The sequence below is a fragment of the Cohnella hongkongensis genome (genome assembly GCF_042654645.1).
Classification (GTDB): Bacteria; Bacillota; Bacilli; order Paenibacillales; family Paenibacillaceae; genus Cohnella; species Cohnella hongkongensis.
Genome location: NZ_JBHSEP010000002.1, coordinates 461,210 through 518,880, shown reverse-complemented (window position 1 = coordinate 518,880; position 57,671 = coordinate 461,210). Strand labels below are relative to the sequence as shown.

Sequence of the window (57,671 nt, the reverse complement as noted above, 5' to 3'; positions counted from 1 at the left end):
GGTTGGCGTCGGACTTTCTACCATGAGCTACGTGCTGGTCGACAAAATCAATCTGCAGCACTTCTCGCCGCTGGCGCTGCTCGTCGCCTCCAATATCGGATTCATGGTCGGGTTGATGCCGTCGATTCGGATGAAGCAGATCCAATGGCGGGAATTGTGGAGACAAAGCGGAAAAGTGCTGATGCTGGGCTCGCTTCTGTCGCCGGGCTCCTATCTGTTGTTCCTGCTGGCCATGAATCTGTCGGCGTTGACCTATGTCGCGCCGCTGCGCGAGATTGGAACCGTTTTCGGCACGGTTGCCGGCATTTATCTGCTGCATGAGAAAAAAGAGATGCTGCGGATCGTATCGGCCGCTATCATTTTCGCCGGAATTATGCTAATCGGTATATGGGGGAATTGAAACATGGGGGGAGAAGCATGAATTGGAAAAAATGGGGGGAGCCGCAGGCTTATTTGTTTGTTATGCCGGCGATGGTCCCCTACCTCGTCTTCTGGCTGGCGCCTATGCTGTACATCGTTTATTTAAGCTTTACCGATTGGGACTTCATGGCGCCGGTCAAAAATTTTGTCGGATTCGAAAATTACGTGAAGCTGGTCCAGGACCCGGCCTTTGCCAAGGCGCTGCGCACCACCTTTCTGTTCGCGCTCGGCAACGTCGTTCCGTCGCTGGCGGGAGGACTCCTTCTGGCGCTGCTGCTTAATCGGAAGGTGAAGGGCTCGGCCTTCTTCAGGGCGGTCATCTTCTCTCCGTGGGTGACGCCGACGGTAGCCGTGTCCATCGTATGGGCCTGGATTTACGAGCCGAGAGTGGGACTCGCCAATGCGATTCTGAAAACGTTCGGCTTGCCCGGACTGGAATGGACGCAGAATCCCGACACCGCGCTGCTGGCCGTCCTGATCGTCACGGTCTGGAAGGGCGTCGGCTGGACGATGGTGTTCTATCTGGTCGCTCTGCAGAGCATACCGGAATCGTTGAACGAAGCGGCCACGATGGAAGGCGCGAACAAATGGCAGCGTTTTCGCCACATTCAGCTGCCATTGATCTCGCCCACGACCTTTTTCCTGTTTCTGATTACGACGATTGACGCCATGCAGGCGTACGACCAGATTCACGTGTTGACTCAGGGGGGGCCTTCAGGGTCGACCACCACGCTTCTTTATCTGTATTATGACGCCGCTTTCAGACGGTTTAACGTCGGAGAAGCGTCGGCCGTTTCCTTGACGCTTGTCCTTATTCTGGTCGTCATCTCGCTCTGTTCTCTGTATGTGTCCAGGCGCAAGGTGCACTATTTGTGAAGGAGGCTGGATCGACTATGACGGTGTTCAAAAAATGGGCGGGCCGGACGACGCTGTATGCCGCCATTACGGCGATCAGTATCGTTATGGCGTTTCCGTTTGTATGGATGTTCAGCAGCTCGTTAAAGACGAACGACGAAATTTGGGCCGTTCCGCCGGTATTATGGCCGGCAGAGCCGCTGTGGCGCAATTTCGTCGACGCCTGGAACGCGGCTCCGTTCGGGCTGTACCTGTTCAACAGTATATTTGTCGCCGCGGCCATCGTCGCCATTCAACTGATCAATTCGTCCATGATGGCCTACGCTTTGTCCCATATGCGCTTTGCTCTGGCCAAGCCGTTGATGGGACTCATTATCGTCAGCTACATGCTGCCGGTATCGGCCACCTACTTGAGCGGCTATGTCATCCTCGCCAAGCTGCAATTGCTGGATACGTATGCCGGGCTGATCGTCTCGAACGCCATCTCCATCTTCGGCATTTTCCTGCTTCGTCAAGCTTATTTGCAGATTCCCAGAGAGGTGACGGAGGCGGCCAAAATCGACGGAGCCGGTCATTGGCAGATTTTGTGGAAAATGATGATCCCGCTGTCGGCTCCGACGCTGATCGTCATGTCTCTGCTTACGTTCATCAGCCAATACAACAACTACCTGTGGCCTTCGCTGATTACGAAAAATCCCGATTTGCATCTCGTCTCCGCCGGGCTGCGCAGCTTTTTCGTGGAGGGCGGCGCCTACGGGATGAAGTGGCCGCTTATTATGGCGGGCAGTTCCTTCACGATTCTGCCGCTGCTCATCCTCTTTGCCGTCGCGCAAAAATGGATCATTAAGGGGGTGAACAACGTGCAAAGCGTCAACAAATAGGTGGATGCGGCAGACGAATCAGACATGGAAAATCAATTCTATAGGTCAAAGAGAGGGAGTCGAACGATGATCAAATGGAGCAACGCAACAAAGACAACCGTCCTGCTGGCGTCGGCGGCCATGCTCGCCGCCTGCGGGAGCCAGACGCCGGAGTCCGCGTCCCCGAGTAGCGGCGGCTCCGCCGGCAAGGCGGTCGAGATCGAATTCTGGCACGGCCTCGGCGGCAAGCTCGGCGAAACGATGCAATCCATGATCGACGAGTTCAATCAGTCGCAGGATGAAGTGATCGTCAAACCGGTCATTCAGGGGAACTACGACGAGACCAAGCAGAAGCTGCAGGCGGCGATCGCGGCCAACAATCCGCCTGCCGTCGCTTTGGTGGAAGACCGGGAGTGGGCGGCCAAGGGCTACTTCAAAGCGATGGACGAGTATATCGCGAGCCTGCCTGACTTCCAGCCGGACGACTTCGTGCAGTCCTTCCTGATTCCGGGCCAGGTGGACGGCAAGCAGTATTCCTTGCCGGTGTACGGCACAACCCAGGTGCTGTATTACCGCAAGGATATGCTGGAGCAGGCCGGAATCAGTCCCGATCGGCTCAAAACCTGGGAAGGCTTGGCGGAGGTCGCCAGACAGCTGACGGTCAGGGAGAACGGCGAAACCAAGGTGTACGGCTGGGAGCCGATGTGGGATGCGGGCAATCTGATCGATGCGGTCTACAGCCGGGGCGGTACGATTCTGAACGAGGACGGCACGCGCGTCATGATCGATTCGCCGGAATGGATCGATACATGGGAAGCCTTCCGCGGCTGGATCCATGACGAGAAAATCATGCGCATTCACTACGGCGGCCAAGGCTGGGAATATTGGTACAAAACGATCGACGACGTCATGCAGGGAAGAGCCGCCGGCTACACGGGATCGGCCGGCGATATCGGAGATTTGGACCTGTCGATCATCGGCGCCGCGCCTCAGCCTGCCTGGGAAGGCCATGTGGCCAGACCTTCCGGAACGGCGACGTACGCCAGCATTCCGGCAGCGGCTCCGCCGGAGCAGCAGGAGGCCGCGTTCAAGTGGCTGGCCTTCGTGACCAGCTCCGAGAATACCGCCAAATGGTCGATGGCGTCGGGCTACATCCCCGTGCGCAGCTCCGCGGCGGAAGATCCGGCGTTCGTGGAGTTTACCGAACAGAATCCGCAATACAAGGCGCCGCTGGAGCAGGTCAAGACCGCAACGCCCTACTTCAACGATCCGACCCACGGCAAAATCTTCGATGCGCTGAATCTGGCGGCCGACAAGCTGGAGATCGAGAACCGGCCGGCGGCGGAAGTGCTGGTCGAAGCCCAGAAGACGGCGCAAAAAGAGCTGGACAAGGTACTGAATCCATAAGCAATTTTCTTCCGGGAGGTTCCTATGGCTGACATGATTAAAAGATACGAGGAAGCCGCCAGGCGGGAAGCGCAGACGCTGAACGCCGAGATCGGCGGAGAAGCCTTGACGTTCGCATTCATCACCGACCTGCATCATGGGGTCGGAGGCAACATGCTGCATGCCGCCGCCGCCGTCGCGGAAGCGGCCCGCCATATGCGGCTGGACTTCATTCTGTGCGGCGGGGACATCAGCATTAACGGGCCGCTCCCCGACGTGCTGGCCGCCCAGGAAGAGATCGGCGCCGCGCTGGCAGCGGCCGGCCCTCAGCTGCTGACCGTCAGGGGCAATCATGACGACAACTCGCTCTACGGGGCGGAGCACAAGGAGGTCGACGGTCCCGCGCATGTCGTGTATCCGAGGCAGTGGCGAGACACCTTGCTGCGCGGGCTTCGGGAGAGAGCCGTGTTCGACGCCGGACAGCCGGACAGCCTGTATTACTATGTCGACTATCCCGCCGCAAGAACGCGGGTCATCGTGCTGGACACGACCGATATTCCCTATGAGGTCGACGAAGAGGGCAAGCTGAAATATCACGGGCAATGGTATTACGCCTTCTCTTCCCGCCAGTTCGACTGGCTGGTCCAAGAGGCTCTGGCGCTCGGAGATCGTCCGGACTGGCGCGTCCTCTTCGCTTCCCACGTGCAGCCGATGTATGACGGCGTGTTCGGGACGGATCATCGCGTCCGTAACGAGGAAGCAATGTGGGGCATCATCGATGCGTTCGCCAAGGGCGCCGCTTTCTCCTCCTCAGGAGGCGAAGCGCCATTCGACTATACGATCGAAGCGGATTTCTCCGTACAGGGGCCGCGCACCGTTATCGGCTATCTGTTCGGCCATGTGCACTTCGATCAGGTGCTGTACCGCAGCGGCATTCCGGTGATCTCGACCTTGAACGCCAACACGCACCGGGATTTCCCGGAAGCGCCGGAGCGCATAGCGGACACGATGTCCGCCATTGCCTTCGACCTCGTCGCGGTCGACTTCGATCGCTCGGCGCTCATCGCGCGGCGCGTCGGAGCGGGCGAGCATCGCGTCATCGAGTTTGGGCCGCGAGCCCCTTCCCTCTAGCGCGCGGAATTCGCGACCGAGGAACGAGCAACAAGGTGTCCCGTAAGCCAGGATGGACGGCTGAGGGGACACCTTGTTGTCATTTCGCGATGGAGGATCGATCGAAAGCCGACATGAACGTCGGCGCGATCAGCTAATCCTTAAGGATGGGCCTGCTGCAGCAAGTTAATATAAACTCCGCCCAGTACGGTCCGGTTCTGGAAGCCGCTGTAGCGCGAATACTTGACCTGATGCGGGGTAGAGCTGTAATACCAGTCGGTAATCGGCACCCGCTCGACCGTCTCGTTGATGAAATCCCAGATGGATTTGTACAATCGTTCGCTATACTCGTCGTTGTCCGTAAAGACTGTCGTCCACGCCAGCCAATCAAGCTTGGTGTAATCCGAGCGCGAGTCCAGAGGCACGCCGTAACGATTCATTTTCCGGCTGTACAGCCGGATTTCGTTTTCGTAGACCTCCCGATCGAACAACCCGACTTCAAGCAGCTTATCCCACACGATGTTGTATTTGATGCTCCAGGAATCCGGCTGGTCGAAGGCCAGCAAGGAGCCCTCGTCCTTCCGGGCCTCCGCGCGCCATCTGTCCGCCATTTCCTTCGCGGCCCGGCTATACTTCCTCTCGTTCATCAGCTTCCCGTATGCGCCGAGCGCCACGATCGCCTTCATGCTCAAATTGCAGTTGTGGGCGAGATGACCCGCGAAATCGTCCGTGCACAGCTGATTGCCCGGATCGTAGCCGTGCTCCAGCAAGTAATCCGCCCATTTGTCCAGCAGCGGCTTCTCTTGCAGCGCGAATTCGTTCGAGCCCTCGTACCGGGACAGAGCGGCTACGGATAGCAGCATATTGCCGCATTCTTCTACGGGCATTTGATATTCCAGTTTGTTCTCGCCGTATACTTGACCGTTGCACAGCGGATATTGTCCGCAGTCATGCGGGGCGAAATCGAAGGTCCAGGCTTCGGAACGCGCGTATTTCAGAATCGGACGAAGCATCCCCTTGACCAACTCCGGATTGTATTTCAGGAACAGCGGAATGGACGGATAGGTCACGTCCAGCGTGGCGATGCAGCCGTTGCTGAAGCATTCCTTGGACAGAAACAACAGCTCCCCGTCGTGCAGCACGAGCTTGTGGGCGGCGATCGTCTGACGGTAGGCGAGGGCGGCGATCTCCGCGTACTCTCGGCTCACCTTCGCCGCTTCTTCGGTCAGGCGTTCCTCGAAAGCCGATCCCAGGGAACGAACCTGCTCCAAGTCGGAGACGGCGTGCTTGAGCATATTGTCGAAGGTCCCGTATTCCTTTTTGTAGTACGCGTCCACAGGCTCTCCGAAGTATTCGATCGACTTGATGTCGTCGTAGGCCAGGCAGATTCGATCGGAAAGCTTATCGCTGATCAGTGCGATGCAGCGAAATTCGCTGGCGGGCAGCGCCGCTTCATCTATGTTCACGCGGGCGACTTCCTTATTGGTCAGAAAATGATAACGTCCGTCGTAGTCGGTTACGAACGCTCCGGGATGCGCGACATGAAGATAACCCCAATCGATGCGGATATGGTCCCCGCTGGCGTTCAGCGGCTTCTGCTCCGCGTTGCCGCAGTAGACGGAATCCGTTCCCCGGCGGAAGACCACCTTCTGATCCATCGTGTTGACGCTGCATTCGCCGGCGATATCGAAGTACACCTCAATGTCGTGCCGCTGCCCGTCTTTTATCGCGATATCGTATTCGATGTAGGAGGCCGGGCGGGACAGAAGAGCAAGCCGATCGGGAAGAAGCGGCGTGAAGAAGCGCAAAGTCAATTCCACCTGCTCGTTGGCGAAGGTGTAGATTGTCGTCAGCGGCTTGACCTCCAGCTTGATCTGCGGAAGCGCCTGCGGCTCGGCATAATAGCGTTCGCCGAACGCCTCCACCTTCCCCATGAAACGGTACGCCTCGCCGTCGACCTTAAGCAGGCCGAGCATGCCGTTGCGCTGTCCGGTCCAATGACGGGTATGGTCGTCGTACAGGCAGTCGGCGAAAGACCAAATGCTGAAATACGGATCAACGGTAATCAGAGGAACTGCAGAGGGTCTGAAGCTCATTCGATCATCTCCTGTTCTATGCGATCTACATATAGTATACTGACGTCGAAGAGGGCAAGGGATAGATAAAAAAGATGATTGAATGAGGAAAATGCGCATGAGAGAAGAAATTTACGCCTTCCCGGAGGGCGCCGGGACAGCATACGGCTTGATCTTCGAAATGGCCGGAAAATCCTTCTGCGACGGCACGTACCGGATCGTTCGGCCCGGCTCGGCGGTGAGCACCATCGAATACATTGTCAGAGGGCGCGGAACGGTCAAGATCGATTCGAAGGAATTTTATCCGAAGGCGGGGGATACGTATTTCCTGCACCAGGGACAGGATCATTTGTATTTCTCCGACAAGGACGATCCGTGGGTTAAAATTTGGGTCAACGTCAAAGGGGAGCTGCTGACGGATCTGATCCGCCGGTACGGGCTTGAAGGCTGCTACCATATCCCGGGCTTCTACTCCATGGATTATTTGCAGCGGATTGTCCGCAACGCGCAGGCCGGCGGCGACAACTCCGTGCTCAACTGCACGTTGGCCGTGCACGAGCTTTTGATTAAAATGAACGAGCATCTGTATGCGCCGGCCATTCGATCGGATGCGGCGAAGCTGAAAACGTACCTGGATTATCGCGTGTCGGAGAATGTTTCCCTGTCCGAGCTCGCGGCGGTCGTCGGAAAGTCGGAATCGCAAACGATCCGCCTGTTCAAGCGCCAGTACGGCGTCACGCCGTATCATTACCATCTTCAATTAAAGCTCGATTTCGCGCAAAAGCTGCTCAGAAGCACGGGCATGACCGTTCGGGAGGTCGCGGCGCACCTATCCTTCGCGGACGAGTTCTACTTTTCCAATCTGTTCAAGAAGAAGGTGGGGATGGCTCCGAACCATTTTCGCAAGCGGAGGCTCTGAACGGACTCTCCTGTTGAATCCTGGAGGCTGTAAGATTACCATTCCAAGTCGCAATCTTCAGTGTATCCACGTTCTTCTGGATCAGGCTCGTTACAAGCTTGGGCCACTGCTTTGTCACAATTTCTATAACTTTAGTCTTAAATTACGAAATAATGAGTAGATACCAAAAGGAAAAACGTGTAAAATGTCGAAATAGCGAGAGGGTAAATCTACCTAAGAAGACTAAATAACCCTTTTAATCAAGGCCATTTGAACTGAAAAAGGCAAACCTGTTCGAAAGACAGGGACGCAAAGCCACGGACCTTAGGCATCGGTCGGAAGACCGATTGCGATGGTAGCCGGGTTGCCCGCTCTACTGGTCTTTTATTTTTTGTTTTAATATCCTATTTTAACCATAAAAGGGGAAGTGTGTAATGAGTGGCCGAATCGTTTCCAGGCTGGCTATAGTTCTATGTTTCGTCTTTCTTGTGCAAATCATCGTACCTTCATCATGGAATTCTCCAGTTCAGGCATCGTCCGAATCGCCGGATATCCGTATTCAATTCACATCTCCACTAGCCCCTGCAGCGGGCGGGTACCTCCCAGATTACGGCGAACCTTACGGAGAACGGAACGGATACACTTACGGATGGAACTTCGATCATACGCTCTATACAGTCAACGAGGCCGTATATGGTTCTTCGTTGCTGGATTCAGCTATCGAGATGCAGGCCGGAGGGCAGTGGGAAATTGCATTGCCTGTTGGCAGCTACGAGGTAGAAATTAGCGTAGGTCATGCCGTTTATGGCAGCACCACTACGCTCCAGGTAGAGGATGTCGCGTTCTGGGATCACGTCGTGCTTCCGGCCGGCGGACTGGACAAGGTGAAGAAGCGCGTTCAATTGAACGATGGCAGATTAACCCTGAAGGGAGATCCGGTCAGCCCTTCGGCTTTCATCCATACGGTAGAGATCACGAAAATCGTTCCGGTTAATCGTTCAACGTCATTGCCTTATATCGGGTTGCCTGCGGAGCTAAATAATGTGCCTGGGGACAAGGTAATTTTATCCGGCTCGCAGCGCAATGAACACAATGCCATTTCGTCCGTCAGGGTGAAAGAACTGGGTCAGGCTATTGATAACTATATGAACGAACAAATATTCGTAATGGAACAACGAATTGCTGCGATGGAGCAGCAGGCCAAATCGTGCGCGGATTGCAAGGCAAGCGACCTGGAATCGGCGATTCTTGGAAGTTCGAGCGAATACGTCGTCATGAAGGCAGGGCATCTGAATCTGGATGCTTCCGCGACATTCGGCTCGCCGTCCAAGCCGGTATTTCTTATCTTGGACGGTTTGAATACGAACCGGAATTTAACGCTTACCGTCTACGGAACGCTGGTGGTCAAGGGAAATTTGAACGCAAATACGAATTTGACGTTAAGCTTGAATGCGCCGGATCAGCAGTCAGCCGGAAAAGGGGATATGTGGATCGGGGGCACACTTCATTTAAATAACGATTCCGTCGTGCGGGCGGCAGGCGATATGGCTGCGGGAAGTCTTATCTATAACAACGGCCAATTGAACGTGCAGGCTGACCGACTTCTTGTTGTCGACAACATGCATATTAACACCAAGGTAGATATGACCATCAGGCAAGAAATGCTCATCGGTAGCTTGGTGTCGAATAATCAAACGGCGAACATCAACGTCAGTATCGGCGATGCATTCATTCGCGACGATATTCACGTTAATAATCACTTGAATATTCAAACCGGAGGCGTCGTCGCGATCGGCGGCAGCATCACAGCGAATCAGAAGCCGACCATCGCCACCGGCATCAGCGCGAATGGTCAAACAAAGCTGCATTACAGGATTAACGGGTTGCTCGCAGAGTACTATACCGAACCGAATTTAACCGGCGAGACATTCACGATCGTAGATGAGAACGTAAACTTGAGAAACAAGCTGCCGATCTCCAACGCCGGACTGAACGACGGTAACATGTCGGTAAGATGGACGGGGCAAATTACGCCTTATTTCACGGAGATGTACGAGTTCGAAATGGACGTTCGCGGCGGGGTAAAGCTGTGGGTGAACGGTGTACTTCTTGTCGACAAATGGGAGGAAACGGGAAACGGCAAGTACTCCGGTTCGCTTGTTCTCGAAGCCGGAATCGAGTATGACATTCGTCTCGAATATGCCAATCGAGGGGGGCAGCCTCAAGCCGTTTTGAATTGGGCCAGCGCGTCCGGCGCGAAGGAGATCGTGCCGCAAAGCCAATTGTCGCCGTTCCCGGTGCCGATGCTTACGGCGACCGCGACGGAGAACGTCGTGAATGCCGCATGGACGACGGCCTTCAATGCGAATAGTTACGAGTTAGAGGTAGATGGGGTTATGCACTCTCTAGGCAGCCAATCCGCTTTTACCCATGAACCGCTGGAACCGGGCACTCTGCATAAGTATAGGGTCAGAGCGGTCAGGGGGGATATTAAAGGTGCTTGGTCCGTGCAGCAAGAGGTATGGACTTTACCGGATGTGCCCGCCAATATAAGGATTCATTCCACAAGTAATTCCCTAACGTTAACATGGGATGAAGTGGTAGGCGCTTCGAGATATGATATCGAAACCTACAACACGATTATCGATAACGGCAATGTAACTTCCTATACGGAACTTGATCTGAATCCGAACTTGCAGCGTACGTTTAGAGTTCGGGCGCATAATGCCAGCGGGCCCGGAAAGTGGAGCGCCATCGTGGCTAAGTCAACTCTGCCCGGAGCGACAGGCGCATTGTATACCGTAGCGACGGATACTTCCATCGCCGTGAGTTGGGATGCAGTCTCCGGGGCGGATAACTACGATATTGAGGTCGACGGCATGATCGTTGGAGGCCTTGAGGCCACGCAATATCTGCATGCCAACTTGCAGCCGAACACGATTCATACTTACCGAGTCAGATCAAACAACAGTGAAGGATCGAGCGGATGGAGCGAGGCCGTCCAAGCGGTTACGCTTCCGTCTGTTCCACGTCATCTGCGTGCAACGACTATTGCAGGCGATCATATTCTTCTAGAATGGGACGAAGTAGCGGGCGCTACCTCCTATGATCTGGAGGTCAACGGAGTAGCGGTCGACGTCGGAACAAGTACGAAATACCGTCATTCGGGACTGGAAGCTAACACGGAGCACACGTACCGTGTCCGAGCAAGGCATCACTCTGTCGTTGGCAATTGGAGCGAGGCGGTTACGTACACGACATTGTCCGGAGTGCCCTTGAACTTGCAAACCGTATCAACTAGCAATGAGATTATTCTTTCTTGGGATCCTGTGATCGGCTCGATAGGCTATGAGATTGAGGCGGACGGCAAAGTGATTCCGAACGGCCTAAGCACGACCTACGTGCATGCCGGGCTGAAGCCGTTCACGGAGCATACTTACCGGGTTCGGGCGATTGGTAGAGCGGGGGCTGGGCCCTGGAGCGAACTCCTCACTGCAACAACCGGACTGGATGTACCGATATTGAGTGCTCAAGCCCTATCGAAGACGGCGATTTCTCTCTCTTGGACTGTTGTGCCCGGAGCGACGACTTACGAGATTATGGTAGACGGCGAGGTCGTCGATGTCGGCAACGTTACAGCATATTTGCATGACGGGCTGCCTCCCTATTCCTGGCATGCGTATCGGGTGAGGGCAAAAAGCGGCAGCTTACCAGGCCCCTGGAGCGCTGCTTTAATCAAGGCTACGCAGTTAGGCACGCCTGTAATCACAAGGCTGTATGCGACCAGTTCGGAAATCACTGTGGAGTGGGAAGCCGTTCCGGGGGCGACCGGGTATGAAGTCGAGGCGGACGCGGTCATTGTGGAGGTAGGACCGGCAACGACGTTCGTCCATCGCCATTTGCTGCCCAACACTGTCCATACGTACCGGGTGCGCGCCAAGAGCGGCAACGATGTCGGGGATTGGAGCGATTGGAGCAAGCTTAGCACTCAAGTGACTTCTCCAGTTACGCCTACTCGTTTCAGAGCGGTTGCTAATACGCATCACATAGAACTGCAATGGGACGCATCTCCGGGAAGCTTGAACTACGATCTCGAAGTCGACGGGCGGATCATCACCGGGATAACGGGGACAAGCTTTATCCATCGGGATCTTGTTCCGAACACGATGCACGTCTATCGGGTTAGAGCATCGAATGCGGTTGGGTCAAGCCCATGGTCGAACAAGATCAACCCCCGTACTATTCCTGAGTTGACGGTAGACGTTGGGCAAGGTTCGATGTTTAACTTCGTTATCGTAGCTCCTAGCCTGCCGGACCTTACGGAACGGACGATTACGGTGACGTATAATCCGGAACAACTGGAAATTCAGGACTTGAGCGCGGCTACGCCCGAGATCGAATTAGAGGTCGGGCCGATCAGAGGCACGAATATGAGCGTTAGTGAAATCGCGAACGGAAAAATTGTCTTCCGGGTTTCAAATGCCAAGAGCACAACTGTCAATATCATTCGTTTTATAGCGAAGTCCAATGAAGCTTCAAAAATCACATACTTCGTCGAGTAGCGATTCACTACTAGAGGGGGATTTCGATTGTCGTATCAAAAGACGCTGTCAGCATTGTGGATATCCTTATTTCTTGTTCTTTCATTATCCCATCAATCAAGCTACGCATCCGGGCAAAGCGGAGAAATGCAAGCATCAACAGCGACCGCATCAACCATGCTTGATGATAAGACAGGCAGGAAGGAACTAGTGGAGGAACGTACAGCCAACACGAAGCACTATCTGCTGGAGAACGGCTCGAGGCAGATGGTCTCTACGTTGGAGCCCCAGCACTATCTGGACCAGAATGGTAACTGGCAGGATATCATCCCCACATTAATCGAAGAAGCGGAAATTCAAGATCTGAATATGCCGATGTCACGTGAAGTCTTTAGCGAAGTCAAACAAATGATTAAAAAGAACAAGGAACTAAATCGGCAAAAAACGTTTGACGATGACAATACCTCATACAAAGCTCTACAGGTTCCATTCAATGTTTCATTGCCTAAAAATTTTCAGCAAGGCTATCGTATTCAGAAAGGGCAGGACCAACTTACGTTCAAGCCGATCGGAGCTAACAAAGCAAAGGCTAATTTGACAGACAAACAGACATTGACATATGTGGACGTTTGGGAATCGACGGATGTGTCGTTAAAGGTGCTTGGCGGGGGAGTGAAAGAAACCTTTATCCTTAAGGATAAAAATGCGCCATTGACCTTTTCGTTTGAAGTAGAGGGGGATTTTAACCCGGAATTGGCTACTGATCAGCTTTTTGTTTTGCCGGCTTGGCTGATCGATGCCAATGGAACGTTCAGGTCTGTTGAGCAGGTTTTGAGAAAGCAAGGAAATAAGCAATACATCGATCTTACTGTGGATGACTCAGGGTTAGTTTATCCGATCGAAGTGGATCCTACAGTGACAACATCCGTAACGCAGATTGCAAATCAATTCGCCTATCCATACGTTTCAGGCGGTCTATCTTACTCTTCTCCTGCTTCCGGAATATACGTTGGCGGCAAAGCGTATACATACGGTTCTATCGGTTTTATGAATTTCGATTTGTCTTCTATTGAAGGGGTTGTCCAGAGCGCCTACTTAACCTTGAACCGTTCAAAATCACATCGTGATGACCATGCATTAACTATAGAATTCTATATAAACTCATCGCCTTGGTCGCCGAGCGATCCTTCCCAAGTACCGGGTCAGGGTCAATTAATTAATATTGTTAACACTACTGGAGCTACTAATAGTTACGTACCACCCACTATTGTTACGGGGATGGAGACCTATGTAAGACACGTGCTTGCAGGAAACCCCAATTACGGGATTAAGCTGTTTCCGAGACTTACGGACACCGAAACGCTGCGGTATTATTTCTCTCCGACATTAACTATAACCTATACGCCGATACCCAAAATTACGGAAGTGGTCGCACCCGTCGGAAATCAGTTTTTTGGACCGAACGACAATTCGTTTATTCCGATCATCAAGGTGACGGGACCGGATGCAACCCCACTGACTGCTGCTTATTATCTGGATAATGAAGCATCGCCGCGAGAAACGAAATCGGTCTCCAATCCGCAAACGGCGCAAACGGTCAGCTTTAGCGCGATGAATATAGGTGCATTGGCAGAAGGGAAGCATACGTTCAGATTTACCGTCAGCAACGGGAGACAGACGGGTCAAAAGTCGGTCGATGTATATGTGGATAAAACCGCGCCTTCGTTAGGTTCAGTAAACATTACGTCTACCAGTAGTTCGGTTTCGATTTCCGGTTCCGCAAGCGATGGCGGTTCAGGTCTGGAAGCGTCCGCGTATCGTTATACCGTCGGAACAATGACAAGCGGTTGGACTAGCCAAACGTCATACACGGTTTCAAATTTGATGCCTAATACGGTATATCAGGTGAAATTCGAGGCGAGGGACAAGGTCGGCCTTGTTTCTTCACGCGAGCAGCAGATCTATACAGCAGCTCAGAATCCTGCGTTATCCATAACCCGTTCTATGGAAACCAGCTTGGATCTATCCATCAACGATACCAACCCGGTTGAAACCAAATACGTCATTCAGGCGGGCGACCGTTACGTTAACGCGAATGGAACATTAACCGCCGCTCCCGTCTGGTTTGCTCCAGTCAATAAAAAGATCACCGTAACCGGACTTACGGCAAATACTTCGTACGCTTTGAAAGTAAAAGCGCGGAACGGAGCAGGAGTCGAAACCGCTACAAGTGCAGTCCTAACGGGAATGACGCTTGCCGCTCCTCCTACCGCGATTACACCAATCGCTAAGCAGCGCTCGATCACATTGTCCTGGCCTGCGATTAGCGGAGCGATGGGCTACGACGTAGAGGCGGATGGCGCAATTATTCCTAACGGCGCTTCCGCGACCTATGTGCATAACAATCTTGCTCCCAATACTCCGCATAAGTATCGAGTGCGGGTCATCAATGCGGGTGGAACGGGGAACTGGAGCCCGCTGATTACAGTATATACTCTGCCTAATCCGCCGCCGATACCGGTCAATATACAAACGACATCGACGCAAACGGAGGTTACGGTCACCTGGGACACCTCTGTAGCCGCTGACGGGTACGATATTGAAGCGGACGGGAAAGTGATCGATGCCGGCAATCTTTCATCCTACGTGGATAAGGGATTGCAGCCTTTAACCAAACATACCTACCGAGTCAGAGCGAAGAATGCCGGGGGGGCCAGCGAGTGGAGCAGTGCGGTTACGTCAATCACCCTGCCGTATCCGCCGAGCGTACCCGAACAGCTTGCTGCCCAGCCGACTATTCATCGGATTACGGTGAATTGGGCCCCGGTCGATGGTGCCGATCGTTACGAAATTGAGGCGGACGGAGCGATTCTCGATAACGGGACCCGTACGACATACATCCATGAGGGGTTGGATCCGCTAAGCGGGCATTCGTACCGGGTCAGAGCCGTAAATGCGGGAGGGACAAGTCCGTGGAGCCTGCCGCTGGATGTAACAACGCATCCGGAAAAGCCGGATATTCCGACGAATATCATGATGACGGCGGATGAAACGGCAATCTCTTTGATTTGGTACGAGGTGCCGCACGCGGAAAGCTATGACATTGAAATCAACGGGATAACGATCATGAATTCGACAAGTGCGCAATTTATTCATACCGGCTTATCGCCCGATAGCAGGCATAAGTATCGGATTCGCGCAGTCAATATAAGCGGAAAGAGCGAATGGAGCAATCCTGTTGCGATGAAGACGCTGCCGGGACAAAGCGATACAAGCGATTTTCTTACGAATATCGCAGCAGTGGTGACCAATTCATCCATTACCCTATCCTGGGACGCAGTCGCTCCTGAAGCGGAGTATGAGGTCGAGGCGGACGGCGTCATTGTGGACAACGGAAGCAGCACATTGTTTCAGCAAACCGGGCTTCCGCCGAATGAATATCACACCTATAAAATCAGGTTGAAGCAGAGCGGGACCTCGGGGGTTTGGGTGGCCGTGCTTTCCTTATCCACTCTGCCGAATCCGCCGGACGCTCCAGGCCAATTGGAGGCATTCCCTACGAACGACAGCATCGAGTTGCGATGGGGGCGGGTCGAGGGCGCAACCGGATATGATATCGAAATCGACGGAAAAACGGTGGACGGTGGCTACAATACGATTTATTTGGATGAAGGCCTATCGCCGGGAACGACTCACACTTATCGGGTGAGAGCGAAGAACATGACCGGAGTAACGGCATGGAGTCCCGTTCTTGTCACGAGCACCACCAATCCAGATTATCGGGTTCAAGTCGTACAAGGGCAAGCCTTTCATTTCTCTTTGCTGGCGTTCGACGTCAAGGATTTCAGCGAGAGAAAGTTTATCGTGACGTACAATCCGGATGAATTGGAAGTCATCGACTTATACAGCTTCACGCCAGAGAAGAATGTTCAGAGTACCGGCACAATTCCCGGCTCTCCTTTGTCGGTGAAGAATGTGCCGGGTATGATCGAATTTCGGGTACATCAAAGCGTTGCGCCCGGTACGGTCTGGTCTGGAGAAATTACGTCGATCGTGTTCAAATCCAAGATCGACGGACAATCTTTCATACAATTTAGAGTGGAATAAAGCGTCGAGGTGAGAATATGAAAACCGGATCTAAAAGAATTTATAAATGGCTAGCCATCTGTCTCGGTGCAGTTTTAGTGCTGCAGCTGCTGACGGGAATTGGCTTCAATCCGAAAAGCGCATCGAGCATCACCGCATCTGCAGAAAACGCTGACGATGAGAAGCGCATTGCGGTGGAATTATCGAACCTTTCCGGGGCAAGCCAAGAGGAAATTTTGCAATGGAGAAGCACCGGGAAATCATGGAACGATATTATCGCCTTGCTCTCCGAACGGGATGACGGTTTGAACGGAGTCGCAAAAGCCGGGAGGAGCCAGCTTCTTGCCGATAGCGGCTTGGATGAGGACTTCATTAAGAAATTAACGGATGCAGGCTTTACTCAGGCCGAAATAACGGAAGCCAAGCTGCTAGCGGAAAGAGTTCTTTTCCAACTGCAGGAAATCGTTCGTTCCGTTGACAATCGTCCGGAGCAGCCTATAGCGGACTTAAAGGACGAGAATCAAGACAGCAAGGATTTGAACGCATACATCCAGATCGGCGCTCAATTCAACTTGAAAACGGCGGTATATGCCATGACCGTATTAAAAAAGGAATTCGGGAGCATCGATAATGTGATGAACGAGTATCTTTTTGCGCTGCAAATCGGCTTAAATTTTGAGGAATATTTCACGGATAAGGAAAAGTATTTTCAGGATAAAGCAGATAAGAGTATCGGCATCAACCCGGATTCTGTCATCTCGATCGACAAAATCGAGAATCGAATGCTGGAAGCCATTCATCAGGGCAATGCATTAAGCCAGAGTGACTTCACGACAAGTCATAATGCAGCAGCTTTCCCTGTCGAATCGCAAATGAATCATCCGCTGCCGGATGTTCCGAACCCGAATGCGATAAACATAAAGCCCGAGAATCCGACCGATGCCGTCATGAAAGAAATTCAGTCGATCGACCCCAATAGGCAGTAGGAGGCTTGACCTATGAGAAAAATATCGAAGTTATTTCTGGTAGCCATCATAGTCGCCATGACATTGCCGGCCGGATATGCCGCATTTGCCATGGTGAGCTCGACTTCCGCTACAAGTTCGACGGCCATGCCGCCGGCTCTTGATTCGTCTGCGATGGATGTCATCAACGCAGACTCCATTGTGATCTCGCAGCAGGTTTTAGACAAGATCAAGCAGTCTGACCCGGGCAACTACGAAAAAAATGTGACCCATTACAAGAATCTATTGATCGAATTGAGCGTTCACGACAAATACAAGCAAGAGATCGAGAGACTAGTAGCGGAGAACCATAAGCTGCCGAATGTTCTGATCGCCTATGAATTTTTATATCAGAGCTATGGTCAGTTAAGCGATCTTGAACGGATGGTAGTAAACAAGAAGGGCGGAAAAGCGTGGAGCGCCATTTTTTCCGAATACGCCGAAGCTCATCCCGTGTTTACTCCCAGAGCTTTCGATTCGGCTTATCTCGAACAGCTGATGCAAACCCCTAATTTAAGCACGGACGATATCATGATTGCCGATAGAGTCTCTTTTGCGCTAGATAAGCCTTTTGAGGAGATTATAGGCGATAGGCTTAAGGCGATCAGTTGGAAGGCGGTGAGTGCCGATCTCGGCATTCTCTACAATGCGGATCAGCTCCCTCGTGTGCAAATTACCGCTGAACAACTGGATAAATACACCGCATCCGGAAAATTGACCGAAGATCAGGTGGCCCAAGCCTTTGTCATCGCCAACAAAGCAGGGAAGAATGTGGACTCGGTTATCGAGCAAATCAAAGCAGGCTACTCGGAAGAAGCCATTTTGGCGCAAGCTTATACGGAAAAGTATGAATGAAAGGGGGACGCCTAGCTGAAACCGTATTCTAAAATTTTGTTTTTCGGCTTTCTGTTTTTGGCCGTCCCCTTGCGGGCTGCCTATGCCGAAACGTTGGAAGATCAATTGAACAATGTAGTTGGACCCAAACAGCAGTATAACACGATGCTGTCGCCTGTATATTTGCAAAACAACAAGTCCGAAGAGCATATCAGCACCCAGAATGGCGAGTTGACTTTAACGCAGATCGATTACGTGCTGCCCGGACGTAACGGACTGGATTTGGAGATTAAGAGAATCTATAAAAATGATACGTCCAATGTACAAGAAATGAAGGTCAAATATCTGAATGGCGCATGGGTGGACTATGTTTCTTCAGATATGAAGACTTCTTCTTTTAATGAAGATCGCTATAATCTCGGCATCGGCATGCGCTTTTCCTTTCCTATGATTGAAGTTCGACAAAATTCCGACGGTACGAGCACCGACTTTCTGCATACGGAGAACGGGGATGTCTACCGTTTGAAAGCCGATACGATGTCAGGAGCACCGGTTCTGCTGCCAGAAGGACAGACGATCAAGGATGTCGTAGTGAGATACGCTTCTGCGTTCAGTAACGGTCAGACCGACGGCACTTCCAAGTTCGTTATGACAGATAAGGCGGGGAAAAAGACTTATTTCGCAGCGGACGGCCGGATTCTGGGCATGGTTGACCGATACGGAAACACGATCAAGTTCGAATATACGACTCTGTCTTATACGATCGACGGGCAAACGGTCAACAAGAGATTGATTTCCCAGATCACCGATACGATCGGCAGAGTGACGACAATCGAATACAAAGAAGATCCGTCGTTTACCGTCGGTCTCATCGAGAATCCTCCTTACAGCGCAAGCGACAGCTATAAAGCGTCTCAAAATCCGAATAACACCGATTCCGGCGATCTGCAGGGCAAGTTCCAGGTCATCGTCCGTCTGCCCGGAAATAAACAGATCGTATACGACAAATCGGCGGTGTTGGTCAGTTCGTCCAAGCATGTCATGCGCACAAGGCTGCAAAGGGTTTTCGATGCAGATAACCATGTGAAATATCACTATTGGTACGAGCAGCCCGAGCTTGGCTTTACTTACATGAACGGTAAGAACTACGCCGTGTACAACCGCTACGAGAATCTGGTGCAGATCGATTACGCCAAAACGAACCGGATCAAGCGCTATGCTTACAATACATACACAAAGCGGCTGAGCTCGGGCAGCATGCAATACCGCAAAATTTTTGAAGCCGAAGAGCGGATTAAAAAAAGCTATGACGCATCCAAGAGCGGCTTCTTAGACCGTTTCGTTACGGAAATTAAAAACAAAACCGGGTACAGCTATACGAACGAGCCGGACGGATTCGGCACCTCGGGATACAATGAATATAACATGGCTTATTTGAAGGATACGTATCGCTATTCTACGCAGATCAAAGAACTGAATGGCAGCACAACAACCTACACGTATGACGGATTGCATCAATTGATTATGAAGGAAAGCAAAGGCCATGATCATAACGAGACGACGACCACCGAACACGACGAAATGAAGCTAATCAAAAAGAAAGAAACGGTATCGTTGCAGGTCGTGGACGGAAAAGCGCAAGGCGCATCTGTGAAAAAAATTGAAAATTACCGTTATGACGAATACGGGAATTTGACCAACTATACAGGGCCCGAAGCTACGCGGGATACGAACGGCTATCCGCTCGACAGCAAGCATACTGTTGTGTATACGTATGCCTATGACAAATTTCACGTTCTCACATCGAAGACCTGGAATATAGACAAAATCACCAATTCGCAGATTCTTTACGATGTCGACAATAAAGGAAATGTAATCAAGGAAACCAAAGTAAACGTCGGGGACGCTGCAAACTGGACCACGATCGATTATCAATATGACAGCTATGGCAACGTAACGCAGAAAAAGCAGAATGCGAGCGGTCAATCTTTTGTAACGAATTATGAATACGGAGTTGATGCGAGTGGCAAGGACACAAAAGGAGCATATTTGTCGAAAAAATATACCGTTGTCGACGGAATCCCATTGGCTCATACGTACGCCTATGATTTTAATACGGGCAACTTAACTATAGAAGTGGATCCGAATGGCAACCAGACCGTTTACGAATATGATGTGCTTAGCAGAGTGACTCAAACCAACCTGCCCGACGGATCTCTCAAAAAGTACGTTTATCAAGAGAATCCTTATGCCGATATGAACATTCAATATACGGATCCTAATGGAAACCAATTCAGTTACACCTACGATATTCTGGGAAATCTGCTGCAATCCATGTTGCAAGCCGACGGTCAGATGCAAACGCTAACGACTTACGAATACGATGCCAAAGGAAACAAAACCAAAGAAACGGATGCGAACGGCCACAGCATCCTGTACGCCTATGACAGTGCGTATGGACTCGTTCGTAAAACCTATAAGGAAAAAGACACGATCGACAAAGGCTCCATTGTCGTTAAATACACGATATTAAACGACCGCGACACTCCTCTTCTCGTCACGATCACGGATCAGGACGGGTATGCGAACAAATACTATTACGACATTCTGAACCGACTGGTCAAGCTGGAAAAGACGCCGGACAACAGTCATTTTTTCTCTACCATCTACTCGTACAATTTTGTGGGAGACTTGTTGTCCGAAACCGACGCCAGAGGCGGAGTGACACGCTATGAGTACGATTATCAGAGCAGGCGGATAAAGAAGATCGATACGCTCGGGAATGAAACCGGGTACGTGTATAATGCTCTGGATCAGATTTCGCAGCAAGCGGAGCCCGGGGGCAAAATGACTCGGATACTCTACGATGCAGCAGGTCGGGAAACCGAACAGAGGGTTCATGAAAATGAATCCACTGATTATTTCTACACAAAATATAGTTATGATGCGGCGGGCAACACCGTTAACGTCAAGAAGGGTCAAATCGTGCGCGGACTGGACAGTGTCGCTTCCGACATTTCCTACGCGTATGACTCTATGAATCGCGTATCCGATGAATATCATAAAATCGACGTAGGCCGTAAGTCGCATATCCATTATCGCTATGACCCGAACGGGAATAAGACGCAGGAGCTCCGCTATGCGGATGCAGGAGAGAATGAGTTCCTTGCCTATACGTACGACTACGACTATGCCGGCCGCGTCAAGGAAGAAAGCGGGACCTTGAGGGCAGCGGGCGGCGGCAGCGGTGACGATGTGCAAGGGAATTACAACAAAAAATACATTTACGATGACGTCGGCAACCTTATTGAGGAGCATGTAGATAACGGCAGCGGGTATGATGTGACCGCTTATACTTATGATTACCTGAATCACGTTGTCGAGAAAAAAGAACCTTTTACCGAAAGCAGTTCTTTCAAATATACCACCTATAAGTATGACAAACGGGGGAACCAAGTCTCGGCAACGATGACGGTTCAGGGGCAGGCGGCTACGGTGTCCATTGCTTACGACGGTCTGGGAAGACAGACGAGCACGATCGATCCGCTCGGCAATATGACCCGGTTCGTGTATGACGAGAACGGAAATCTCATTAAAAAAATCGATCCGCGGTACATGTCGCAATCTACGGATCAAGCGCCCGGTATCGAATATGCCTATGACGCGCTGAACCGTTTGGTGAAAACTTCTGTCTATGATGGCACCGCACGCACGGTAACGGATTACAGAGAATATGACGGCAGAGGCAACCTGACTCTGGAAGCGGACGGGGAAGGATACATCGAGAGCGATCCGGCCCGATCTGTAGGCAAAAAGTACGTGTACAACGTTCTTGACAAACAAACCGCTTTTATATCTGCGCAAACGGCGGAAGAAAATCGGATGAACGGGACCCATAAGGTGACGGCTGAGTATACGTACGATGCCACCGGCCATGTGCTCTCGCAAACGGACGCGCTGGGAAATCGAACAACGAACGCCTATTATTTGAACGGAATGCTGAAAGAAACCGTGTATCCGGACGGCAAGAAGGAGCTTTACGATTACGATCTCACGGGAAAAATCCGGGCCGCCAAGACGGACCGGGCAGGTCACACGACGAAGGCTTACAGCAACGTTTTTGGAAAGCCTTATCGCATAAATTACCCTGACGGAACCTCTAAAATATTAAAGTATTCATCGAAGGGAGAGTTGACGGAAAGCGTCGACCAGGCGGGAAATCGGACCCTGTACAATTACGATCCTTCCGGGAACGAAACGTCCAAGCGGGAATTTATCCGTACGGACGGCGCATACGATATCTACAAGCTGACTCAAAAAGCGTACGATGAAGCTAACCGCCTGATCGCGCAGGAAACCTTGGAGGCTCGAAAACCGCGAGGCGGCAGCGGCGAAACGGCCTTATCCTCCGGAGATAAAGTTCAGAATACCTATGACAAGGCGGGACGCTTGATTCGCGTATCCGGTCCGTTCGGAAGGGAAAAGGATTACGAATACGATCGTGCCGGCAACCGGGTAACGGAGAAGCAAAAAGTATCCGACAGCTATACGGACGTCAAGCGATTCGCATATGACGTGCAATCCCGGCTTGTCAGCGAATCGACGCTGGTTCAAACTTCCGGCTTGGAAATGCAGGCTTTAGCAGGGGCCAAGTTCGACAACGAATATGCGGATCGGGTACTATCGACGACATCGTACATGTACTATAAAAACGGTCTGATCAAGAGCAAAACGGACCCTAATGGCAACAAAACCACGTTTATTTTCGATGCGGATGGAAAGCTGACGAAACAGACCGATCCGCTGCTGGCGGCGACCGAATACCGCTATGACGACAACGGCAATCTGATTGAGCAATTGGATGCAAGGGGCGTTTCTACACGCTACGAATATGACGGGCTGAACCGCCTGATCCGGCAAATCGCTCCTGCAGCGGACGGATCTGACGCGACAACCCGTTACCTGTTTGATGCTATGGGCAATCTAATTAAGCAGATCTCACCGAACCAGTATGATCCGGCAAAGGATACAGCCGATCAGGCGTTGACGATGATCGGAACTTCCTACATTTACGACAACATGAACCGCTGGATTTCTACAGTTTCTCCCGATGGAGACCGGCTCACCTATATTCGATACGATGCCAACGGCCGGGTGCAAAAAACGGTAGACGGTTTGCGCTACACGGGAAATATGGAAGCATCTCAAGGAATTGCCTACGAATATGACGGATTAGGCCAGCTCGTTAAGGAAACCGATGCATTAGGCAATGCCACGTTGTATGCTTACGATGTATTGGGACGTCTGATTCGTCAAATCGACGCGAATGGCAACACGACCGTCTACGATTACAACCCGGACGGTACGCTGAAGTCTGTCGCCTATGCCGATGGAGGCGAGGTTTCGTTCGGCTACGACAAACTCGGCCGCAAAACCGTGGAAACGGATCAACTCGGCAATACGACAAAATATGCTTATAACGGTTTAGGCAAACAAAGAACAGTTACCGATCCTTACGGAAATACGCAGGAATTCAAAACCGATCTGGCGGGGAATCTGATTTCCCAGAAGGACAAGCGCGGCAGCGTCACGTTGTTCAAATATGACGCCAATCATCGGATGATCGAAAAGCGGACGCCGCTTGAATTCGATGCCGGCGGTAACGTTGTGTACGCTGTGGAAACGACCGTCCACGACAAGGTCGGCAACGTAATCAAGCAAGCGATAACCAGTTCGAGGGATACGTCTTTTATTCGTGAGACCAGTTATACGTATACCGACAACAATCTCTTATTAACCGTATCCGACAACGGCGGCGCCTATACGAAATACGCTTATGACAAGAACGGCAACGTGGTTAAGAAGGAAATGCTGCGGGATAAAAACCTGTATGACGTGGAGGAGTTCACGTACGACAACCAGGACAGGAAAATAGCCGATATTCGCTTGGTGGATGAGCAGAATATGGCGGACGCCGCAAGTCTGGCTAATATCGCCTATTTGCGCGATCCGGCGTATCCGGGACAAATTCGTCTAATTACTAGTTACGAGTACGATCTGCTCGGCAACAAAATCAAACAAATCGATCCGCGCGCTTACGCGTTCGCCGCGGAGGACACGGACAATCGCGACAGGTATGCCGTCACGTACACGTACGACGCCTTAAACCGCGTGGACAAAATCATCCGTAAACAGGACGGCCAAGACGTGTACACGCAATACACCTACGACAAGGCCGGTAATAAGATCGCCGTACGCAACGAACGGGGATTCGTCACGACGTATGCTTACGACGGCCTGAATCGTCTAATTACCGTGACCGATTCGCTGAACCAATCGGTGACGACTCAGTATGATTCTGCCGGCAACCGGATCGCGGTGACGAATGCCAAAGGCGACACGATGAGCTTCGCGTACGACAAATTGAACCGGTTGGTCACTACGACAGATGCATACGGCACGATCATCAGCGTGAATGTATACGATGCGAGTGGCAATGTGATCAAAAAGATCGATGCCAAAGGCTACCTCTCCGCCTCTAACGATGCGGCTCGTTACGGAACTCTGTATACGTACGATCTGGCGAATCGGCTGGTCCAAACCGTCGATCCGGAGCTTGCAGCGAAGAACAATCCGGCTTTGTTTCAGGCTGCGTATCGCTATAATGCAGCAGGAGAGAGAACGGAAGAAACCGATGCGCTAGGTAATAAAATGGCATTTGCGTACGATGCGGCAGGCCGCCTTGTTCAGGTGACTGATCCGCTCGGTATCGCGACCACATACGGTTACGACAATGCCGGCAACAAGCTTTATATGACCGATGGCCGCGGCAAAACGATCGAATACGCCTACGGCGCATTCGGCTTGCTGACACAGGTCACCAATGCAGACCGTAAAACGATTGAATACAGCTATGATCTTGGCTTGAACCTAGCTGTCATGATCGATCGCAACGGCAACCATACGCGTTACACCTACGACAACAGAAACCTGCTGTTGACCAAGACCGTCGACGAGACAGGCGATCGGATCAGCTATACGTATGATGAAAACGGGAACCGCGCTTCGATGACCGACGCTAGCGGGACCAGCAGCTATTCTTACGATAGCAACGATAAATTGCTTGAAGTGGTCAAGAACGGTTCGGTCCAATTGGCTTACACCTACGATGCGGTTGGCAACGTCTCGACCGTCACGGATCAGACCGGTTTCGTCACAACCTACACCTACGATCAATCGAGCCGGATGAGCACCGTCGTATTTCACGGAAAAACCGTCGCCTACGCCTACGATCCGAACGGCAATCGGACTTCGATCTCCTATGAAGGCGGAGTAAAGGAGAGCTATACGTACGACAAGAATAATCAGCTGTTAACCTTAACCAACCAAGCGCCGGGCGGCAGCGTCATTTCCCAATACAGCTATACCTACGACTACGTCGGAAAGCAGCTCTCGAAGACCGACGGTTTGGGAACGACGAATTACCTCTACGATGAGGCAGGCCGTATCCTGAAAGTAGAAGCGCCGGGCAAAACGACGATATATGCCTATGACGGGGCAGGCAACCGCCAGACGCTGAACGAAACCTATGCGTCTGATCAACTAAGCGGCTACGTTGATCCGAATACAAAACAGGCACTGCCCTACCGGCTCATGAAGAGTCAGTATGTCTATTCCAACGCGAATGAATTGTTGAAGCTCGTCGAGACGATGTACGATGACAACAACAAGGAAGTGCTGAGCAAGACAACCGATTATCTGTATGACAATAACGGCAACCAACTGCGAGCGAAGGTCAGCTTTGTTCTCCCGTATAACAGCGGCAAGCGGCAAGCGACCGACGGCAGTCTGTTCGGCGATGACGTTGCGGGCGATATCAGTGCCTTGATCGAAAGCGTCAGCAACACCTTTGACGGTTTTAATCGCTTGGTGAAGACGGAGAAGATCAAAGGCGGGAACCGCTCGACGGTCACTTTCGTCTATGACGGTAACGATCTGCGGACGCAAAAGGTCGCGCGTAACTCCGAGGATGGCTATGCGGAGAAGATTACGAACTATATTTATGACCGTCAGCATGTCATCTTGGAGACGGACGCTGCGGGTGCTCGTGCAGTTCGTTACGTGCACGGCATCAACTACATTGCCCGGATTGACGCGTCCAACAAGCTGTCCTACTATTTGTTCAACGGCCACGGCGACGTTGTGCAGACGGTAAGCGAAGCCGGAGAGGTCGAAAACCAGTATGACTATGACATTTTCGGCAACCCGACCTTGACGATTGAGATGTATGCTGCTTCTATCCGCTACGCGGGAGAGTTCTTCGATGCCGAAACCGGTCTGTACTATCTTCGCGCGCGGTATTATGATCCTTATATCGGGCGGTTTATATCGGAGGATACGTACGAGGGGAAAATCAACGATCCGCTGTCGTTGAACCGGTATACCTATGCACATAACGATCCGATCATGTATGTGGATCCGACGGGGCACTGGGTGGAAAGTGATTCAAAACTGAATAAAGAAGCGCAAGCCAAAATCATTGCGCTTACCAGCGCATATTACAAGGCCACTTCTGCCGGGGAAAGGACAGCGATCAAGCAGCAGGCGGAATACATTCGGGACCAGTCCGCTTCCTATGCGTCAGTCGTTACGCCTCTGGTCTTCCAAACGAAGGCGATTGAAACGGTCGTGTCAAAAGCTGTCGACAGCCGCGGCTACATGACGAGCAAGGAATGGGAGAAAGCGACGCAAAGTGCTGGTATGAAAATTACATCCACTCCCAGTGCGAGCGCAAGCAGTGGAAGCACTTCGACGTCTACGACGACAATCATTGGAAGAACAAATCTGACGGTGGATTCCAAGAACATCGTCACGACGAATAAAGAAACGAAAGAAGTCACTTCGGCGGCATCGGCAAAAATCAGCTTGTCGTACAACGTCACAGAAAAAGAAGCCAAGTTTGTGCAATCCATGGCTAGCCCGGACATATCGCTGGAACAGGTTCTGGTTGCGCTGGATTTCATGAAGAACAACAATGGGAATATGACCAAAGACGGGTTAAAGCTTGCCGGGATGGACTATCAAAAAGGGTTATTCGGTACAAGTTACGGGGACAACATTAGTAGCATAGAAATGGCGTACGAACTGAGCAATAAAGGATTTACGATGACAGAAGCGGAAATGCTGTATCAGAGAGAGGTTCAAAGCAAAAACCTTGCCATGGCGTTTGGCGCAATGGCAGTGAGAGCAACAAGCAGCGGATTTACGATCAATTCAGGCAGGCTGACGAAGCCTTCAGAGATAACGATTAAGGCTCCGGTTCCCAAACAGCCGACCCCTCAGTTGACCAAACCTACTGCGGGGGATAACATTGGTAGTAACTTGCGGGCTCAGAGTGCGGGGAATGCCGGTTGGAGTATGTCTCGTGGTGGAGATGTAATTAATGGTCGAAAATACTCCGAGCATGCTCTAGAGAGAATGGCTCCTAATACTATTGAGGTAAGAGCAGAGTTAACAACCAGAGCAAAACAATCGGCGGCAAGCAAAGGACTTCAACCTGGATCCAAAGAGTATAATGATTACGTAAAAAAATATGTGGATCCGAGAGGTATCCCTCCGTCAGCAGTTGAGGACACAATTCAGAATGGGACTAAAACGGCAGGTAATACTGCAGGAACGACGGTGCATCGGTGTGTAGATGTCAATGTTGTTACAAATTCAAATGGGGACGTTATTACCGTTATCCCAAAATAGGAGAGGTTCAATGTGTTTACATCCTACAATGAATATGAACTTCTTGAAATATTTGAAAGTGAACCAGTAGCGATTGGGGAATCTGAAGCAGGGATGTTCATCTGCCGAAAAGAGGATGCCTTTGGTTTTAAGTTAACGATGACAGTTTCCATCTATGAAAGGGAATGCCTGCTTGCCCTGACCTATCCCAATCTAAAAGCTCCTATATTCGATTTGAAACTGGTCGAAGTACAGAAGATAAGCACTAAGAATGCAGTATTGAATATTGATTATTGTGAAAAAACTATATCCATCCGTTTTAATCCTAGTTTTTCAGTATCGAACACCTAGACTCTAAGCTTTCGTGCAGCGCTTTGCAGCCTACCACCGACCGGGGAAGCCGCTAAACAGGCCGCTTCTCCGCTTACTCTTTTTGCAAGCGCGGCAGTTTGCTGTAGTATAGTCCTCCACAGTGTTCTCTGCCTGACGGTGGCCCGCAGGGTTCGTCACAACCTACACCTACGATCAATCGAGCCGGATGAGCACCGTCGTATTTCACGGAAAAACCGTCGCCTACGCCTACGATCCGAACGGCAATCGGACTTCGATCTCCTATGAAGGCGGAGTAAAGGAGAGCTATACGTACGACAAGAATAATCAGCTGTTAACCTTAACCAACCAAGCGCCGGGCGGCAGCGTCATTTCCCAATACAGCTATACCTACGACTACGTCGGAAAGCAGCTCTCGAAGACCGACGGTTTGGGAACGACGAATTACCTCTACGATGAGGCAGGCCGTATCCTGAAAGTAGAAGCGCCGGGCAAAACGACGATATATGCCTATGACGGGGCAGGCAACCGCCAGACGCTGAACGAAACCTATGCGTCTGATCAACTAAGCGGCTACGTTGATCCGAATACAAAACAGGCACTGCCCTACCGGCTCATGAAGAGTCAGTATGTCTATTCCAACGCGAATGAATTGTTGAAGCTCGTCGAGACGATGTACGATGACAACAACAAGGAAGTGCTGAGGAAGACAACCGATTATCTGTATGACAATAACGGCAACCAACTGCGAGCGAAGGTCAGCTTTGTTCTCCCGTATAACAGCGGCAAGCGGCAAGCGACCGACGGCAGTCTGTTCGGCGATGACGTTACGGGCGATATCAGTGCCTTGATCGAAAGCGTCAGCAACACCTTTGACGGTTTTAATCGCTTGGTGAAGACGGAGAAGATCAAAGGCGGAAACCGCTCGACGGTCACTTTCGTCTATGACGGTAACGATCTGCGGACGCAAAAGGTCGCGCGTAACTCCGAGGATGGCTATGCGGAGAAGATTACGAACTATATTTATGACCGTCAGCATGTCATCTTGGAGACGGACGCTGCGGGTGCTCGTGCAGTTCGTTACGTGCACGGCATCAACTACATTGCCCGGATTGACGCGTCCAACAAGCTGTCCTACTATTTGTTCAACGGCCACGGCGACGTTGTGCAGACGGTAAGCGAAGCCGGAGAGGTCGAAAACCAGTATGACTATGACATTTTCGGCAACCCGACCTTGACGATCGAGATGTATGCTGCTTCTATCCGCTACGCGGGAGAGTTCTTCGATGCCGAAACCGGTCTGTACTATCTTCGCGCGCGGTATTATGATCCTTATATCGGGCGGTTTATATCGGAGGATACGTATTGGGGCGAGGATGAAAACCCTCTTAGCTTGAATCGGTATACGTATGGTCATAATAATCCAATAATGTTTATTGATCCAACAGGGCACGCTGTATTACGTGGACTATTTGGTGGCTTGGGTAACGTGCTCGGCAGTGGTGTTGGTGGAGGAATAGTAGGCGCCATTATTAAAATAGGTTTAAGTATTACGGACAAAGTAACAAGCAAAAATAATTCAAGTTCAAATAGCTATAATAGCTCTAAAGGTTCTAATGGATCTAACAATCGGAACGATTCAAGTAGTGAGCGTAGAACATATCCTGAAATGGTCAAATCTTCTCTGGATAAATTAATAAATCATGAATTGCCGATGGATGATTATTCGGAAGAAGACGAATCTTCACTGATGAAAAAAGCAATGGAGGGTAGTGTTCAAGAACAAAGAAAAAGGGAACAGTTAATTACGCGAATTGATCAGCAGATTGTAAAAATAAATAGGCTAATCGAGGAGAATAAACGATCACAAGCTATTTCACAAAAGCAAATAGATGAATTAGTGATCCTGAAGAAGAAACTGGAAAGCGTTGATATAAAGAAACCAATAAGCGAAGCGAATCAAACATTAATAAAATTAAATTCTCTTGTAGCGAAAACAGAGGATAGTCTTGCCCGTCTGGAAAAATCCCAAAAAGATTACGAAAACAGCTTTATTCTATTTTCTGCAGTTTTTAATCAAAAACCTAAGAAAAAAGAAACTGATATTTTTGGGGCGTTTACAGGTTCTTTTATTACAACGGTGCTTAACAGAACAGGAGAAACGTTTGATTATGGGATAAACTTGCTTCAGGATCCAAAAGGTACTGGAGAAGCGACCCTGAAAAACCTTAAGGAAACGGGTTTAAATGCATATGAAGTGATAGAATATACATTGAAAGATCCTAAAGGAGCTAAAAAGAATGTAGAACAAATAATAGATGATTTCAAAGGTCTATCCTCTGAGGAAAAGGCTGCGATGGCTGGGTTATTCTTTGGAGAACTCATCCAAGGGGGCAAAACCAAGCTTATACCTAAAAAGGGTTCCGGCCATGATTTGCCAAACGCAATTGAGGGTGCGGGTAAAGCAGTGACCTATTCACCCGCTAATCCAGGGCCTCTAAAGCAAAGCGTAGCAGAAACCTTTAGTGGTGCAACATATAAGCAGGTAGTGTTAACAGAAGATACAACATTTTATAGAGTATATGGCGGAGAGGCAGGAAAGGTCGGCAGCTATATGTCGAGAGTGCCTCAAAATGGTGGAATACAGTCACAGGTAGACCTTGCGTTAAAGCCTGAATGGGGAAATACTACTCAATATGTTACTAAAGTTACTGTTCCAAAGGGTACTGTAATATATGAAGGTACAGCAGCACCTCAAACCATAAATGGGGGAGCAGGTCAATTGATTGGCGGCGGCAATCAAGTTTATATTCCGGAGGTGAATGCAAATTGGTTTGGCAAATAGAATGTGATTGTAATGAAAGGCATGGTATAGATATTGACTCTTTTAAGCTATTTGAAGAAATAAAGTCTTATTTTGATGAACAAGTTAAAAAAGGAGTATTTAAAGACACTCCCGTAACTGAACCGTTTTATGTGGGACGTAGTGATGTTCAAGACATTAACTGGTATGCTTCAAAGTGGTACAAGTGCAATGTATGTGGATGTCTATGGGAGTTCGATTATCCTGACTTCCCTGCCAAAGGATTTGTAAGAAAATTTGAAGATGGAGTGTACCATTCAGACTCACACTAAGCATGTGTTTTCAAAAACAACCTTGATTGGCTACATGCCTTTCAAGGTATCTTTTTTTGGGGGCTACCCAGTGCCGAATAATCCCATCATTCAACCAATAACCCGTATAACCCATGTAATACCCGTATAAAGATATTCTGAAAGATGCAACTCCTCCGACGTCGTTCAGGTTTGAATTAACTAACAATTCGCCCCTGTCGCCAGGAGAGTTTCAACTCGAGTCGGAGTGGCTGGAAGATGCCGAAGGTGTTCGCCCTTTTCCATTCATATCTTCTGTTTACTTCGTAAAACACGGATATCTGCTTTGAGCCAAGAAGGACGTCACAAATATCGCAGATAAAACGTTATACAAAGTAAATACAAGTTCGAGGGAGGGCCAAAGTTGCTAGAACAGGAAACACTACATGCCTTTGTTAGCGGAGATGAGAGAGCGCTTGAAGAAGTAATAGATACATATAGCAAGTCGCTTCTTCGATACTGCATCTCCATTTTGTGTGATGTTGAAGAGGCAAAGGATGTGGTGCAAGATACCTTTATTAAAGCATACGAAAAAAGAAGGCAGTTTCAGCTAGGCACATCGATGAATGCTTGGTTGTATCGCATTGCCTATACAACGGCCATCAATGCGGTGAGAAGGCGGAAACTCAGTTTTAAGCTCTGGAAAGCGAGTGAAGATATGAGCTCTGCTCGAGACATAAGCCCCGCTCAAGAAAGTTACATATCTGAGCCTCTTTATAGTATATTATCGTCTTTATCAGTGGCAGACAGGGCATTGCTTTACGGCAGAGTTTTGGATGAACGGTCATACCAAGAGCTGTCGCACATATTAAGCGTATCAGAATCAACACTTCGAAAACGATTCGAACGGCTGAGGAGCAGACTTGCTAAAGAGGTAGAGCATAGGGAAACTTATGCAAAAGAGGAGTGGGTGCAATGAAGATGGAACTCATCCGAAAACAATTGGAGGAAATTACTCCCCCAGAAGTGCGGTTCAAGCAACATGTATTGCATCAGATTCGAATTCGCAGGCAAAATCGCAAACGACACATGCAGATCTCCGCAGCAGTCGTGCTGCTAGTTGTCATCATTTGTATTGTGCAATTTCAACAGATTGCAGCTATGGCTGAAAATGTATACAGAAGCATTCAAATATCACTCCATAACGAAACCTTGGTTATCGACAACAATCTTGAAATGATACCGATTGAGGTGAATGGTCTCACATGGGTCGGCAAACAGCCGAACAGAGTCGGATATAAGTCTTATACCGATATCAAGGCCGCAGAAGATGAACTTAAGATCAAGCTGTTGCACAACACAATGAGTAACGAATCAACGGTTGATTTCGGCTACTTCGAAAAACGAAATATTGCAGAGCTCTTATTGCGTGATTTTTTCATTGGAGATTTGAAAAACTTCAGTGAAACCATTTTGGAAAACGGTGATAGACAACACACCTACAGTGCAGATCAGGAGACCGTCTATAAGTCTCCTGTAAGTATGAAGGTTTCATTTTTCACTGGAAGAGGCGCAGAATATGAGATGGACAACCTGGATACCTATAATTATGAAGAAAAATATATAAGCCCTGTGAATGGCATTACAGCATACCTTTTAAAAGACACGTTCCAAGCCACGTCTGATGAGAGTAGTCTATTGATTTATGCAGCAGGAAGTATTACAGAGAAGCTTACCGTTTTTGTACACAACAATTTGCTTTATACCATTTACGGAAACATCCCATCCTCGGAGATGAAAAAAATTGTGGACGCTTTTGTAGTTGAAAAATAAGCGGTGACACGGGCAATCAATTGGAGATAAAAAATGAGCTGCGAACCATTTGAACAAGACCCCTGCCTGTTTCTAGTCTTTGTTCTGTCGAAGGAATGTTCTATACCTTTTTTGCTGCTCTGCCTATTTTTCTTCATCCATTCATTCACGGACCTGTTTTGGTCTGTTTTTTCTTTCATGTGTTTTTATACCGTGCGATTTCTGGAGGCGCCCAAGCCGGACAGGAGCATCAGAGTGCTAACGACAAGCAGCAGCAACAGCGGAGGGCCCCAGCTTGCCGTGATGTCATGAAGCAAACCGAACAAGATCGGCCCGGTAGCCGCCAGCAAATATCCAACCGATTGCGACATGCCGGACAGAGAAGCGGAATCGAAGGCATCTTTCGTTCGCAAGCTTAAAAAGATCATGGCCAAGCTGAACGCACATCCACCGCCAATTCCGAGTAAAACGGTCCACAATGGAATAAGCGCATTTCCTCCGAAATAAAGACCTCCCAATGAAACAAACAGCAGACCCGTCATGATGATAACGAGCAAACGTTGCGTCTTCATACGTCCCGCCACGATCGGCACAATGAACGATACGGGCAGCGCAGCAATCTGAAACAGCGACAGCATCCAACCGCCGCTGTCTTCATTCAAGCCCCGGCTTGTCATGATTTCAGGCAGCCAGGCGACCAAAACATAGAACAAGAGAGACTGCATCCCCATAAAAATCGTAACCATCCAAGCCAGTGGCGAACGCCACAGACTTCGGCGCTTCGACGCGCCGATCGTCGCTGCCCCAGCAGACGCAAGACTCGGCCGAGCTTGTGGCAACCAGAACAGCGCGGCCAACAGAACGAGTATGCCCCAAACGCCAAGCGCGCCATTCCAGCCGAAGCCGAGGTCGCGGGCGACTGGAACACTGACACCGGATGCGATCGCCCCGCATAAATTCATTGACACGGAGTACACGCCGGTCATGAGGCCGACTTGATGAGAAAAATCCCGTTTGACCAGACTTGGAATGAGCACGTTGCAAGCCGCAATCGCCAGTCCAATCAAAGCAGTGCCTACAAACAAAGAAGCGGTTGCGGTCAACGAACGGATCGCGATACCCGCCATGAGTAAAACCAGCGCATAAAGCAGGGTTCGCTCCACCCCGAAGCGGCGTGCCAGAATGGGGGCGAACGGTGAGAGCAGCGCGAAAGCAAGCAACGGCAGTGTCGTGAGCAGACCTGCCGTGGCATTCGACAGTCCGAGGGATTCGCGAATCGAGCCGACCAATGGGCCTACCGACGTTAGCGGCGACCGCATGGTCAGTGCGATCAGGACGATGCCAAGGATGATCGGCCAACCCAATGACAACGACTTCTTCGCCATCGTTGACTTCGTATCGCTAAGTACGCTCATGGCCGCTCGCCTCCTTCGATCTCAAGGACAGCTTTCGATTTCGCAATATGACGGTGAACCGTTGCCACGGCACGATCGGCGTCTTGGTCGATAATCGCTTCGACCAGTTGCCGGTGCATCTCCAAGAAATCCGCATCGGCTTCATAACGAGTCAAGCTTGTAATCGAATCCTGTGACGCGTCCGCGATATGGTTATATAATTCGATCAAGATTTCATTATGAGACGCCTCAATGATGCTTTGGTGAAGGCGGATATCTTCCGTTACAATGCCATCCATGTCACCGCGTGCTACCGCCTCCTCCCAGCGTTCCAGTTGGAGAAGAAGCTCGCGCGCTTCGTCGTCCGTTCTGCGCTGTGCGGCCAGATGGGCTCCCTCGCGTTCGAGTGCATGCCGGACTTCCAACGTCTGCAGCGTATCGGAGCGCATGATTCGTTTTTGCAGTACGACTCCCAGCACGCTCGAAGAGCAGACGTACGTTCCGTCCCCTTGCTTCGTCTTCAAGAGTCCCGCGTGGATCAACGCCCGAATGGCTTCTCTCAATGTATTGCGGCTAACATTCAATTCGACCATCAATTCCGGCTCGGCCGGAATACGCATTCCGACAACCCACTTGCCGGATTCGATCTGTCTTTCCATTTGCAATGCGACTTGCTCGACCAGCGTCAGCCGATTTGTTTTTTGAAGCATACGTCAGTCCTCATTTCATCTATTTATCAAACATAGGATGTTTGGTTAATTGGTATTTTAACATGATGATCTTGAGGAAACAACTCCTTGCCATCAAAGCGTTCCCGAAGGCCTTGTCCGTCTTGCGCGATATTATCCAGGTTTTTCTTGCCTCTAGAGGAACTATACTGCGATTGTCGCGTTATATGTATAGCTAGAGAAGACAGCGTCACCGCCAAGTCGACGAACCGGAGCTGTAGGCGACGGCGGCTTGTCGGCACGATCGATTCGAACGCTGCCGGACAGGCTGCCGACCCGGGAAGGAGAAACCGATGAGAGCCAGAGTCCTATATCTGATCGCTGCGGCCGTCATCGCGGCCGTGTGGCTGGCCAATTACGGGTATTACCGATATTACCGGCTGCCCGAGGCGGGTTTTCTCCGCCATTACATAGAGACGACATATACGCCCTCGGTCGCCTTCGACCTGCTATACGTCGCCAACAAGGATGACAAACGCAAGCCCGTCTCCGCAAGCGCGGGCGGCCTGGAGGCGCTGCAGTTCTATCCGGTGCAGGTTCATCAGGAGCTGCGCCGGCAGACGATCTATGTCATGCGCGGCTACTTCGACGAGAACCGGATGCTGGAGCGTCCGGAGCGGGAGCCTCTCAGGTTAAGCGAATTAACGGTGCGCTACAGCGACGGCAGCGAGAGGGTGGAGGACGTCGGAGAGATCATCGTATCTCTTCCGGCTTGGCCGCCGGACACATCGAAGGAAGCTCCGGTTCAGATGAGCTCCGTCACAGGATCGAGTCGTCACGAGGGCTCGGCGATTGTGAGCGCGACCCGGCCGGTAACGCTGACGGGGGTGTCCTCCGCCTGGCTGGAGCGGCTCGGGGATTCGTTCCAGTATGAGATCAAGACGTTCCCGGAACAGGGCGCGCCTTATCCGAAAAGCGCGGCTTATCCTCTAGAGCTGAAGGAGGGGCAGACGCTGATGCTGGAGTACCGGTATCGGCTGCCGGAGACTGGCGACGCCTTATCCGTCTACAGATTGCAGCTGAGAGAGCGCTTCGAGGAGCCTGACGGTGAAACGTACGATTACGTCGTATTCGCCAATTATACGCCGTATCCGACCGATGCCCAGATGCGCGCCTACGTTCGTGAGAAGAGGGGGAGGGGAGAATGAGGAGAGCTTTCGCTCAGCTCGCCTGGGGGCTTGGCTTCGAGCTGATCGACGTGAAGATATCCGAATTCGACCTGCTTCCCGATGTGGTCGGATACGGGCTGATCGTGGCGGGGCTGTCGAAGCTCGGCTTGCGGAACGCCCGGTACAGATGGGCGCGGAATGCGGCCGGCGCGCTGCTCGTTCTGTCGGTCCTGTCGGCATTGGGTCTGGCGCAGACGGAGTATTCGCTGACGGGCGGCATCGAGCCTTCCGTCAACGTGCTGGCGCTGACCGGGATGACGCTGGCGATCGAATTGGCAATGTACTTCGGCATCTGCGACGGAATTCGTCTGGACGCGGCGGAGCGAGGCAAGATGCAGCTGGCCGAATCCGCAGGCAAGCGTTGGCGGCTCGCCTTCGCGGCCGGCGTCGTCATGCAGCTGCTGCTGCCCTTTCAATTGAACTATTCGGTGCAGGAGATGTTTCCCGTCCTGCTGCTGTCGGCAACGGCTTTGCTGATCTCCGGCTTGTCCGTTCTCTTCCTGGCGAGGAGGGCGGCGCGCGAAGTCGCGGCCAATCCGGAGAACGGAGACGGCGATACGGATGGGGGAGCAGGAGCGTTCGTAGATTTGCGCTTGTAGACGAGTGCCGGGGGGAGGAGTACAAGCCATGAACAAGGAAATCCAGGCGTTGGCGCTGGGCCATTATTCGGACGCGATCTATCATCCGTTCGCGGGAGTGGACGAGGAGCTGCGGTACATCTTCCGGGATCGGATCGACGTTAGGTGCACGGGGGATTACGGGATGCTGAAGGAGGAGTATTTGGCTCCCTACCGTCTGTTCATCTCGTATACGGAATTTGTCGAGGAAAAATTGCCGGCGGAGCGCGTCGGGGCTCTGCTGTCGTTCGTAGCGAGAGGAGGAGGACTGCTGGCCGTTCACAACGGCATTTCCCTGCAGCGCAACCAAGAGCTCGCAGCGCTGCTCGGCGGCAAGTTTATGCACCATCCTCCGTTAACCGAGCTGCCGATTCGAATCCGCGAGCCGAATCACCGGATCATGGATCGCGTAGAGCCGTTTACCGTGGAGGACGAGCCTTACCGGTTCGAATTCAATCCCCATATCCGCACGACAATTCTGGCCGAATACGAGCATGACGGTTCGTATTGGCCCGCGGCCTGGACGCATGAGTTCGGGCTCGGCAGAGTCGTTTATCTGATGCCCGGCCATCAGCTGTCCACGTTTAAAAATGAGGGCTACCGCCAGTTGATGGTGAATGCCGGCCTGTGGGCGGCCAGAGCGCTGTAGCCGGGAATTTCGGGCCACTGACGGGACGTCTTGCACTCCCGATGCACGACGGGCCTCGAAACGGGAGGATGGACGCGAATCGGCGCGAAACGCGCGGAAGGGTTACCGCTCTCGAGTCCGTCTAACCTCGGGGGTCGGGGGTCGCATTTTGCGGTCGATTTCGGCCAAGCTTTCGTGTATGATGGTGTTGAATTGACCAAATGAGAAGTAGTTTACAGTTTGCGTAGTTCTTCTATGGTAAGGTTGTGAACCAGAAGCCTATGAGGAGATGAAGACTGTGACGATTAAAGAAGAATTGAAGGGCAAGAACATCATCATTCCCGATAATCCGGTATCGAATTTTCTGTTCAACAATACGAGGTCGGGTCTGCTGTGGCTGGTCGTGCGGCTGTACTTGGGCTATGCCTGGCTGGACGCCGGCTGGCACAAGGTGACCAGCGACGCCTGGGTTGGCAGCAATGCGGGAGCGGGTCTGACCGGGTTCGTGCAGGGCGCGATCGGCAAGGCGGAGGCCGGCAAGGACGTGACAGGCTGGTACGCCTCGTTCCTGGAAAGCGCCGTGCTGCCCAACGCCAAGCTGTTCTCCTATGTGGTGGCGTTCGGCGAAGTGCTGGTCGGTCTCGGACTTATTCTCGGCTTGTTAACGGGAATCGCCGCGTTCTTCGGGGCGTTCATGAACGCAAGCTTCCTGTTTGCGGGCACGCTGAGCACCAATCCGCTGCTGTTTATTCTGGCGACGTGGATCGTGCTTGGCTGGAAGGTCGCGGGCTGGTACGGACTGGACAGATGGGCGCTGCCTTTGCTCGGCACTCCGTGGGGACGCAAGAAGGGCTCGGATCGGTCTGTAGCCGGTTAAATAACGATGGAATAGGCAGAGAGACCGCGCTTGCGCGGTCTCTCTATCGATTGCTTAAGTCAATAGCCTTCGGATCAGCCTCCGATCTAAGCCCGGTTCCCGCCAGGCCTGGCAATTACGCCTATCGTGCGAAAGCCGCGGGAACGCCTGCGTCGACCGTGATCATGCAGCCGGTCGTTTTGGCCGACTTCGACGAAGCCAAAAATTTGACCGCTTCCGCTACATCGGCCGGGTACACGTTCAGGCGCAAGGCGCTTCTGCTGCGGTAGTAATCCTCCAGCTCTTCCGGCTGCACGCCGTAGGCCGCTGCCCTCTCGTTGCGCCAGGCGGAGCTGAATATGCCCGAGCCTTGCAGCACGGCGTCCGGGAGCACCGAATTTACCCGAATGCCGAATTCTCCGCCTTCCGCCGCAAGGCAGCGGGCCAAGTGGGTTTCGAGCGCCTTCGCGGCGCTGTACGCCGAGGCGCCCTTGCCGGCGTATACCGCGTTTTTGGACGCTACGAATACCACGCATCCGCCGGTTTGCTGCTCTTTCATTCTTCTGAAAGCCTCGCGCGCCACAAGGAAATAACCCGTTCCCAGCACGTCCATGTTCAACTGCCATTCCTTCAGAGAGGTTTCGTCGAAGGGGCTGGACGTCGCCAGTCCGGCATTGTTCACCACAATATCAATGCCGCCGAAACGCAGGGCCGCCATATCGAATGCCCGGCGGACATCCTGCTCGCTGGTTACGTCCATCTTAACAGCTAATGCCGCTTCTCCGCTGCCGATCGAGCCGTTCAACTCCTCCGCCAGCCTTTGAACTCCTTCTTCATTGAGATCCGCCAGAACGACATGGGCGCCCTCGCGGACGAATTGCCGAGCGGTCTCGCTTCCGATCCCGCCTGCCGCTCCGGTAATCAGTACGACTTGACGGGCGAACTCGGCTTCGGGTGGCGCCAGCGAAAGCTTGTAGACTTCCAGAGGCCAGTATTCGATCCCGTAAGATTCGCGCTCATCCAAGGAAACGAAGCGTTCGCCCAGCGCGGAGACTCCCTTCATTACGGCGATGGCGCGATGGTACAGCGAAGCGCTAAGCATGGCGTGAAACCGGCTGCGGCCGGTGCTGATCATACCGATGCCCGGAATCAGAATGATCCGCGGCGACGCTTCATATGCTGTATCTCCGTCCACGCGGTTTCTTGCGAAATAGGCCGAATATTCGGCGATATAAGCTTCCACATCGTCGCGCAGCCTGCGCTTCAGGCCGTCGATATCACCATCGGCGGGATTCCAGTCGACGAACAGAGGAAGCCGTTTCGTATGAATGAGATGGTCGGGGCACGCCGCTCCGATCTGAGAGATCTGGGCGGATTCATTCCCGTTTACGAAAGCCAGCACATCATCGTTATCGTCGTAATTCAGAATCATCCGCTTGTCCAGGCCGACCAGCCCGCGCACATACGGCAGGATGGCGGTCAGAATCCGCTTGCGTTCCTCCGCAGGCAGCGCTCGATGCCGCGAACCTCCGTACAGTACGGCATGGCGCGCCTTTTCTTCGATATAAAGCTCCGCTTGGCGAATCGCCGAGATCGTGCTGCGATAGCAAGCTTCGGAGCTGTCTCCCCAGGTGACCAGGCCGTGCTTGGCCATCAGCACGAGCTCGGCGTCGGGGTTGTTCTGCAAAGCTTCCAAAATCAGCTTCGACATCTCGAAGCCCGGTCGGACATAAGGAACCCAGACGAACCGATTGCCGTAAATTTCCCGGGCGATCTCCCGTCCGTTCTCCGAGCAGCAAAGGCTGATAATCGCGTCCGGATGGGTATGATCGATATGACGGTACGGCAAAAACGCATGCAGCAGCGTTTCGATTGAAGCCCGCGGGCGCCGACTATCCGTCATGCAGCGTTCCAAATATTCGACCATCTTCTCGTCCGTCATGGAAGCTCGGCTAATCAACTCGCGGATGGGCTCCAGGCTGAGCGCGGTGAACTGATTTTCGGACATCGTCCCCAGATCGGAGCCGCTTCCTTTGACCCAAAGCGTAAGGGTCCCCCTGCCCCGAAAATCCTTTTCAATCGTTTTCATCGACGTGTTTCCGCCGCCCCAATTCGCTACTCTGCGATCGGTCCCCAACAGGCGGGAGCGGTACGCCAGTTCCGGCAATCCTTCCGGCAAGCTGTTCGCTGCCTGACGATCCCATAAATCTTGAATCATTCCGAGTGTCCTCCCCCGTGGCCATACATCTTATTGGTCAAAAAGAAGCTTTCGCATAAACCGGCTAGCGCCGACCGCGTCCTTGGAAGCGATCAAATCCCGGATCCTTTCGGGGTCGGCCCGGTCCATTACGCGTTCGAACGCGAGCAGCCATTGCACGCTTTCGTTCACCGCGTCGCGTCCGTTCTCGCGATAAGGAAACTGGTCTACGGTGATCCAGCCCTTGTATTCCGTACGGCTCAGCCAGTAATAAAATTCGAGAAATTCCAGCGTATGAACGGTGCCGACGATCATGTCGTCATCCCAGTGCCGGTAATTGTCGTTAATGTGAACATGCTTCAGTTTATTTCCGTATTTCTTGAGCATCGCAACTGATTCCGCCGGGTTCTCGTATCCGAGCAGCGCATGCCCGTAATCCAATGCGATCCCGCAGTTTTCGGCCCCGATTTCATTCACCATAAGCAAAGCGACTCCAACCGTGCTGACATAGCTGTGCGTGCGAGGCTCCTTCAGCTTGTATTCCAGAACGATGTCAATGTCGGGACGGTAGAGGCAGGCTTCCTTAACGCCCGCTGCGAACCAGTCGCGTTCCCGAATGTAATCGGCCTGGAACAAGGAGTCGTATCCATCCTGCCCCGGCCAGATCGTCACCATGCCGCAATTCGCTTCACTCGCCAGATCCATCGCCTGCTTCGTCGCCCCGATCGCCTGCGAGCGAATTTCCGCATCGATGCTCGACAGGCTGCCTTGCTTGAACTTGCTCTGCGTAAAAAGATCCACGGCCAATGAAACGATAGCGAGTCCCGTTCGTTCCGAGTGCGCCTTGACCTCATCCCATTGCTCCGCTATTTCCGGGGTCAGCACGATATCCACGCCGGACAGATGCTCGATGGAGGCCGCCCGATCGAACAGCTCCTGCACGGAGAAGGGCTCGCTGTAAGCCGGACAGTAACGGTCGAAGCAGGAGCCGACATTTTGCAAAAAAACCGAGTAACGATAGCCCATATTTATTCTCCTTTCCGTTCTTAAACCGCATGGAACAGGCGCACGAAGGCAAAGCCGCCGCGCAGTTCAACCTTTAGTCCCCGGAAGGCCAACTCCGCTCCATCGGTTGTTTCGCTGCCGTCCGTGAGCGGATCGGTCACCCGATAGGCGCGCGAGGCGTCCAGCCCCTTCATACGGACACGCAAACTGACGTCGCCCTCGGCCACGAATCCGAATACGATGCTGTTGCGGCCGGCGCGATCCGCGAATTGTACGATGTCCGGCTGGTCCGCTCGGCCCGGCGAAGAGGTGAGCGGATAGAAGTTCTCTACGAGCAGCCACCGCCATTCCTTGTATCGCTCAATTAGACGGGCCGCCCGGGCGGTTAATTCCTTTGACCAACTGGCCACGTCCCCGTTGATGGAGAACGTTCCCAGCATTCGTGACACAAAATCCAAATCGCCGAAACAGTCGTCGCCAGCGCCGATCTTCAGGACGGTTACGGCGCTGTTGAGCAGATTGCCGGGCAAAAACCGGCTGGCGCCGCTCTGTATATATCTGCAAATATTAGGGTCAAAGCTGTGATCGGAAATCCAAGCCGTATGGCATCTCCGGAGAATGCCCAGATCGATCCTTCTTCCGCCGGAAGCGCAAGCTTCGAACAGAACGTGCGGGTATCGCTCCTTAAGCCGGTCGAACATGCGATACAGACCCTCAACGTATCGGAACATCAGCTTTCCGGAACGATCCGCCCGGCGAAAATATTCCATAGGCTCGATATTATAGTCGAAGCGGATCCATTTCAAATCCAGCTTTTCGATCCAGAAGGCTGTCGTTTCAATCGCCCAATCGACCGCGTCGGACATCGCCAGGTTCAAATGCCGGTACTCCTGATGCATCAGTCTTGGAACGTGCTCGGCGGTCAGAAACCATTCAGGCCGTTCCCGGCAAATATCGCTCTCGCGATGCGCTCTTTCCAGCTCCAACCAAAAGCCCATCTTCATTCCCAGATTCCGCACGAATGCGGATAACGGCTCAATGCCTTCCGGGAACTTGCTTTCGTCGACGGAATACCAGTTCCCTACGCCCTTGTCGAAGCTCTCCCTGAACCAGCCCGCATCAAGGACGAAGTACTCCATTCCGAGCTCCGCGCACCTCAGCGCCTGCCGTTTCAAAAAATCGATGTCGAACTCGTTGTTGATGCCCGCCCACGTATCGTAGCTGACCGTCGGCAGCTTCGGTTGACGATCGCAGGACGGCACGATATGTTCAAGCACATAACGGCGAAAGCTGTTGCAGCCGTCATCCGCGTCTCCTTCGTAAAACACCAAGTGTACCGTCGGAAGCGCCAGGAGCTCGTCCGGCTGCAGCTTCAGGCCATCGACCGGAATGACGAACTCGTTCTCGTGTACGCCCAGTTCGGGCACATAGCTTAGCTGCTGCCGCCACAGCCCCGACCATTCCAGGCCGGATACGACGCCGGCTCCCGGAACGGCGCTCAGCAGAAACGGCAAGTCCCGGTTCGAGGATCGGCCGTCCGGCGCCGAAGACAAAGCGACAGGGGAGGCGATCTGCCTGTTGGTGCGCGAGAAGGTGCCCGTGCGCGTAAATTCCGTAAAGGCCAGGGGAGGATAATAGTCCTCGTCCGTGCCGCCGGAAACGGCGCGGCTGATCATGCGATCGGAAGCCCATATCAGACGCAGCGGATATATCAACTGCCACTCGTCCGGTTCGGGGCTTATACCTCTTAGCGTCGTTTGAATCTCCAGCACATGATCCGTCTGCCTTCTCAGCTCTACGACCGCTTCCGTACGACGGCTTGTTAAAGCCAGCTTCAGGGATCGTTCGCCTGCCATGTCCGCTTGGAGCAGATCCCACTCCGCTTCTTGCTCCCGGCCCGCCGGGACGAAATCGAATGACAAAAGCTCTTGCAGATCCGATGGAAGAGCCTGCTTCAACCAATTATTCAATATGACTGTAGAATTGTTCATATCCAAGCTCTCCTTGTAGTCCTCTGATCTATCCTTTTACGCTGCCTTCGACCAGCCCTTCTACGAATCTGCGCTGCAGCAGCAAATACAGAATCAGAATCGGGGCGGTCGTGATGACGCCGGCAGCCGAAATCAACGTCCAATCGCTGCTGTATCGGCCCGAGAAGGCCAAGTAACGGGTAGCCACCGTCCGGGTCTCGTCCGAAATGAGAAAAGCGTTGGCGAAAAAAAACTCGTTCCACGTCCATAGCGAGACGAGAACGGCAAGCGTCATGAAGGCGGATTTGGCGATCGGCACGATCATTTTCAGAAGCACCATCGTTTCGCTGCAGCCGTCGATCTTGGCGCTTTCAATCAGCTCGTTCGGAATTTTCACCAAAAAGGCCCGGAGCATAAAAATGCTGAATGGCAAAAATATGGCGGAGTAAATTAAAATCATGCCCCCGAGCGTGTCCATTAAGTTGAACTTTTGCCACAAATAAAATAGCGGAACCAAAAACAAGCCAAGGGGGATCGACATCGTAAACAGCAGCAGTCCCATTACGGCGTTGGAGCCCTTGAACCGCAATTTTGCTAGGGCATAAGCGGCCAGCCCCGCGCTGACGCAGATGATAAGGATGCAGGATATGCCGACGAGCACGCTGTTCCCGAATGCTCGGGCATATTCCCCTTGTACCCAAGCATCGGAAAAATTGGTCCATACGAGTCGCTCGGGCAAATGAAAAGGGTTGTCGTTTAACCCGCCGGCCGGTTTGAGCGCATTATTCAGCATGAGCAGCAGGGGACCGAGGACGAAAATCAGGATGGCAACGATCGGAATATGAACCCACAATCGCTTCAGTCTCACACGTCCCACCCTTTCCTTCGAATGATGCCAAAACCGACGATCACAATAACGCTGAATAACCCCATGGTCGTCGCAACGGCGCTGGCGTACCCCGGCTGGTAATCGTAGAGAGCCAGCTTGTACATATAAGTGGCAAGCAGCTCGGTAGCCCGCCCGGGTCCCCCTTGGGTCATCACATAGACGTAATCGAACGCGGTAAACGACCAAATAATGATCAGCATATAGATCAGCACCAGCGTCGGCCGCAGCTGGGGAAGAACGACATGCCAGAAAATGCGGATCCGGTTCGCTCCTTCCAATTTGGCGGATTCCTCCTGATGGACGTCCTTTTGCTGCAAAGCCATCAGAAACAGCACAAAAATAAACCCCCAGAAATGCCACGTATCGGCAAGCGCAACGGAGAAAAGCGCCAGCTTTTCGTTCCCCAACCAATTCAACGCCAGCCAACCGGCGCCGGCCCTTTCCAGTACTTCATTGATCCCGACGAACGGATTGTAGATCCAGGACCATGTCTTGGCCGTTACGACGGTGGAGATGATGTAGGGGACGAACAGGATGGAGCGATACAGCATCTGGCCTCTGCCGATCCCGCTCACGAGGAGGGCTGCGGACAATCCGAGCAGAACGGGAACCGTAAGGAAAAACAGCATCCATTTCAAGTTGTTGAACAGCGCTTGATAAAAAATGGCGTCTTTGAACAGGTGTGCATAATTGTCGAGGCCGATAAAACCGAAGGAGCGGATTCCATCCCAGTCCGTCATGGACAGGAAGACGGTCCCGATGATCGGCCCGCCCACAACCAAGGCCAGCAGCAAAAGCGTCGGGAGAAGCATCAGCCAAGGGTGCCAAGCTTTCATGACGGTTTGTAGACCTCCTTAAGCCTCCAAGAGGGAAGCGGAATTCCGCCGCACCTCTTGGCAGGCAATCTTCCGGTAGCGCTAATCCTTGAAGTTGAACAAGCTGCCGTTTTTCGCATCTTCCTCCGCCTTGGCCTGCGTATGATCCAGGAACTCGTCCACCGTCATTTGCTGCAGAAGAACGGAGTCCAGATTTTGCCACAGATAAGAATCCGTTCTGGGCGGGTAATACGTCCACGACAAGTATCCGGCGCTTCCTTCGAGCGCCTTGTCCAGCGTTTCATATACTTGCTTCACCAGTGGGTCTAGCGCATCGGAACCGGAACCGACCTCCTTGACCGGATAGAACTGGCCGAACTGAAGCGCGGCCGCGGCCGTTTCCGCCGTATACAGGCGGTCAAGAAAATCGCTGGCCAAGCCAGGAATCGAAGTGTTGGCGTTTATGCCCGTCATCGATCCGAGTCCGATTTGCAGATCGGCTTCCACGCCGGAGCGCCAAGCCGGCATCGTGAAAAATCCGACCTCGAAATCGGGCTTTTTGTCGGCGAGCCGGGCCAGCACCCAAGTGCCTTCGTTGTCCATGGCCGCTTTGCCGCTCGCAAACAGGTTCCAGCCGTCATCCATCGTTAGGATCGGCGCCTTCTTGTCCGAAATGTATCCGTTTTGATAAAGATCGACCAGCTTCTGGGCGGCTTCCTTCATCAGCTCGTTGTTCCAGGGAATATCGCCCTTCAGCATCCGCTTCATTTCCTCGGAGCCCAAGGTGTTGCCGAATGCGATCGAATACCACCAGGCGTTCGCCGCTTTGACATCGCCGGAGCCGTAGCCGAAAGGAATAATGCCCTTGTCCATCATGCTTTGGCCGAGGCTGAACAGCTCCTCGTAGCTGGTCGGTACGCTCCATCCGTTCTCCCGGAACATATCTTTGTTGTACCAGACGAGCATTGTTTCATATTCGCTCGGAAGCCCGTACAGCTTGCCGTTGACGAACCCCGTTTCGTAAGCCCAATCGAAGAAACGATCCTTCCAGCCGTACTTGTCGGCATAATCGTCGAGAGGCAGCAAATAATTCGCTTTGGCGAATTCGGCGAGCAGCGTCGGACCGTCCGTGGTCACGATGTCGGGACCGGCCCCCGCGGCCAACTGCTGCCTGGCAGCAGCGGTCGGGTTCTCGGTTTCCACCCATTTGACGCTCGATCCGGGATGGGCCTTTTCGAAAGGCTGGATGACGAGCCGGTTATAAAGCTCTTTTTCCGCGACATCTACTTTTTGCGTGATCCAGTAAATATCGCCCTTTTCCTGCTGTTCCGATTCGGAAGGGCCGCCGGGTGACGGACTCGAATCGGAACGGCCGCCGCACGCCGAGATCAGAACCGCCATCAGTACGAACAGGGTCGCCAGTTTGACCCGATTGCCTTGAATTCCTTTTTTCATGGTATTGCCCCCTTTGAGTGGAAGTTTGTTCAAAAAATTTCATGAAGAATCGGCTGGAGTGATGTATAGCTCTCTCATTTCGCAACGTTCCGGCATCGACAGCGCGTGCAGGAGCGAATCCGCAATGTCCTCCGGCTGCGTAATGTCGTGCCTGTCGGCCGTTTCGCGCAGAATCGTCGTGTTGACGGAACCCGTGAACAGCGTCGTGAAGCGGACGCCGCTCCCCCGGTATTCCTCCGCCAAGCTTTTGGCCAGACCGTGCACCGCATGCTTGGTCGCGCAGTACGGTCCCATTTTGCCGATCCCTTTGAACGATGCGTCAGACGCCACAAAGACGATATGGCCCGTCCGGTTAAGGGGACGTCTGATCAACATTTCCCGCGTGGCCAGAAATACGGCATCCACATTGATGGCGAACAGGCTCCTCCAGGAGTCGAACGATTGCTCGGCGAATGGCGTTTCCTCGGCAATGCCGGCGTTGTTGATCAGAATATCGACGGGTCGCCCCAAACGGCCGTCGATTTCTTCGAAAAGCCGCTTCACCTCCTTTTCCTGAGTCAAGTCGGCCGCGATGGCGAAGCCCGGGGTCGGGCTGAAGGTCAGCTCCAAATCAAGCGTTTTCAATTCGCTTGAAGCCCTCGCAGTGCCGATGACGGTCACGTCTTGGGCGGTCAGTCTCGTCGCGATCGCCCGGCCGATTCCTCTGCTGGCTCCCGTTACTAGCGCTGTCTTGCCGCTTAAACGACTCTTCATGCCGGACCGCCGGGCTTCATTCTGGTCAACTCCGTCCAATTGCGCTGCGGGTCGTACCCCAAGTCTCTGCGGGCGGAAGAGATATCGAATGCGGCCTCGGGATGTCCCGCCACGATGAAATAGCTGCTTTGAGCGGCCCGTTGGGTCGTCACGGCGCCTTCGATGGCTTGCGCCAAGTCTTCCGGAGCGACGTATTGGAACCAATGTTTGTCCGGATTATCCGGAACCGAAGGGGGCTCGTTCTGCCCGTCGCCGTCGATGACGCCGGGGCGGATATGGATGACCGGGACGGAATACGCTTGCGAATAAGCGCGGCCGATTTCTTCTCCCAGCCATTTGCCCAACACGTAATACAGGTCGTAAGAGCCGGCCCGGAACGGATCGTCTTCGCGTACCGGCTTGTCCAGCGGACCTTCCCGATACCCGATCGCAAGTATGCTGCTGATGTTGACAATTTTGCGCACGCCTGCCTGTACGGCCGCCTCCATCGTGTTCCAGGTGCCCTTCACCATGATGTCGTTAAAGGCGCCGAGCGGCAGATGCTCCCGGTTGCGCACGATGGAAACCAAATGAATGACGATGTCCTGATCTTCGCATGCCTTGCGGATATCCTCGAAGGAGGTGATGTCCCCCTGGACGAAGTCGTGAAGCGGGCGGTCATCGGACGGAGTCACGCGGTCGAAGCCCCTTAGGCGATACCCCTGCCTTGCGAGCCGCTCGACAACGAAACGTGCCAAATAACCGCTGGCTCCGGTAATCAGAATGCGGGGCGAATTAGATATTTGTGTCACTCCCAATCTCTCCTTACGTCAGTTATAATGTTTGTAAGCGCTATCTAATTGCTATTTTATTGATGTCTTCTACCGATCTCCATAGATATATGTGTTTTAGATGTGTATATATGTGTCGAATAGAATGAAGGGAGAAAAGGAGGAAAACGATGGATTTTTCCGCTTTCAAGCCGTTGTTCGCGAAGCATGCGACCCTTGCAAACCTGAATCGGGTCGAATATATCAACAATCCGAATTTGCAGGCGGATCTGGATCTTTACTTCTGCGGCTATGAGAAGGTCGATCCCGATTTCGCCTGCGGACCGATGGTCAGAGACAGCTATTTGATCCACTACATTGAGCATGGAAGCGGCTGGTACTGGTTCAACAAACAGAAATATAAGGCGCAAAGCTCGGATATCTTCGTTATCTTTCCTGGAGATGTCATTTCTTATGAAACCGTTCGGGAGGATGCTTGGACATTTTATTGGTTTGCCTTCAACGGCAAACGGGCGGCGGAATGCATCAACCGAATCGGCGTAAGCCGCGACCAGCCGGTGCGGCGGGTCGGGCAGGAGCATCGGATCGTAGAACTTAACAGCGCCTTGCTGAACGCCTTCGAAAACGGCGGACATTCGATGGAGCTTGCCGGTATTCTCTATCTGCTGATTTCCGAGTTGGAAAAGTCGAATCCGCATGTAAATTCGGAGTCCAAAGCCATTAACAACGCTTCCGCCAACATCCAGAAAGCGCTGCTTTACATTGACCACAACTATATGCATGCCATTAACGTGAAGCATATCGCCGATTACGTCGGGTTGGAGCGTGCTTACTTTTCCAAGCTGTTCAAGAAAGAGGTCGGAGAATCGCCGTACGATTACTTGATCCAGTATCGGTTGCGCAAGTCGATCCAATTGATGCATAATACGGAACTGTCGATTGTTGAAATCGGAAGGCTGGTCGGGATTGAGGACGGTCATCACTTTTCCAGGCTGTTCAAGCAAATTATAGGAATTTCTCCGAATCAGTACCGGAAAATTATGAAGAGAACGCCGTCTTCGATCGATTCCCCGAAATAAAAGGGGTACGAGCCTGACGGGCGGCAAGCCGGGATAAACGGGGAGCAAGCCGTCAATGCTGATCTGAGAAGGGAGGCGAACGCGTGGAAGTCTGGTTTATGGGAACGAGTGCGGGGATGCCGATCGCGGAGAGGAACGTCTCTTCCGTCGCGCTGAACCTGACCCGGGGCAAAGGAACGCTATGGATGTTCGACTGCGGGGAAGGAACGCAGCATCAGCTGCTCCGCACGCCGCTGAAGCTGAGCCGGTTGACGAAGCTGTTCATTACGCATCTGCACGGCGACCATCTGTTCGGAGTGCCCGGCTTGCTGAGCAGCAGATCCTCGCTCGGGGGCTTGGAGCCGCTGGACGTATACGGTCCTCCGGGCTTGCGCGAATTTATAGAAGCCGCGATGAGGCTGTCCGGCACCCATCTCGACTATCCGCTTAACGTGCATGAGATTGAAGAAGAAGGCCGCGTACTCGATGCCGAAGGGCATATCGTCGAATGCGCTATGCTGGATCATCGGGTTCCCTGCTTTGGCTATCGGGTTGCGGAGAAGCCGCGCTCCGGCGCTCTTCGCGTCGACGTTCTCGCAGCGGCGGGGGTTCCGCCGGGCCCGGCGTACGGCAGGCTGAAGGCCGGAGAAGACATCGAGCTGGAGGACGGCACCGTCATTCACGCCGCAGATGCGCTGCGCGACCCGATTGCGGGCCGCGTCGTCGCAGTGATGGGAGATACCCGACCGTGCGAAGGGGCGATCCGGCTGGCTAGAGGGGCCGATCTGCTAGTGCACGAGGCGACGTTCGCCGCCGATCTGGCGGAGAAGGCCGATCTGTACGGCCACTCTACGGCGCTGCAGGCCGCCGAGACCGCCAGAGCCGCCGGAGCGGCCCGGCTGCTGATGACCCATTTCAGCTCCCGGTACAGACGGGAGGATCTCGCCCTGCTGGAGGAGCAGGCCCGGAGCGTCTTCCCGAACTCGGAAGCGGCGAGCGAGCGGACGCCCTACCCGGTTCCTCCGGTGCGAAGAGGCGAGGAGGAGTAACGGGAGGGGAGCTGTCCGGATGCGGTTACCGCTGCGCCAGGCCGGCATGCTTGCGGCGAAATTGGCCGGGCGTGAGCTTCTTCTCCCGCAGGAAAACTCTCGTGAAGTAGTGAACCGACGAGAACCCGGTCTCCTCGGCGATCCCCTTGATCGGGAGATCGCTGCCCGCCAGCAGTCCGGCGGCCCGTCGGATGCGTTCGCCGCGCACGTAATTCGTGAAGTTCTCCCCGATTCCGCGGGAGAACAAGCGGGAGAGGTGTCGCTCCGACACGTTCAAGTTGCCCGCGATTTCCCGCAGGCTTAGCGGGCGGGACAGATTGTCCCGGATATAGAGCTTGGCCTGGCGAAGCAGAACGTCCGCGCTCCCGATCTCCCGCGACCGGGAGGGCGCGCGAGCCTCCTCGCTGCCGAACAGGCCGGGGAAGCTCAGCAGCAAGGCGCCCGCAGCGGCCAGCAGGGCGCCCGGCGACAGACTCCTTCTGTCCTCACGCAGCAGCAGGCACTTCCACAGCAGCGACGCCGGCAGGTCTCCGTCGTCGTAGACGCACGTCTCGCCTTTCTCGGCAAGCGCCCGGTAGGATTCATACGCTTCGTCGGTCGAACTGTGCTCCTCCGGCTCGAACGCGACATACAGCAAATACATGCCGTCTCTCGAACGAATCTGATGATGGACGCCCGGTCTCGAACAGAAGTGGGCTCCGGGCCGCAGCGGATAGTCGATCCCTTTCTCCGAATACTCCCCTTCTCCCTCCAGCACGTAACAGATTTCGAAAAAGGAATGCTTGTGCACCGGATTGCTGAAATGCCGGGGATTGACGCCCCAGTAATGAATTTTGAAGTCCGCTCCGTTCCCGCTTACTCTTGTCGCCTGCCCGTTCAGCAGCGCTTGCGTTTCATGGCTGAGATCCATGTATCCCGCTCTCCCCGTATCGAGTTCAAGTCCTTATTGTGCAAAAACAGGTCATCTCCGGTCAAAGACCGGGCATGCTCGACACCTATACAATAAAGCAGGAAGGACATCGAATTCAATCTCTTCGAGGACGAAGGAGGAACGGGCATGATACGTGCGGAGGATGCGGAATTTTACAAAGAAAACGGGTACTTGCTGGTGAAGGGCGTCTTTCGTTCGGAGGAGGTCAAGCAGATGCGTGCGGCGGTGGACGCCATCATCCAGAGAGCGGCCGCGACGAATCGGGACGCGAACGCCGCCTGGCAGGGAGACTATCTGCCTCCCGAGCAGCTGAAGAAGCTGGTGCTTAAGGGCTTTCACGACGTTCACTACCATGACGCGGCTTTCATGCGCGCGGCGATCCATCCGAACATGGCTGCGGTACTGTCGAAGCTGATCGGCCCGAACGTGCAGCTGCATCATTCCAAAATGCTGGTGAAGCCGCCGGAGAACGGCGCCGCATTCCCGATGCACCAGGACTACCCTTATTTTCCCCACGAGAAGCACACGATGCTGGCCGCCAGCGTCCATCTGGACGACGCCGACGAAGAGAACGGCTGTCTGCGGGTCGTTCCGGGATCGCACAAGCAGGGACCGCTGCCCCATGTCGGCAGGCATTATCTCGATCACAGGACGTATCCGATCACAGACGGCACGCTGTGCGAGGCGGAGGCCGGGGACGTGCTGTTCTTTAACTATTTGACGATCCACGGCTCCTCGGTCAACCGGAGCGAACGGACGAGAAGGAATGTGCTGTTCCAATACCGCGACCCGACTGATTTTCCGACCGAGAACGTGCATTTCGATTGGGGAATGGGACTGATGATCAGCGGCGAAAATCCCCACTTCGATAAAGTGAAGCCCGATTATCGCATCGTCGGCTAGCCGCTCAAAGAGACAAGAAAAACGCAAACGAAACTTGGTTTATCGGAAATACACCGGACCGCGAAACTCTTATGATGAAGCCATGGATCCAAAAATCCAAATAGTGCTGAGGGAGTCGAGTCCGATGTTGAACGAGAGCCAATTGGCCGAATTCGAGCGCAACGGTTTTCTGAAAGGAGGAGTCGTGCTAAGCGACGACGAGGTGGAGGCGCTTCGCGAAGAGCTGGAGCTGGTCATGGCGGGGAAATCGGTGAAAAAGCCGGTGCTGGCCCACAACATGCTAGCCGACGGGGAAGAGGGAGCGACTCCCTATGACGGAATGAAAATGATCGTGAACGAGAAAGTCATTCAGATCGTCAACATCTGGATGGCCAGCGACGCGTTCTTTCAGCACGCCGCGAATAAGAGAATCGTCGAGGAGATCGCTCAGCTGTGCAATACCGACACGGTACGCATCTGGCACGATCAGGTCCAATATAAGCCGCCGGTGACGGGCGGGCCGACCGCCTGGCACCAGGATCATCCGCTCTGGCCGATCATCCAGCCGGCCGATCTGGTCAGCGCCTGGGTCGCCCTCGACGATGCGGTTGTCGAGAACGGCTGCATGTGGATGGTGCCAGGCAGTCACAAGTGGGGCGATCAGCAGAAATATTTGACGAGCGACAAGGACTTCATGCCCTGCCATCGCCGCCCGGAGCTGCTGCCGGAAGGCGCGGAGGTGAAAGCGGTCCCGTTCGAGATTAAGAAAGGGCAGGTCGGCTACCACCACAGCCTGACCTGGCACGGCAGTCCGCACAACCGCTCGGATAAGAAGCGCCGGGCGATCGCCGTTCACTACATGCCGGGCCATACGAGGTACGTGCCGTCCAGCGACCATGTCATGCTGTCTTACGTCGGCGTGAACAAAGGCGATATTTTGCAAGGGCCGCACTTTCCGGTCGTCTATTCGACCGTCGGCGCGAGCTGACCGAAGATCAGGAGCCCCTCCTCCCCGCTTGGGACGGAGGGGCTTTGCGTTCCGGGAACGAGCTATGTTCCTGACGATCCTGCTGCCTGCGCTGATGCGGCAGAGGATGCGGATTGCCGACTTCCGGTTGGCGCATTGGAACCGGAGGCTGTCCGTTCTCCTGTCGTCGTCGCTGGAGGAGCTGTGCACTTCTGCGGGACAACGCGCTCGAGAAGTGCCCGGCCGCTGCCGCTTCCGATCTCGCAGCGCTGACGTATATGGAGGAACATCACAGTCGAAGCGCCGCTCTGGCAGGAAGAGGGGCGCAGGCTCGCGCTCGGCCCCTAAGCATCCTTGCCCTGCATCCGGAATTCGGTCGGAGTCAGCCCGGTCAGCTTCTTAAACTGGTGGCTGAAATAATGAATGCTCGTAAAGCCCAGCCGTTCGGCCATCGAATCGATCTTCTCGCCGTGAAGGAGCGCCCGCTTGGCCTTCTTAATCCGCTCTCCGATGACATACTGCTTCGGGAGCAGACCAAACTCTTCCTTAAACAGCTTGGAGAAATGAATCGGATGGTAGCCGCACATGGCCGCCAGCTCGGCAACCGTCCAGTTTCTGCCCGGCTGCTCCTGCATCGCCGCGATAGCGGGCTCGATTTTGCTGCCGGCGGCGGACGGCGCGGCGCGGACGTTGAGCAGCTGCCTAAACACGTGCGTTAAAGCCTGGGTCATGAGCCCTCTCAGCACGGCGCCGTATCCCGGCTGCTCCAGCTCGTACTCCTTAACGATCCTCGTCAGAATCGGCTCCAGCCCCGACACGGTAAAATGCGTCGGAAGCGTCGCGGGACCGTAAGGCGGAATGTCGGGAGCCGGATGAACCGGTTGTCCGTCCGGTACGTCCCGTCCGGCGTCGCGAATCGACAGTCCCGGATGAAACGGGGCCGTCGATTCATGCCGCCAATGGAAATGAATGCTGTAGTAGTCGGTCCGTTCCGCTGCGAACAGCTCGTGAGGGCATTCCGGGCCGTAATGCGCGCACTCCCCGTTTCTAACCTCGTACGTCTTTCCTCCGATCGACAACTCCGCATAGCCGGATACGACGTAGAAGAGCTGGCTGTCCGGAATGACGCGCCTGCCCCACTTCGAATCGGCGGACGTCGTTTCCCTTCTGGCGAAATTAACGGTAGGCATAAGCTCGTCAAGCGACCGGATCGTCATGGCGATTCCTCTCTCGTCGTCGATAATAATCCTCATAGCTAGGAAGAAAGCAGCCGTCCGGCATCGGATTATGCGGCGAGCGACACGAGCGACGCGAGCGACAGCGAGGGAGCGCCCCCTCGAGGAGCTTCCGCCCGGCGAGACGCGGCCGACCGAAGCCGACCCGAATGCAGCAGGCCGATCGCCGGAGCCGACTCGGAGTCGGAGTCGATCGCGGCGAGCGACGCCAGCATCGCCTCGACGTCGCCGACCTCGTATGCGGTCGCGATCGCCCGCGCATAGGCCGCCAGTCCGGGCTGATCGGCGGCCCGCCGATCTTCTCCGTTCTCCAGATCCTCCCGCACTCGCGGAAGATTCCGCCTGGCCCGATGCAGGGCGGCTTTCGCCGCTCCTTCCGTCACGCGCAGCCGCTCTGCCGTCTCCGCGCTCGAATAGCCGAGCACATCGCGCAGCAGGAACGCCGCTCTCTGCAGAGGCGGCAGATGCTCGGCCAGCGCGCGGAAGGCAGCTTCGATCTCCAGAGCGCCGATGCTGGCCGCTCCCCCTTCCGGCGGCCGCACGGTCTTCAGGATGCGCGACAGCTTGGCGCTGCGGCGAGCGCGATCGATCCAAGCGTTCTTCGCGATCCGCAGCAAGTAGGCTTCCGGATTCGGATGCGTGTCGAAGCGGGGACCAGCGAGAGCCTTAAGCCAGGCGTCCTGGGCGAGATCCTCCGCCTCCCAAGCCGATTCGGTCAAGGACAGGCAATATTTTCGCAGCGAGTCGTGAAGCTCGGCGACGTCCCGTATCTTCGTCGTCGTTTCTGTCTCGCGTGTGCTTTCGGTGTGGTTCGCGTACATGGCATTCCCTCCTCGCATACCTGGGCGGAATTCGTCTTGCTATCGTAAACGAACGAAACGCGAGAAAGGATACGCGCAAGCGTCGAAAATTCGAACTTTCTTTTCCCTTACAGTGTATTCGATTTTCCCCGCGGAGCAAAGACGAATTCGTCGGGCCGGCCGTATCTTTCCGAAGCCTCCGTTCGTCTACGGGGTGAGGTCGGTCAACTAACGATGAAGAAAATGGAGGAATGCGGAATGACCCTGCATGTGCCGTATGTGGTGGAGCAGACGAACAGAGGAGAGAGGTCGTACGATATTTATTCCCGGCTGTTGAAGGACAGGATCGTCTTCCTCGGCACGGCCATCGACGATCAGGTCGCCAACAGCGTGGTCGCCCAGCTGCTGTTCCTGGCGGCGGAAGATCCGGACAAGGAGATCAGCATGTACATCAACTCGCCGGGAGGTTCGACCTCGGCGGCGTTCGCAATGTACGACACGATGAGGTTCATCAAGCCGGAAGTTCATACGATCTGCATGGGCATGGCCGCTTCGGCCGGAGCCTTCCTGCTGCTTGCGGGAGCAAGGGGCAAGAGGTTCGCGCTTCCCAACAGCGAGATTATGATTCACCAGCCCAGCGGCGGCGCGCAGGGGCAGGCGACCGACATCGAGATCAGCGCCCGGCGCATCGTGAGGACGAAGGAGAAGCTGAACCGGATCTTCTCCGAACGCACGGGACAGCCGCTGGAGAGGATCGAGAGGGACATGGAGCGCGATTTCTTCATGACGGCCGAGGAGGCGTTGGAATACGGCATCGTCGACCGGATCATCCCGTCGGCGGACGTTCCCGGTTGACCCTGATTCGGGCTAGACTCCCTCTCCGGACGCCTGATCTTCGAGCAGGGAAAGTACGCGCCGTTGCAGCAGCTCCCAGTTTAACGCGCCGAGCACGCCGCCCCGGATCACTCCCTGGCTGTCGATGAAAATCGTCGTCGGTATCGGCCGGATCCGGTACTTGGCCGCGATCGTCCCTCGCGTATCGAGCGGAACGGGGAAGGCGAAGCCGAAGCTTCGCGCGAACTCTTCCGCCGACTCTGTGCGGTCGGCGGCCGTCAAGTTCACGGCCACGATATGCACGCTTTCCCCGTACAGCCTGTGCAGCTTCACGAGCAGGGGGGCCTCCTCCCTGCACGGGCCGCACCATGACGCCCAGAAGTTCAGCACGACAGGCTTTCCCCTCGACTCCTCAAGCGAATACGTTCGACCGTCCAATCCGCTCAGCGAGAAGGCCGGAGCGGCATAGCCGATCTCCGGCTTCTCGGGAAGCGCGGCGTTGGCGCTCCGCTCGGGCGCTTCGCCGCGAGGAAGGAGCGGCTGCCGCATGAGGAGAAAGCCCCCCAGCAGCGCAGCAGCCGCAATCGCGATCGCCCAATTCCGCCCTTTGTTCATGAAGGATTCCCGCTTTCCGAAGGTGGTCTTCCAACCGACTCGAACGATAAGGAGCATCGATTGACAGAAGGAAGCCGGAGCTTTATGATAACCTTATAATTCCGGTATATTTACTAAGGATTAGTCGGTCGCTCCATCGTCAGGAACAGCTGGAGGAGGACTGTTGCGAAGGAACCGTCTCTTTTCATTGTTGACCACCTTCTCGGCAATCCATACCCGGTCCGGCCGACCGAAGAACGGAGGGATGATAGATGAAGGCGGTTATTGAGCCGATCGTATACGAGAACGCTTCGCCCGAAGCCCGCGCGGAGTACGAGCGTCAATATCGGATCAACGGCACGGTCACGAACGCGAAGAAGACGCTGCTTCGCCATCTGCCTTCGTACCATGCGTACGAAGAATGGAACAGGCTGAAGGAGGAGCTGCTCCAGTTTATTAGTCACCGGGCGTTTATCGTGTTCTGTTATGCGATTTCCCTTGAAGGGGAGAGCTTGTTGAATTCGACGTATTATCGCAAGGCGCTGACCGATCGGGGGGAGAATCCGGACGAGCTGCTGCTTGACGACGAGGAGCAGGCGCTGGAACGGTACGGCAGACAACTGGCGAACAAGCCGAACGATGTGCCCGACGCGCTATTCGCCCATCTGGGACAGTACTATTCGCCGGAGCAGCTCGTGGCGCTGACCGCGTTCGCCGGGCAGATGATCGCGACGAACGTATTCAACAGCGCGCTGCGCGTCGAACTGGACGTCTTTTTGCTTCATTTTACGAACTAGCGAACGGCTCGGGCGCTCCGCAGCGCAGCCTTTCAGATTCAAGGCGATTGCCGACCGGTTGGAGAGACGGCGCCGGACCTGAATCGGGTGAGAGGGCTCCGCGTCCCTGCGGACTGGTCGTCACCTTAATCCGAAGGCCGTATGTTCACGTTGGTGGCAGGGAGAAGCGATTCGAAGGAATTTCGGTAAAGGAAGATCAACGCTTTCCTTTCGTTCCGACGAATGGAGCTTGACGATGCTCG

Annotated in this window: 41 protein-coding genes, 1 pseudogene and 1 riboswitch (1 of these 43 cut by a window edge); of the genes and pseudogenes, 27 read left to right on the top strand and 15 right to left on the bottom strand. The window is 53.5% G+C overall.

Annotated features, from left to right (window positions below):
- From ACFO3S_RS05460 to ACFO3S_RS05440, 5 genes are all read left to right on the top strand, one after another.
- On the top strand, positions 1 to 400 hold the 3' portion of the coding sequence (locus ACFO3S_RS05460; RefSeq protein WP_378093112.1) for an EamA family transporter. Its footprint begins 458 nt before the window's first position; 400 of the gene's 858 nt are visible here — the last part of the coding sequence; its start codon lies off the left edge, out of view; the stop codon is at positions 398 to 400.
- Positions 401 to 417: 17 nt separating this feature from the next.
- Entirely contained in the window at positions 418 to 1,296 is an 879-nt protein-coding gene (locus ACFO3S_RS05455; RefSeq protein ID WP_378093109.1) for a carbohydrate ABC transporter permease, read from the top strand.
- Positions 1,297 to 1,313: 17 nt separating this feature from the next.
- Complete coding sequence (locus ACFO3S_RS05450; RefSeq protein ID WP_378093107.1) at positions 1,314 to 2,156, top strand: carbohydrate ABC transporter permease; 843 nt, start codon at positions 1,314 to 1,316, stop codon at positions 2,154 to 2,156.
- Between the two features lie 66 nt (positions 2,157 to 2,222).
- A complete protein-coding gene (locus ACFO3S_RS05445; RefSeq protein WP_378093105.1) occupies positions 2,223 to 3,542 on the top strand; it encodes an ABC transporter substrate-binding protein in 1,320 nt (439 codons plus the stop codon).
- A gap of 24 nt (positions 3,543 to 3,566) precedes the next feature.
- Entirely contained in the window at positions 3,567 to 4,652 is a 1,086-nt protein-coding gene (locus tag ACFO3S_RS05440) for a metallophosphoesterase family protein (RefSeq protein ID WP_378093103.1), read from the top strand.
- 140 nt (positions 4,653 to 4,792) lie between these two features.
- On the opposite strand, the gene ACFO3S_RS05435 is transcribed toward ACFO3S_RS05440, so the two are convergent.
- Entirely contained in the window at positions 4,793 to 6,727 is a 1,935-nt protein-coding gene (locus ACFO3S_RS05435; protein ID WP_378093101.1) for a glutaminase domain-containing protein, read from the bottom strand.
- Between the two features lie 97 nt (positions 6,728 to 6,824).
- Here ACFO3S_RS05435 and ACFO3S_RS05430 point away from each other — a divergent pair, with 97 nt between their 5' ends.
- From ACFO3S_RS05430 to ACFO3S_RS05380, 12 genes and pseudogenes are all read left to right on the top strand, one after another.
- Complete coding sequence (locus ACFO3S_RS05430; protein WP_378093099.1) at positions 6,825 to 7,625, top strand: AraC family transcriptional regulator; 801 nt, start codon at positions 6,825 to 6,827, stop codon at positions 7,623 to 7,625.
- 252 nt (positions 7,626 to 7,877) lie between these two features.
- Positions 7,878 to 7,976, top strand: a riboswitch (cyclic di-GMP riboswitch).
- A gap of 62 nt (positions 7,977 to 8,038) precedes the next feature.
- On the top strand, positions 8,039 to 12,166 hold the full coding sequence (locus tag ACFO3S_RS05425; protein WP_378093096.1) for a fibronectin type III domain-containing protein: 4,128 nt from the start codon (positions 8,039 to 8,041) through the stop codon (positions 12,164 to 12,166).
- Between the two features lie 27 nt (positions 12,167 to 12,193).
- The gene (locus tag ACFO3S_RS05420; RefSeq protein WP_378093094.1) at positions 12,194 to 16,252 is read left to right on the top strand and encodes a fibronectin type III domain-containing protein; all 4,059 of its coding nucleotides are present in this window, start codon (positions 12,194 to 12,196) and stop codon (positions 16,250 to 16,252) included.
- A gap of 17 nt (positions 16,253 to 16,269) precedes the next feature.
- Positions 16,270 to 17,217: a hypothetical protein gene (locus ACFO3S_RS05415; protein ID WP_378093092.1), complete on the top strand. Its 948-nt coding sequence runs from the start codon at positions 16,270 to 16,272 to the stop codon at positions 17,215 to 17,217.
- Between the two features lie 12 nt (positions 17,218 to 17,229).
- Positions 17,230 to 18,090 carry a hypothetical protein gene (locus ACFO3S_RS05410; RefSeq protein WP_378093089.1) on the top strand — a complete coding sequence of 287 codons (861 nt, stop codon included), beginning with the start codon at positions 17,230 to 17,232 and terminating at the stop codon, positions 18,088 to 18,090.
- Positions 18,091 to 18,195: 105 nt separating this feature from the next.
- A complete protein-coding gene (locus ACFO3S_RS05405; RefSeq protein WP_378093087.1) occupies positions 18,196 to 27,822 on the top strand; it encodes an RHS repeat-associated core domain-containing protein in 9,627 nt (3,208 codons plus the stop codon).
- A gap of 12 nt (positions 27,823 to 27,834) precedes the next feature.
- Complete coding sequence (locus ACFO3S_RS05400) at positions 27,835 to 28,152, top strand: hypothetical protein (RefSeq protein WP_378093085.1); 318 nt, start codon at positions 27,835 to 27,837, stop codon at positions 28,150 to 28,152.
- A gap of 169 nt (positions 28,153 to 28,321) precedes the next feature.
- Positions 28,322 to 28,666, top strand: a pseudogene (locus ACFO3S_RS27955) (hypothetical protein); the annotation flags it as partial.
- Positions 28,667 to 28,747: 81 nt separating this feature from the next.
- Positions 28,748 to 30,976 (top strand): RHS repeat domain-containing protein, encoded by a 2,229-nt coding sequence (locus ACFO3S_RS05395; RefSeq protein ID WP_465251398.1) that lies wholly within the window; start codon positions 28,748 to 28,750, stop codon positions 30,974 to 30,976.
- On the top strand, positions 30,961 to 31,266 hold the full coding sequence (locus ACFO3S_RS05390; protein ID WP_378093081.1) for a hypothetical protein: 306 nt from the start codon (positions 30,961 to 30,963) through the stop codon (positions 31,264 to 31,266). The genes ACFO3S_RS05395 and ACFO3S_RS05390 overlap by 16 nt, the downstream gene beginning before the upstream one ends.
- A gap of 382 nt (positions 31,267 to 31,648) precedes the next feature.
- A complete protein-coding gene (locus ACFO3S_RS05385; RefSeq protein WP_378093079.1) occupies positions 31,649 to 32,203 on the top strand; it encodes an RNA polymerase sigma factor in 555 nt (184 codons plus the stop codon).
- Positions 32,200 to 33,057 carry a hypothetical protein gene (locus ACFO3S_RS05380; RefSeq protein ID WP_378093077.1) on the top strand — a complete coding sequence of 286 codons (858 nt, stop codon included), beginning with the start codon at positions 32,200 to 32,202 and terminating at the stop codon, positions 33,055 to 33,057. The genes ACFO3S_RS05385 and ACFO3S_RS05380 overlap by 4 nt, the downstream gene beginning before the upstream one ends.
- Before the next feature lie 185 nt (positions 33,058 to 33,242).
- On the opposite strand, the gene ACFO3S_RS05375 is transcribed toward ACFO3S_RS05380, so the two are convergent.
- The gene (locus ACFO3S_RS05375) at positions 33,243 to 34,451 is read right to left on the bottom strand and encodes a CynX/NimT family MFS transporter (RefSeq protein ID WP_378093075.1); all 1,209 of its coding nucleotides are present in this window, start codon (positions 34,449 to 34,451) and stop codon (positions 33,243 to 33,245) included.
- On the bottom strand, positions 34,448 to 35,140 hold the full coding sequence (locus tag ACFO3S_RS05370; RefSeq protein WP_378093073.1) for a FadR/GntR family transcriptional regulator: 693 nt from the start codon (positions 35,138 to 35,140) through the stop codon (positions 34,448 to 34,450). The genes ACFO3S_RS05375 and ACFO3S_RS05370 overlap by 4 nt, the downstream gene beginning before the upstream one ends.
- Before the next feature lie 311 nt (positions 35,141 to 35,451).
- On the opposite strand from ACFO3S_RS05370, the gene ACFO3S_RS05365 reads away from it, so the two are divergent.
- The 4 genes from ACFO3S_RS05365 (at position 35,452) to ACFO3S_RS05350 (ending at position 38,449) form a co-directional block, all read left to right on the top strand.
- On the top strand, positions 35,452 to 36,306 hold the full coding sequence (locus tag ACFO3S_RS05365) for a hypothetical protein (protein ID WP_378093071.1): 855 nt from the start codon (positions 35,452 to 35,454) through the stop codon (positions 36,304 to 36,306).
- Positions 36,303 to 36,926, top strand: a complete 624-nt coding sequence (locus tag ACFO3S_RS05360) for a hypothetical protein (protein WP_378093069.1) — start codon at positions 36,303 to 36,305, stop codon at positions 36,924 to 36,926. Before ACFO3S_RS05365 ends, ACFO3S_RS05360 begins: the two co-directional genes overlap by 4 nt.
- A 28-nt stretch (positions 36,927 to 36,954) precedes the next feature.
- Positions 36,955 to 37,593: a ThuA domain-containing protein gene (locus ACFO3S_RS05355; protein ID WP_378093067.1), complete on the top strand. Its 639-nt coding sequence runs from the start codon at positions 36,955 to 36,957 to the stop codon at positions 37,591 to 37,593.
- Positions 37,594 to 37,870: 277 nt separating this feature from the next.
- Complete coding sequence (locus ACFO3S_RS05350) at positions 37,871 to 38,449, top strand: DoxX family membrane protein (RefSeq protein WP_378093065.1); 579 nt, start codon at positions 37,871 to 37,873, stop codon at positions 38,447 to 38,449.
- A 121-nt stretch (positions 38,450 to 38,570) separates the two neighbouring features.
- On the opposite strand, the gene ACFO3S_RS05345 is transcribed toward ACFO3S_RS05350, so the two are convergent.
- The 8 genes from ACFO3S_RS05345 to ACFO3S_RS05310 all read right to left on the bottom strand — a co-directional run bounded on the left by ACFO3S_RS05345 (position 38,571) and on the right by ACFO3S_RS05310 (position 48,303).
- Positions 38,571 to 40,646 (bottom strand): bifunctional aldolase/short-chain dehydrogenase, encoded by a 2,076-nt coding sequence (locus ACFO3S_RS05345; protein WP_378093063.1) that lies wholly within the window; start codon positions 40,644 to 40,646, stop codon positions 38,571 to 38,573.
- 30 nt (positions 40,647 to 40,676) lie between these two features.
- Positions 40,677 to 41,651 carry a sugar phosphate isomerase/epimerase family protein gene (locus ACFO3S_RS05340; RefSeq protein WP_378093061.1) on the bottom strand — a complete coding sequence of 325 codons (975 nt, stop codon included), beginning with the start codon at positions 41,649 to 41,651 and terminating at the stop codon, positions 40,677 to 40,679.
- 20 nt (positions 41,652 to 41,671) lie between these two features.
- Positions 41,672 to 43,621: an alpha-galactosidase gene (locus ACFO3S_RS05335; RefSeq protein WP_378093059.1), complete on the bottom strand. Its 1,950-nt coding sequence runs from the start codon at positions 43,619 to 43,621 to the stop codon at positions 41,672 to 41,674.
- A 28-nt stretch (positions 43,622 to 43,649) separates the two neighbouring features.
- Positions 43,650 to 44,468 carry a carbohydrate ABC transporter permease gene (locus tag ACFO3S_RS05330; RefSeq protein WP_378093057.1) on the bottom strand — a complete coding sequence of 273 codons (819 nt, stop codon included), beginning with the start codon at positions 44,466 to 44,468 and terminating at the stop codon, positions 43,650 to 43,652.
- A complete protein-coding gene (locus ACFO3S_RS05325; RefSeq protein ID WP_378093055.1) occupies positions 44,465 to 45,325 on the bottom strand; it encodes a carbohydrate ABC transporter permease in 861 nt (286 codons plus the stop codon). The genes ACFO3S_RS05330 and ACFO3S_RS05325 overlap by 4 nt, the downstream gene beginning before the upstream one ends.
- 81 nt (positions 45,326 to 45,406) lie before the next feature.
- Positions 45,407 to 46,759: an ABC transporter substrate-binding protein gene (locus ACFO3S_RS05320; RefSeq protein WP_378093053.1), complete on the bottom strand. Its 1,353-nt coding sequence runs from the start codon at positions 46,757 to 46,759 to the stop codon at positions 45,407 to 45,409.
- Between the two features lie 39 nt (positions 46,760 to 46,798).
- A complete protein-coding gene (locus tag ACFO3S_RS05315; protein WP_378093051.1) occupies positions 46,799 to 47,512 on the bottom strand; it encodes an SDR family oxidoreductase in 714 nt (237 codons plus the stop codon).
- Positions 47,509 to 48,303 carry an NAD-dependent epimerase/dehydratase family protein gene (locus ACFO3S_RS05310; RefSeq protein ID WP_378093049.1) on the bottom strand — a complete coding sequence of 265 codons (795 nt, stop codon included), beginning with the start codon at positions 48,301 to 48,303 and terminating at the stop codon, positions 47,509 to 47,511. Before ACFO3S_RS05310 ends, ACFO3S_RS05315 begins: the two co-directional genes overlap by 4 nt.
- A gap of 149 nt (positions 48,304 to 48,452) precedes the next feature.
- Here ACFO3S_RS05310 and ACFO3S_RS05305 point away from each other — a divergent pair, with 149 nt between their 5' ends.
- Together ACFO3S_RS05305 and rnz are read left to right on the top strand one after the other, a co-directional pair.
- Positions 48,453 to 49,361, top strand: a complete 909-nt coding sequence (locus ACFO3S_RS05305; protein ID WP_378093047.1) for an AraC family transcriptional regulator — start codon at positions 48,453 to 48,455, stop codon at positions 49,359 to 49,361.
- Between the two features lie 83 nt (positions 49,362 to 49,444).
- Positions 49,445 to 50,389, top strand: coding sequence for a ribonuclease Z (rnz, locus tag ACFO3S_RS05300; protein ID WP_378093045.1), 945 nt, complete (start codon positions 49,445 to 49,447; stop codon positions 50,387 to 50,389).
- A 25-nt stretch (positions 50,390 to 50,414) separates the two neighbouring features.
- Here rnz and ACFO3S_RS05295 read toward each other — a convergent pair whose 3' ends face one another.
- Positions 50,415 to 51,299 carry an AraC family transcriptional regulator gene (locus tag ACFO3S_RS05295; RefSeq protein ID WP_378093043.1) on the bottom strand — a complete coding sequence of 295 codons (885 nt, stop codon included), beginning with the start codon at positions 51,297 to 51,299 and terminating at the stop codon, positions 50,415 to 50,417.
- Positions 51,300 to 51,446: 147 nt separating this feature from the next.
- On the opposite strand from ACFO3S_RS05295, the gene ACFO3S_RS05290 reads away from it, so the two are divergent.
- Both ACFO3S_RS05290 and ACFO3S_RS05285 read left to right on the top strand, forming a co-directional pair.
- Complete coding sequence (locus tag ACFO3S_RS05290; protein ID WP_378093041.1) at positions 51,447 to 52,223, top strand: phytanoyl-CoA dioxygenase family protein; 777 nt, start codon at positions 51,447 to 51,449, stop codon at positions 52,221 to 52,223.
- 124 nt (positions 52,224 to 52,347) lie between these two features.
- A complete protein-coding gene (locus tag ACFO3S_RS05285; protein ID WP_378093038.1) occupies positions 52,348 to 53,190 on the top strand; it encodes a phytanoyl-CoA dioxygenase family protein in 843 nt (280 codons plus the stop codon).
- A gap of 323 nt (positions 53,191 to 53,513) precedes the next feature.
- On the opposite strand, the gene ACFO3S_RS05280 is transcribed toward ACFO3S_RS05285, so the two are convergent.
- On the bottom strand, positions 53,514 to 54,386 hold the full coding sequence (locus ACFO3S_RS05280) for an AraC family transcriptional regulator (protein WP_378093036.1): 873 nt from the start codon (positions 54,384 to 54,386) through the stop codon (positions 53,514 to 53,516).
- Between the two features lie 68 nt (positions 54,387 to 54,454).
- Positions 54,455 to 55,225, bottom strand: a complete 771-nt coding sequence (locus tag ACFO3S_RS05275) for an RNA polymerase sigma factor (RefSeq protein ID WP_378093034.1) — start codon at positions 55,223 to 55,225, stop codon at positions 54,455 to 54,457.
- Positions 55,226 to 55,447: 222 nt separating this feature from the next.
- On the opposite strand from ACFO3S_RS05275, the gene clpP reads away from it, so the two are divergent.
- Positions 55,448 to 56,059 carry an ATP-dependent Clp endopeptidase proteolytic subunit ClpP gene (gene clpP / locus ACFO3S_RS05270; protein ID WP_378093178.1) on the top strand — a complete coding sequence of 204 codons (612 nt, stop codon included), beginning with the start codon at positions 55,448 to 55,450 and terminating at the stop codon, positions 56,057 to 56,059.
- A gap of 12 nt (positions 56,060 to 56,071) precedes the next feature.
- Here the strand turns inward: clpP and ACFO3S_RS05265 are convergent, their stop codons facing one another.
- Positions 56,072 to 56,653, bottom strand: a complete 582-nt coding sequence (locus tag ACFO3S_RS05265) for a TlpA family protein disulfide reductase (protein ID WP_378093032.1) — start codon at positions 56,651 to 56,653, stop codon at positions 56,072 to 56,074.
- A gap of 251 nt (positions 56,654 to 56,904) precedes the next feature.
- Here ACFO3S_RS05265 and ACFO3S_RS05260 point away from each other — a divergent pair, with 251 nt between their 5' ends.
- A complete protein-coding gene (locus ACFO3S_RS05260; RefSeq protein ID WP_378093030.1) occupies positions 56,905 to 57,429 on the top strand; it encodes a carboxymuconolactone decarboxylase family protein in 525 nt (174 codons plus the stop codon).
- The last annotated feature ends 242 nt before the right edge of the window (positions 57,430 to 57,671 follow it).

Excerpts from the sequence above, each read along its gene's own strand:
- ACFO3S_RS05455 (WP_378093109.1), top strand. The coding sequence starts at position 418 with ATGAATTGGAAAAAATGGGGGGAGCCGCAGGCTTATTTGTTTGTTATG.
- ACFO3S_RS05450 (WP_378093107.1), top strand. The coding sequence starts at position 1,314 with ATGACGGTGTTCAAAAAATGGGCGGGCCGGACGACGCTGTATGCCGCC.
- ACFO3S_RS05445 (WP_378093105.1), top strand. The coding sequence starts at position 2,223 with ATGATCAAATGGAGCAACGCAACAAAGACAACCGTCCTGCTGGCGTCG.
- ACFO3S_RS05440 (WP_378093103.1), top strand. The coding sequence starts at position 3,567 with ATGGCTGACATGATTAAAAGATACGAGGAAGCCGCCAGGCGGGAAGCG.
- ACFO3S_RS05435 (WP_378093101.1), bottom strand. The coding sequence starts at position 6,727 with ATGAGCTTCAGACCCTCTGCAGTTCCTCTGATTACCGTTGATCCGTAT.
- ACFO3S_RS05430 (WP_378093099.1), top strand. The coding sequence starts at position 6,825 with ATGAGAGAAGAAATTTACGCCTTCCCGGAGGGCGCCGGGACAGCATAC.
- ACFO3S_RS05425 (WP_378093096.1), top strand. The coding sequence starts at position 8,039 with ATGAGTGGCCGAATCGTTTCCAGGCTGGCTATAGTTCTATGTTTCGTC.
- ACFO3S_RS05415 (WP_378093092.1), top strand. The coding sequence starts at position 16,270 with ATGAAAACCGGATCTAAAAGAATTTATAAATGGCTAGCCATCTGTCTC.
- ACFO3S_RS05410 (WP_378093089.1), top strand. The coding sequence starts at position 17,230 with ATGAGAAAAATATCGAAGTTATTTCTGGTAGCCATCATAGTCGCCATG.
- ACFO3S_RS05395 (WP_465251398.1), top strand. The coding sequence starts at position 28,748 with ATGAAGAGTCAGTATGTCTATTCCAACGCGAATGAATTGTTGAAGCTC.
- ACFO3S_RS05380 (WP_378093077.1), top strand. The coding sequence starts at position 32,200 with ATGAAGATGGAACTCATCCGAAAACAATTGGAGGAAATTACTCCCCCA.
- ACFO3S_RS05375 (WP_378093075.1), bottom strand. The coding sequence starts at position 34,451 with ATGAGCGTACTTAGCGATACGAAGTCAACGATGGCGAAGAAGTCGTTG.
- ACFO3S_RS05370 (WP_378093073.1), bottom strand. The coding sequence starts at position 35,140 with ATGCTTCAAAAAACAAATCGGCTGACGCTGGTCGAGCAAGTCGCATTG.
- ACFO3S_RS05365 (WP_378093071.1), top strand. The coding sequence starts at position 35,452 with ATGAGAGCCAGAGTCCTATATCTGATCGCTGCGGCCGTCATCGCGGCC.
- ACFO3S_RS05360 (WP_378093069.1), top strand. The coding sequence starts at position 36,303 with ATGAGGAGAGCTTTCGCTCAGCTCGCCTGGGGGCTTGGCTTCGAGCTG.
- ACFO3S_RS05355 (WP_378093067.1), top strand. The coding sequence starts at position 36,955 with ATGAACAAGGAAATCCAGGCGTTGGCGCTGGGCCATTATTCGGACGCG.
- ACFO3S_RS05345 (WP_378093063.1), bottom strand. The coding sequence starts at position 40,646 with ATGATTCAAGATTTATGGGATCGTCAGGCAGCGAACAGCTTGCCGGAA.
- ACFO3S_RS05340 (WP_378093061.1), bottom strand. The coding sequence starts at position 41,651 with ATGGGCTATCGTTACTCGGTTTTTTTGCAAAATGTCGGCTCCTGCTTC.
- ACFO3S_RS05335 (WP_378093059.1), bottom strand. The coding sequence starts at position 43,621 with ATGAACAATTCTACAGTCATATTGAATAATTGGTTGAAGCAGGCTCTT.
- ACFO3S_RS05325 (WP_378093055.1), bottom strand. The coding sequence starts at position 45,325 with ATGAAAGCTTGGCACCCTTGGCTGATGCTTCTCCCGACGCTTTTGCTG.
- ACFO3S_RS05320 (WP_378093053.1), bottom strand. The coding sequence starts at position 46,759 with ATGAAAAAAGGAATTCAAGGCAATCGGGTCAAACTGGCGACCCTGTTC.
- ACFO3S_RS05315 (WP_378093051.1), bottom strand. The coding sequence starts at position 47,512 with ATGAAGAGTCGTTTAAGCGGCAAGACAGCGCTAGTAACGGGAGCCAGC.
- ACFO3S_RS05305 (WP_378093047.1), top strand. The coding sequence starts at position 48,453 with ATGGATTTTTCCGCTTTCAAGCCGTTGTTCGCGAAGCATGCGACCCTT.
- ACFO3S_RS05295 (WP_378093043.1), bottom strand. The coding sequence starts at position 51,299 with ATGGATCTCAGCCATGAAACGCAAGCGCTGCTGAACGGGCAGGCGACA.
- ACFO3S_RS05290 (WP_378093041.1), top strand. The coding sequence starts at position 51,447 with ATGATACGTGCGGAGGATGCGGAATTTTACAAAGAAAACGGGTACTTG.
- ACFO3S_RS05285 (WP_378093038.1), top strand. The coding sequence starts at position 52,348 with ATGTTGAACGAGAGCCAATTGGCCGAATTCGAGCGCAACGGTTTTCTG.
- ACFO3S_RS05280 (WP_378093036.1), bottom strand. The coding sequence starts at position 54,386 with ATGACGATCCGGTCGCTTGACGAGCTTATGCCTACCGTTAATTTCGCC.
- ACFO3S_RS05275 (WP_378093034.1), bottom strand. The coding sequence starts at position 55,225 with ATGTACGCGAACCACACCGAAAGCACACGCGAGACAGAAACGACGACG.
- clpP (WP_378093178.1), top strand. The coding sequence starts at position 55,448 with ATGGAGGAATGCGGAATGACCCTGCATGTGCCGTATGTGGTGGAGCAG.
- ACFO3S_RS05265 (WP_378093032.1), bottom strand. The coding sequence starts at position 56,653 with ATGAACAAAGGGCGGAATTGGGCGATCGCGATTGCGGCTGCTGCGCTG.
- ACFO3S_RS05260 (WP_378093030.1), top strand. The coding sequence starts at position 56,905 with ATGAAGGCGGTTATTGAGCCGATCGTATACGAGAACGCTTCGCCCGAA.